This window comes from Pseudomonas sp. YL2 (assembly GCF_023063025.1).
Lineage (GTDB): Bacteria > Pseudomonadota > Gammaproteobacteria > Pseudomonadales > Pseudomonadaceae > Aquipseudomonas > Aquipseudomonas putida_A.
In genome coordinates this window covers 321,064-378,734 of sequence record NZ_JAJSLU010000004.1, presented here as the reverse complement: position 1 = coordinate 378,734, position 57,671 = coordinate 321,064, and the positions used below count along the sequence as shown (strand labels likewise).

General features: G+C 59.1%; 49 protein-coding genes, 3 tRNA genes, 1 other RNA gene and 2 pseudogenes (1 of these 55 running past the window's edge). 37 read left to right on the top strand and 18 right to left on the bottom strand.

The genetic code is table 11. The features are described 5' to 3' along the window. The 4 genes from LVD08_RS09090 to LVD08_RS09075 form a co-directional block, all read left to right on the top strand. A protein-coding gene (locus tag LVD08_RS09090; protein ID WP_247267956.1) for a phospholipase crosses the window boundary here: on the top strand, positions 1 to 1,236 show its 3' portion. The gene continues 54 nt to the left of window position 1, outside the view; 1,236 of the gene's 1,290 nt are visible here — the last part of the coding sequence; its start codon lies beyond the left edge, outside the window; its stop codon occupies positions 1,234 to 1,236. A 47-nt stretch (positions 1,237 to 1,283) separates the two neighbouring features. Then, complete coding sequence (locus LVD08_RS09085) at positions 1,284 to 3,242, top strand: DUF1302 domain-containing protein (protein ID WP_247267955.1); 1,959 nt, start codon at positions 1,284 to 1,286, stop codon at positions 3,240 to 3,242. Positions 3,243 to 3,391: 149 nt separating this feature from the next. Next, the gene (locus LVD08_RS09080) at positions 3,392 to 4,765 is read left to right on the top strand and encodes a DUF1329 domain-containing protein (protein WP_247267954.1); all 1,374 of its coding nucleotides are present in this window, start codon (positions 3,392 to 3,394) and stop codon (positions 4,763 to 4,765) included. 145 nt (positions 4,766 to 4,910) lie between these two features. After that, positions 4,911 to 5,432, top strand: a complete 522-nt coding sequence (locus LVD08_RS09075) for a hypothetical protein (protein ID WP_247267953.1) — start codon at positions 4,911 to 4,913, stop codon at positions 5,430 to 5,432. Positions 5,433 to 5,692: 260 nt separating this feature from the next. Here LVD08_RS09075 and LVD08_RS28215 read toward each other — a convergent pair. Then, positions 5,693 to 6,289, bottom strand: a pseudogene (locus LVD08_RS28215) (methyl-accepting chemotaxis protein); the annotation flags it as partial. A 309-nt stretch (positions 6,290 to 6,598) separates the two neighbouring features. Continuing rightward, a pseudogene (locus LVD08_RS28210) lies at positions 6,599 to 7,579 on the bottom strand (methyl-accepting chemotaxis protein); the annotation flags it as partial. A 288-nt stretch (positions 7,580 to 7,867) separates the two neighbouring features. Here LVD08_RS28210 and pmrG point away from each other — a divergent pair. After that, complete coding sequence (gene pmrG, locus LVD08_RS09065) at positions 7,868 to 8,539, top strand: lipopolysaccharide core heptose(II)-phosphate phosphatase PmrG (RefSeq protein ID WP_247267952.1); 672 nt, start codon at positions 7,868 to 7,870, stop codon at positions 8,537 to 8,539. Positions 8,540 to 8,615: 76 nt separating this feature from the next. On the opposite strand, the gene LVD08_RS09060 is transcribed toward pmrG, so the two are convergent. The 4 genes from LVD08_RS09060 to LVD08_RS09045 all read right to left on the bottom strand — a co-directional run bounded on the left by LVD08_RS09060 (position 8,616) and on the right by LVD08_RS09045 (position 11,916). Then, positions 8,616 to 10,094, bottom strand: a complete 1,479-nt coding sequence (locus LVD08_RS09060; RefSeq protein WP_247267951.1) for an ArnT family glycosyltransferase — start codon at positions 10,092 to 10,094, stop codon at positions 8,616 to 8,618. Between the two features lie 30 nt (positions 10,095 to 10,124). Next, positions 10,125 to 10,712: a ribosomal protein S5-alanine N-acetyltransferase gene (gene rimJ, locus LVD08_RS09055; RefSeq protein ID WP_247267950.1), complete on the bottom strand. Its 588-nt coding sequence runs from the start codon at positions 10,710 to 10,712 to the stop codon at positions 10,125 to 10,127. A gap of 281 nt (positions 10,713 to 10,993) precedes the next feature. Continuing rightward, positions 10,994 to 11,269 (bottom strand): hypothetical protein, encoded by a 276-nt coding sequence (locus tag LVD08_RS09050; RefSeq protein WP_247267949.1) that lies wholly within the window; start codon positions 11,267 to 11,269, stop codon positions 10,994 to 10,996. Further along, positions 11,254 to 11,916: a hypothetical protein gene (locus LVD08_RS09045; RefSeq protein ID WP_247267948.1), complete on the bottom strand. Its 663-nt coding sequence runs from the start codon at positions 11,914 to 11,916 to the stop codon at positions 11,254 to 11,256. Before LVD08_RS09045 ends, LVD08_RS09050 begins: the two co-directional genes overlap by 16 nt. Positions 11,917 to 12,121: 205 nt before the next feature. Here LVD08_RS09045 and LVD08_RS09040 point away from each other — a divergent pair, with 205 nt between their 5' ends. Together LVD08_RS09040 and LVD08_RS09035 are read left to right on the top strand one after the other, a co-directional pair. After that, positions 12,122 to 13,162, top strand: coding sequence for a DMT family transporter (locus LVD08_RS09040; protein ID WP_247267947.1), 1,041 nt, complete (start codon positions 12,122 to 12,124; stop codon positions 13,160 to 13,162). Between the two features lie 33 nt (positions 13,163 to 13,195). Further along, positions 13,196 to 13,873 (top strand): hypothetical protein, encoded by a 678-nt coding sequence (locus LVD08_RS09035; protein ID WP_247267946.1) that lies wholly within the window; start codon positions 13,196 to 13,198, stop codon positions 13,871 to 13,873. A 177-nt stretch (positions 13,874 to 14,050) separates the two neighbouring features. Here the strand turns inward: LVD08_RS09035 and ssrA are convergent. From ssrA to LVD08_RS09000, 7 genes are all read right to left on the bottom strand, one after another. Beyond that, positions 14,051 to 14,440: a transfer-messenger RNA gene (ssrA, locus tag LVD08_RS09030) on the bottom strand. Between the two features lie 96 nt (positions 14,441 to 14,536). Continuing rightward, a complete protein-coding gene (locus LVD08_RS09025) occupies positions 14,537 to 14,815 on the bottom strand; it encodes a hypothetical protein (protein ID WP_123587312.1) in 279 nt (92 codons plus the stop codon). A 129-nt stretch (positions 14,816 to 14,944) separates the two neighbouring features. Beyond that, positions 14,945 to 17,755, bottom strand: coding sequence for an FAD-binding and (Fe-S)-binding domain-containing protein (locus tag LVD08_RS09020; protein WP_247267945.1), 2,811 nt, complete (start codon positions 17,753 to 17,755; stop codon positions 14,945 to 14,947). Continuing rightward, complete coding sequence (locus LVD08_RS09015) at positions 17,752 to 18,423, bottom strand: LutC/YkgG family protein (protein ID WP_247267944.1); 672 nt, start codon at positions 18,421 to 18,423, stop codon at positions 17,752 to 17,754. The genes LVD08_RS09020 and LVD08_RS09015 overlap by 4 nt, the downstream gene beginning before the upstream one ends. Further along, positions 18,423 to 19,877, bottom strand: coding sequence for a LutB/LldF family L-lactate oxidation iron-sulfur protein (locus LVD08_RS09010; protein WP_247267943.1), 1,455 nt, complete (start codon positions 19,875 to 19,877; stop codon positions 18,423 to 18,425). The genes LVD08_RS09015 and LVD08_RS09010 overlap by 1 nt, the downstream gene beginning before the upstream one ends. Beyond that, positions 19,874 to 20,698, bottom strand: coding sequence for a (Fe-S)-binding protein (locus tag LVD08_RS09005; RefSeq protein WP_027610770.1), 825 nt, complete (start codon positions 20,696 to 20,698; stop codon positions 19,874 to 19,876). The genes LVD08_RS09010 and LVD08_RS09005 overlap by 4 nt, the downstream gene beginning before the upstream one ends. A 151-nt stretch (positions 20,699 to 20,849) precedes the next feature. Continuing rightward, a complete protein-coding gene (locus LVD08_RS09000) occupies positions 20,850 to 22,544 on the bottom strand; it encodes a lactate permease LctP family transporter (RefSeq protein ID WP_247267942.1) in 1,695 nt (564 codons plus the stop codon). A 261-nt stretch (positions 22,545 to 22,805) separates the two neighbouring features. On the opposite strand from LVD08_RS09000, the gene LVD08_RS08995 reads away from it, so the two are divergent. Beyond that, a complete protein-coding gene (locus LVD08_RS08995) occupies positions 22,806 to 23,573 on the top strand; it encodes a GntR family transcriptional regulator (RefSeq protein ID WP_027610772.1) in 768 nt (255 codons plus the stop codon). 144 nt (positions 23,574 to 23,717) lie between these two features. Here LVD08_RS08995 and smpB read toward each other — a convergent pair whose 3' ends face one another. Further along, positions 23,718 to 24,200 (bottom strand): SsrA-binding protein SmpB, encoded by a 483-nt coding sequence (smpB, locus tag LVD08_RS08990; RefSeq protein ID WP_003221505.1) that lies wholly within the window; start codon positions 24,198 to 24,200, stop codon positions 23,718 to 23,720. Positions 24,201 to 24,319: 119 nt separating this feature from the next. Between smpB and LVD08_RS08985 the strand changes: the two genes are divergently transcribed. From LVD08_RS08985 to LVD08_RS08975, 3 genes are read left to right on the top strand one after another with little or no spacing between them, the layout of a single operon-like run. Further along, positions 24,320 to 25,723 carry a sodium-dependent transporter gene (locus LVD08_RS08985; protein WP_247267941.1) on the top strand — a complete coding sequence of 468 codons (1,404 nt, stop codon included), beginning with the start codon at positions 24,320 to 24,322 and terminating at the stop codon, positions 25,721 to 25,723. 7 nt (positions 25,724 to 25,730) lie between these two features. Beyond that, positions 25,731 to 26,165, top strand: coding sequence for a type II toxin-antitoxin system RatA family toxin (locus tag LVD08_RS08980; RefSeq protein WP_003221509.1), 435 nt, complete (start codon positions 25,731 to 25,733; stop codon positions 26,163 to 26,165). After that, a complete protein-coding gene (locus LVD08_RS08975; protein ID WP_027610773.1) occupies positions 26,158 to 26,472 on the top strand; it encodes an RnfH family protein in 315 nt (104 codons plus the stop codon). The genes LVD08_RS08980 and LVD08_RS08975 overlap by 8 nt, the downstream gene beginning before the upstream one ends. A 61-nt stretch (positions 26,473 to 26,533) precedes the next feature. Here LVD08_RS08975 and LVD08_RS08970 read toward each other — a convergent pair whose 3' ends face one another. Then, positions 26,534 to 27,061, bottom strand: coding sequence for an outer membrane protein assembly factor BamE (locus LVD08_RS08970; RefSeq protein ID WP_027610774.1), 528 nt, complete (start codon positions 27,059 to 27,061; stop codon positions 26,534 to 26,536). Between the two features lie 97 nt (positions 27,062 to 27,158). Between LVD08_RS08970 and fur the strand changes: the two genes are divergently transcribed. Continuing rightward, positions 27,159 to 27,563: a ferric iron uptake transcriptional regulator gene (gene fur / locus LVD08_RS08965; protein WP_003221515.1), complete on the top strand. Its 405-nt coding sequence runs from the start codon at positions 27,159 to 27,161 to the stop codon at positions 27,561 to 27,563. A gap of 75 nt (positions 27,564 to 27,638) precedes the next feature. Here fur and recN read toward each other — a convergent pair whose 3' ends face one another. Then, positions 27,639 to 29,312 (bottom strand): DNA repair protein RecN, encoded by a 1,674-nt coding sequence (gene recN / locus LVD08_RS08960; protein ID WP_247267940.1) that lies wholly within the window; start codon positions 29,310 to 29,312, stop codon positions 27,639 to 27,641. A 240-nt stretch (positions 29,313 to 29,552) separates the two neighbouring features. Here recN and grpE point away from each other — a divergent pair, with 240 nt between their 5' ends. From grpE to LVD08_RS08920, 8 genes are all read left to right on the top strand, one after another. After that, entirely contained in the window at positions 29,553 to 30,119 is a 567-nt protein-coding gene (gene grpE, locus LVD08_RS08955; protein WP_007961425.1) for a nucleotide exchange factor GrpE, read from the top strand. Between the two features lie 102 nt (positions 30,120 to 30,221). Further along, positions 30,222 to 32,138 carry a molecular chaperone DnaK gene (gene dnaK / locus LVD08_RS08950; protein ID WP_003221521.1) on the top strand — a complete coding sequence of 639 codons (1,917 nt, stop codon included), beginning with the start codon at positions 30,222 to 30,224 and terminating at the stop codon, positions 32,136 to 32,138. A 297-nt stretch (positions 32,139 to 32,435) separates the two neighbouring features. Further along, positions 32,436 to 33,560 (top strand): molecular chaperone DnaJ, encoded by a 1,125-nt coding sequence (dnaJ, locus tag LVD08_RS08945; protein ID WP_003221522.1) that lies wholly within the window; start codon positions 32,436 to 32,438, stop codon positions 33,558 to 33,560. A gap of 9 nt (positions 33,561 to 33,569) precedes the next feature. Next, on the top strand, positions 33,570 to 34,376 hold the full coding sequence (dapB, locus tag LVD08_RS08940; protein WP_247267939.1) for a 4-hydroxy-tetrahydrodipicolinate reductase: 807 nt from the start codon (positions 33,570 to 33,572) through the stop codon (positions 34,374 to 34,376). A 257-nt stretch (positions 34,377 to 34,633) separates the two neighbouring features. Beyond that, entirely contained in the window at positions 34,634 to 35,770 is a 1,137-nt protein-coding gene (carA, locus tag LVD08_RS08935) for a glutamine-hydrolyzing carbamoyl-phosphate synthase small subunit (protein WP_123587303.1), read from the top strand. 126 nt (positions 35,771 to 35,896) lie between these two features. After that, complete coding sequence (carB, locus tag LVD08_RS08930) at positions 35,897 to 39,118, top strand: carbamoyl-phosphate synthase large subunit (protein WP_007961429.1); 3,222 nt, start codon at positions 35,897 to 35,899, stop codon at positions 39,116 to 39,118. Then, a complete protein-coding gene (greA, locus tag LVD08_RS08925; protein WP_003221530.1) occupies positions 39,115 to 39,591 on the top strand; it encodes a transcription elongation factor GreA in 477 nt (158 codons plus the stop codon). The genes carB and greA overlap by 4 nt, the downstream gene beginning before the upstream one ends. 28 nt (positions 39,592 to 39,619) lie before the next feature. Beyond that, positions 39,620 to 40,024, top strand: a complete 405-nt coding sequence (locus LVD08_RS08920) for an MFS transporter (RefSeq protein ID WP_247267938.1) — start codon at positions 39,620 to 39,622, stop codon at positions 40,022 to 40,024. A gap of 9 nt (positions 40,025 to 40,033) precedes the next feature. Here the strand turns inward: LVD08_RS08920 and LVD08_RS08915 are convergent, their stop codons facing one another. Further along, positions 40,034 to 40,342 (bottom strand): YhbY family RNA-binding protein, encoded by a 309-nt coding sequence (locus tag LVD08_RS08915; protein ID WP_003221534.1) that lies wholly within the window; start codon positions 40,340 to 40,342, stop codon positions 40,034 to 40,036. A gap of 101 nt (positions 40,343 to 40,443) precedes the next feature. Here LVD08_RS08915 and rlmE point away from each other — a divergent pair, with 101 nt between their 5' ends. The 17 genes from rlmE (at position 40,444) to LVD08_RS08830 (ending at position 56,463) form a co-directional block, all read left to right on the top strand. Continuing rightward, a complete protein-coding gene (rlmE, locus tag LVD08_RS08910) occupies positions 40,444 to 41,073 on the top strand; it encodes a 23S rRNA (uridine(2552)-2'-O)-methyltransferase RlmE (protein ID WP_247267937.1) in 630 nt (209 codons plus the stop codon). A 202-nt stretch (positions 41,074 to 41,275) separates the two neighbouring features. Beyond that, a complete protein-coding gene (gene ftsH, locus LVD08_RS08905; protein WP_247267936.1) occupies positions 41,276 to 43,183 on the top strand; it encodes an ATP-dependent zinc metalloprotease FtsH in 1,908 nt (635 codons plus the stop codon). Positions 43,184 to 43,191: 8 nt separating this feature from the next. Continuing rightward, positions 43,192 to 44,043, top strand: a complete 852-nt coding sequence (gene folP, locus LVD08_RS08900) for a dihydropteroate synthase (RefSeq protein ID WP_247267935.1) — start codon at positions 43,192 to 43,194, stop codon at positions 44,041 to 44,043. Positions 44,044 to 44,059: 16 nt separating this feature from the next. Further along, entirely contained in the window at positions 44,060 to 45,397 is a 1,338-nt protein-coding gene (gene glmM / locus LVD08_RS08895; protein WP_027610781.1) for a phosphoglucosamine mutase, read from the top strand. Between the two features lie 65 nt (positions 45,398 to 45,462). Then, positions 45,463 to 46,218 (top strand): triose-phosphate isomerase, encoded by a 756-nt coding sequence (tpiA, locus tag LVD08_RS08890; RefSeq protein ID WP_008088336.1) that lies wholly within the window; start codon positions 45,463 to 45,465, stop codon positions 46,216 to 46,218. Positions 46,219 to 46,222: 4 nt separating this feature from the next. Beyond that, positions 46,223 to 46,609 (top strand): preprotein translocase subunit SecG, encoded by a 387-nt coding sequence (gene secG / locus LVD08_RS08885; RefSeq protein WP_027610782.1) that lies wholly within the window; start codon positions 46,223 to 46,225, stop codon positions 46,607 to 46,609. A gap of 22 nt (positions 46,610 to 46,631) precedes the next feature. Continuing rightward, positions 46,632 to 46,717 (top strand) — tRNA-Leu (locus tag LVD08_RS08880). A gap of 97 nt (positions 46,718 to 46,814) precedes the next feature. Further along, positions 46,815 to 46,891 (top strand) — tRNA-Met (locus tag LVD08_RS08875). Positions 46,892 to 47,029: 138 nt separating this feature from the next. Further along, positions 47,030 to 47,488, top strand: coding sequence for a ribosome maturation factor RimP (gene rimP, locus LVD08_RS08870; RefSeq protein WP_007915250.1), 459 nt, complete (start codon positions 47,030 to 47,032; stop codon positions 47,486 to 47,488). Between the two features lie 47 nt (positions 47,489 to 47,535). After that, positions 47,536 to 49,017, top strand: coding sequence for a transcription termination factor NusA (gene nusA, locus LVD08_RS08865; protein ID WP_003221546.1), 1,482 nt, complete (start codon positions 47,536 to 47,538; stop codon positions 49,015 to 49,017). 27 nt (positions 49,018 to 49,044) lie between these two features. Beyond that, on the top strand, positions 49,045 to 51,564 hold the full coding sequence (gene infB, locus LVD08_RS08860) for a translation initiation factor IF-2 (protein ID WP_027610783.1): 2,520 nt from the start codon (positions 49,045 to 49,047) through the stop codon (positions 51,562 to 51,564). Positions 51,565 to 51,724: 160 nt separating this feature from the next. Then, the gene (rbfA, locus tag LVD08_RS08855; protein WP_003221549.1) at positions 51,725 to 52,123 is read left to right on the top strand and encodes a 30S ribosome-binding factor RbfA; all 399 of its coding nucleotides are present in this window, start codon (positions 51,725 to 51,727) and stop codon (positions 52,121 to 52,123) included. 4 nt (positions 52,124 to 52,127) lie between these two features. After that, the gene (truB, locus tag LVD08_RS08850; protein WP_024011571.1) at positions 52,128 to 53,045 is read left to right on the top strand and encodes a tRNA pseudouridine(55) synthase TruB; all 918 of its coding nucleotides are present in this window, start codon (positions 52,128 to 52,130) and stop codon (positions 53,043 to 53,045) included. Between the two features lie 115 nt (positions 53,046 to 53,160). Next, entirely contained in the window at positions 53,161 to 53,430 is a 270-nt protein-coding gene (gene rpsO / locus LVD08_RS08845; RefSeq protein WP_003221553.1) for a 30S ribosomal protein S15, read from the top strand. A gap of 193 nt (positions 53,431 to 53,623) precedes the next feature. Then, complete coding sequence (pnp, locus tag LVD08_RS08840; protein ID WP_007961443.1) at positions 53,624 to 55,729, top strand: polyribonucleotide nucleotidyltransferase; 2,106 nt, start codon at positions 53,624 to 53,626, stop codon at positions 55,727 to 55,729. 129 nt (positions 55,730 to 55,858) lie between these two features. Beyond that, positions 55,859 to 55,934: transfer RNA gene (locus tag LVD08_RS08835), tRNA-Thr, on the top strand. Positions 55,935 to 56,163: 229 nt separating this feature from the next. Next, on the top strand, positions 56,164 to 56,463 hold the full coding sequence (locus tag LVD08_RS08830; RefSeq protein ID WP_027610784.1) for a DUF6388 family protein: 300 nt from the start codon (positions 56,164 to 56,166) through the stop codon (positions 56,461 to 56,463). 51 nt (positions 56,464 to 56,514) lie between these two features. On the opposite strand, the gene nadC is transcribed toward LVD08_RS08830, so the two are convergent. Continuing rightward, positions 56,515 to 57,363, bottom strand: coding sequence for a carboxylating nicotinate-nucleotide diphosphorylase (gene nadC / locus LVD08_RS08825; protein ID WP_027610785.1), 849 nt, complete (start codon positions 57,361 to 57,363; stop codon positions 56,515 to 56,517). Positions 57,364 to 57,671 lie beyond the last annotated feature (308 nt).

Genomic DNA, 57,671 nt, shown 5'->3' with positions numbered 1-57,671 from the left:
GGCTGGTGGAACCACACGGTGGGCAGCTATCTGGCGTTGCAGGAACTGCCGGCGCTGCGCGATGCGCCGCCGGTCGAGGTCGAGCCGCTGGAGCGTTTTCTTGCCGAGCAGTATCCGGCGGTGGTCGCGCTGCTGGAGCAACAGGAAAGCTTCGCCCGTGAACACTTCACCCAGTACCCGCCGCGCCCCGACAATCTGAAGCTGCCCGCCGTACCGAGTGACGATCTGCGCCACGATTTTCTCACCGCGTTACGGCTCAATCCGCGCATTCACCTGGCGATGGTCATTCAGCCGTTGCCGGGTCAAGACCTGCCCGAGCGCGAACATCTCAGTGCCGATCAGGTGATGGTCGAACAGACGCTTTCGCCATGGAATCGTCAGCGTTTCATTCGCGTGGCGGACGGTGAAAAAGTCGAGCCGCTGGCGGTGCTGGCAAGTGCCGCCGACGAGCCGGATTACGGTCACGACATCAATCTGTTCAGCGACAACCCCGGCGAGGTCGGCGCGCTGTATGGCTTCGGCCCGCAGCCGTTTGGTGATGCGCGTTTTCAGTACAGCTCGCAGGCGCCATTCCACATGGGCTTCTTCCATGAGAGTCCGGTGGTGTATGCCGCTGCCGGATTTCTCCAGCGCAGTTGGCCGGACTGGCGCGCTTATCAGTACCTGGGGCTGGCGCGACTGGCATTCGCCAGTGGCCATTCTTACTGGGGTTACCGGTTCCTCGGTTGGGGCGTGCACCACGTGCAGGACCTGACCCAGCCGTATCACGCCAAGCCGCTGCCCGGCGTAGAACTGCCGAGTCTGTTGCTGCTGGAAGGCAAGGCGCTGGCCGGTTTTGCCGATGATAAAAAAGCCTCGATCGAGCGCGTCGCCACCCGCCACATGGAAATCGAGAAGTATCAATCGACCTGGCTGCGTCGCGTGCTGCGCGCCGGTCAGGCGCATCCGATGCTCGCGACCTACGCCGATGTCGCTCAAGACCAACAGTATCCGCCGTACTCGGTGGACTACTTGCGCGACGTGGTCAGCGCCGAGTCGGTCGAGGACTCGGCAGCGTTCGATGAAGCCATCGGTCAATGGCTGGATACGGCGCCGGTGACCAGTGATTTCAGTAGCGGCAATCAACTACAGCGCGAGACGTTCGAGCATCCGGCACTCAATCAGCAGCTGTTCAAACTGCTCGGGCATTTCGGCGCGCACAGCCGGATTTATGTCCCCGCGGGGTTGGCACCGTAGCCGTCGCGGCCACGCAAAAAACAATAAGAACAAGGAAGGAGGAACCCATGATCAACACTCGATTGCGCCTCACTGGCGTGGCACTTCCCGGTGTCGGCCTGGCAGGGCTGCTGCAACTCTGCGCGGTGGATGCGCTGCAGGCTGCCGAGTTCAGCGTGCTGGACAATCAGGTCACCGGCTCGATCGACACGACCCTGTCCTATGGCCGTTTGTGGCGGGTGCAGGGCCGCGACAAGAACAACGATGACGTCAACACCAACGACGGCAATCGCAACTTCGACACTGGATTGGTTTCCGAGGTGTACAAGATCACTTCGGAGCTTGAGGCCAACTACCAGAACTACGGGATGTTCCTGCGCGGCACGGCGTTCTACGACACCCAGTTGATGGACAAACGCAACGATTACTACCGCAACAACAACCCGTCGCAGCCGAGTCAGAGCTACCCGCAGGACGACCGCTTCACCAGCCAGACCCGCGACATCGCCGGCAGCCGGATCGAAATGCTGGACGCTTATGTCTACGGTAACTGGGACGTGGCGCGGATGCCGGTCACTGCGCGGGTCGGTCGTCAGGTGTTCAACTGGGGCGAGGGGATTTTCTATCGCGGCGGGATCAATACCACCAACCCGGTGGACGCGGCCAAATACCGTTTGCCGGGGGCCGAGGTCAAGGAAGTGCTGATGCCGGTGGAGGCCGTGAGCTTCAACATCGGCCTCAGCGATTCGCTGACCCTGGAAAGCTTCTACCAGACCAACTGGAAGGAAACCCGCATCGACCCGGTCGGCACTTTCTACTCACAGACCGACCTGTTCGCCGATGGCGGCAACACCGGTTACAACAACTTCAGCGGCACCGCGCTCGATACCCCGGTGCCGGGCTTCGGCAACGTCATCGGTCTGTACAGCGCACTGGGCAACAACCCATTGCTCGGCCCGGCGCTGAAAAGCACTGGCCTGTACGCCAACGGTGTGACCCCGGCCTACGGCAATACGCTGAAAGTGGCGTCGATCGGCAAGGACTACAACGCGCGCAACGATGGTCAGTTTGGCTTTGCGTTTCGCTACATCGCCGAGGAGCTCAACAGCACCGAGTTCGGCCTGTATCTGGTCAACTACCACGCCAAGGAGCCGACCATCGCCGCTGATCTGGGGGGCTACAAGGGCATCGACATGAATGCCCTGACCAACATGCTCTCCAGCGTCGCTGGCAGTCAGGCCGGGGCGCTGGCTAACGGTCTGGCGACGGCCGATGTGATGGGCAACATTCAGGCGCATCGGCGTTATGCCGAAGACATCCGCATGTATGGTTTCAGCTTCAACACCACTTTGGGTCAGGCTTCAGTATTCGGCGAGATCGCCTATCGACCGAACCTGCCGATCGGCATCGCCGCGACCAACGACCTGATCGGCGACCTGGCCAACGGCGCCGCTGTGGCGGTGACCGGCAAGCCCGTCAACGTTGGCGGGCAGATGGTCTCGCTAGACAGCGAGATCAACAACGCCGAGCGCGTGGAAGCGTTCAACACCTCACTGGGCAGCATCTACAACTTCGGCCCGACGCTGTCGTTCGACTCGATGTTCGGCATCTTCGAACTGGCCTCCGAACACCTGCGCGGCAGCAGTCTGCAATACACCGCCTACGACGGCAGCACGCGCTATTACGCCGGTACCGGCAACACCTCTTATGTGTCCGGCGGTGATCGTGACGATCAGGTCAACCGCAACTCCTACAGCTACACGGTGATGTTCAACGGCACCTGGAACGACGTGTACGCCGGGGTCAACGTCTCGCCTTACGTCGTCTACAAGGACGACTTCAAGGGCAACAGCTATCAAGCCGGCAACACCATCGACGGGCGTAAGGCCTGCACCCTGGGGATCAAGGCCAACTACCAGAACAAGCTCGAAGCCGAGGTGCAATACACCAACTTCTGGGGCGGCGGGCAGAACAACGGGATTCGCGACCGCGACAACGTCGGGTTCAACCTCAAGTATTTCCTTTAGGACTACACGCAGATCCATTGTGGGAGCGGGCTTGCTCGCGAATGCGCCGTGTCAGTCACCGTTATTTTGAATGACACACCGCCTTCGCGAGCAAGCCCGCTCCCACAGGGGAACTGCGGTGTCCTGCAGACCTCACACGGAGAGCGATCATGTTTTACTCATCACGATTCAGCAAAACCATGTTGGCGCTGGTTCTGGGCCTCACCGCCGGCAGCGCCCTCGCCGCCATCACCCCGCAACAAGCCGAACAACTGAAAACCACCCTCACGCCTATGGGCGCCGAGCGCGCCGGCAACGCCGCCGGCACCATTCCGGCCTGGACCGGCGGCATCACCCAGGCGCCCGCCGGCTACAAACCGGGCCAACATCACCCGGATCCATATGCGGCGGACAAGCCGTTGTTCACCATTACCAAGGCCAATCTCGACCAGTACAAGGCCCACCTCAGCCCCGGTCAGATTGCGCTGTTCAACAGCTACCCGGACACGTTCCAGATGCCGGTCTACCCGTCGCGTCGCTCGGGTTCGGCGCCGCAATGGCTGTACGACAACACCCTGAAAAATGCGACCTCGGCCAAGCTGCTGGAGGGCGGCAGCGGATTCGCCGATGCCTACGGCGGCGTACCGTTCCCGGTGCCCAAGGACGGCATCGAAGTGCTGTGGAACCACATCACCCGTTATCGCGGAATCTACGTGGTACGTCGCGCATCCGAAGCGCCGGTGCAGCGCAACGGCAGCTTTGCGCTGGTGACTTCGCAGCAGGAAGCGCTGTTCAACTTCTACCGTCCGGGCGGGCAGTACGCCGACCTGAAAAACATCCTGTTCTACTACCTCGCCTTCGTGAAAAGTCCGGCGCGACTGGCCGGTGGCGCGGCGCTGGTGCACGAGATGCTCGATCAGCTCAAGGACCCGCGCCAGGCCTGGGTCTATGACGCCGGGCAACGCCGCGTGCGTCGTGCGCCGAACCTGGCATATGACACGCCTATTGCCTCATCCGATGGCCTGCGCACGGCAGACGATACCGACCTGTTCAACGGCGCGCCGGACCGCTACGACTGGAAGCTCAAGGGCAAGCAGGAAATCTACATCCCTTACAACAATTACAAGGTCGGCAGCCCCGACGTGAAGTACGCGCAACTGCTGACCCCGGGCCACCTCAACCCGCAATTCACCCGCTACGAACTGCACCGCGTGTGGGTGGTTGAAGGCAACCTGAAACCGGGCGCGCGACATGTCTATTCCAAGCGCGTGCTGTTCCTCGACGAGGACAGCTGGGGCGCGGCGCTGGTTGATCAATACGATGGGCGAGGGGAGTTGTGGCGGGTGTCGATGGCCTACCTGAAAAACTTCTACGACCTGCCGACCACCTGGAGCGCACTGGACGTGTTCCACGACCTGCAGGCCCGGCGTTACTACGTGCAGAACCTCGACAACGAAGAAGCCTCCACCGTGGACTTCTCGCAACCGGTGCCGGAAGACGCGTATTTCATGCCATCGGCGTTGCGCCAGCGCGGGACACGGTGAGGGGCTGAGGCATTGATAGCGGCTCTTTAATCGCGATCAAATCTTATGACCTGTCATCTATGACAGGTCAAAATTTTCTGCTTTTGAAGCATGCTGATTTCGCGCCAATTCCCATATGGGTATAGGGCAGAGAGAGGCGAGCGATATGGAAACCGATCAGGGAATCAACAAGTCGCAGGGCGAGATGAAGGGAACGGTTCTGGTTAAATCGGGTATTGGAGACTTAGAAAAAAAAATCACTTTTAAAACGACAATTGTTCATCGATTTGACGATCAAGGCTTAGGTTTGGAGGTCGCAGGTCTAAATGAGGCCCCCTTGGCATTAATCTCCTTGAGGTTTAAAAAAGACCGTCAACACAGTGACAATTTTACTTTTCCATCTAGTGACATTCAGAGTCTGGCGTTTGTCGATGGTGAGTTTTACCCCCGCTATCCTGCGCAACAGGGTGAAGTGATGTTTGAAAACCATGATGGGGCGGGCGAATTACGTGTCAATGGCCGTTTGAATTTCGTGACCCAAAAAGGAGCCGGCGGCCGTTACTGCGAGGTCGACGTAGTATTTTCTGTTACGGGTATTACCAAGCCACTGACAACCTTGGATGGTACGGAGAAACGGTTAATAGAGAGTTTGCGCGCGGAGGCTTCACAGCCAAACAAGCTTGGCTGACCATCAGATGCACGACCTGCCCAGGCGCAGCAATCGCCACGCGAACGTGAAGGACTTTCAGTTCTCGTGAGTGGAAGTGATGAATCCGTGGGAGGTGTGAGCGTTGCGGCAGTGAGTATGGGGTGGTCGGGCTGACACCATCGCGAGCAGGCTCGCTCCTACAAGGGAATGGCGTTGTTCACATGAGTTGTGTTCAACGCCTTACCTGTGGGAGCGGGCTTGCTCGCGAATCGATCTTTCGTTCAGCGCAAAGGTGAAGATCAGACGCGGAAGTGGCTGACCATCTGTTGCAGTTGACCACCCAGGCGTGCCAGTTCAACGCTGGACGCTGCGGTTTCATCGCTGGCCGCGGCGGTCTGTTCCGACACGTCGCGCACGTTGATGATGCTGCGGCTGATTTCTTCGGCCACGGCGCTTTGCTGTTCGGCCGCGGCGGCGATCTGCTGGTTCATCGACTGGATATTCGACACCGTGCGGGTGATGTTCTCCAGGGAGTCGCCAGCCTTGCGGGTCAGGGCCACGCTGCTGTCGGTCAGGGCGCGGCTGTTGTTCATCACCGCCGCCACTTGCTGGGTGCCGTTCTGCAGACCGGCGACCAGACCTTCGATTTCTTCGGTGGATTTCTGCGTGCGCTGGGCGAGGCCACGGACTTCGTCGGCGACCACGGCAAAACCACGCCCGGCTTCACCGGCACGCGCCGCTTCGATCGCGGCGTTGAGCGCGAGCAGGTTGGTCTGTTCGGCCACGGCTTTGATCACGTCCATGACGCTGCCGATCTTGTCGCTTTCCTGTTGCAGCACGCTCATGGCTTCGGTGGAGCGCACCACTTCGCTGGCCAGACGCTCGATCTGCGCGATGGCTTCATTCACCACCTTGTCGCCTTCACGGGCTTCGCCGTCAGCGGCGGCAGCGGCTTGCGAGGCTTCTTCGGCGTTGCGCGCGACTTCCTGCACGGTGGCGGTCATCTCGTGCATGGCGGTGGCCACCTGGTCGGTCTCGACCTTCTGGCTGTTCACCCCGGCGCTGGTCTGCTCGGTCACGGCCGAGAGTTCTTCGGCGGCGCTGGCGATCTGGGTGACGCCGTCGCGGATGCCGCTGATCAGGTCGCGCAGGGTCACGCCCATGCGGGCAATGCCTTGTTGCAGCACGCCGAGTTCGTCGCGACGGGTGACCGTGACGTTCTGGGTCAGGTCGCCGCTGGCAATGCGCTCGACCACGGCCAGGGTTTCTTGCAGCGGACGGGTGATCTGACGGGTGATGATCACCGCGGCAATCACACCGACCAACAGCGCCAGCAGGGTGCTGATCAGCTGGAAGGTACGCGCCTGGGCGCTTTCGATGTCACGGCGGTCGAGCTGGATCTGGTACAGCTGCTCGCTGGTGTTGACGATCGCGGTGCCCTGATCGGTCATCTCCTTACGCGCCTGCACCGCTTCGCTGTTGGCGTTCTTGTACGCCTGCAACGCGCTGCGGTAGTTGCTCAGGGCGGTTTCCAGCTGACGCAGGGCGTCTTGCTGGGTGGCGGCGAAATGCACGTTCAGTTGCTTGAGGCTGGCGATTGCTGCGTCCAGTTGGCCGACGGCTTTCTGCTCGGTTTCGGCGTTGGTGGTGGCGGTGTAGCCGCGCACTTCATAGCGCGCCAGGATGAACGCTTCCTTGGCCTGGGTGATGGCCTGGAACTGCTCGAAGCGCTGCTCGCTCATGTCCATTTGCTGCACGCGCTTGCTGATCGTTTCGATCAGGTTGTAAGCGGTGTCGGCGTTGGTGCCCATCACGTCGCGGGCGCTGTTGCCGGTACGGTAGGCGTTGCGCATCTTGTTCAGCGAGGTCTGGTATTCGGCGATAGTCGCGGCCTGCTCTTTCAGCAGTTTGACGTTTTCCGGGCTCTTGAACTTGTTGATCAGCGCTTGTTGTTGCGCGGCGAAGCTTTCGAGGGTGGTTTGTACATTCTGCGCGGCGGTTTCGTCGCCGTTGGTCAGCATGTATTGCAGGCGCACCACGCGCAGCTTGGTCAGACCGGCATTGAGCTGGGTGATGTCGCTCATCCAGTTGCTGCGGTCAATCAGGCCGCCGAGGCTGGTCCAGCCCGTCAGGGCCAGCACGCAGGTCAGGGCCAGGACCAGGCCGAAGCCCAGGCCCAATTTCATGTTCACGCTGATGTTGCCGAACCAGCTATTCATCACAATTCCTCCAGGAACGTAGAGCTACTTGATCGTCGGTCAGGCTGGAAGATTGTTGTTTTTTTGAGCCAGCAAGGGTGTTAGCAGGTCTGTATCGGCCGCAAACACGAGAGCTGAAAGGTTTTTGTCCGACGGAATTTGTAACAAGGGCGCTTCAAGACTTTTTTCACATGCGTTTCACTCGTCACTTACGCCCGTCTCTCTACCCTCGCCGCATCGAATTGACTGTGATGGATGCCGACGAGGCGGCCCGATGTGGAATTGAGACTGAGTCTGTTCGGCGTCAAACGCTCGATTTCTCTGAGCGGACTGGCCCGCTATCGCAATACCTGGGTGGTGCTCGCCGCGTTGCTGCTGGTGATCCCGCTGACCCTGTGGCTGCTCGCCCCGGCGGCGGTGCCGGACCTGGCCCATGGCAATGTGTCCGGTGACCGGGCGCTGGCGGCCGGGTGGGCCAAGGGCGACATGATCGTGCTGGTGCGTCACGTCGAGCGCTGCGATCACTCGCCGGCGCCGTGCCTGAGTGGCGACGACGGCATCACCGACCGCTCGCGCAGTGTTGCGGTCGGTGTCGGTGCACAGTTCGAGCATCTGGGCCTGAATAACGCCGACATCTACAACAGCCCGATGCTGCGCACGGTGCAGACCGCCGGTTACATGTTCAACCGCGCGGCCAGCGGCGAAGATTGGCTAATCAGCTGCAAGGGCCACATCCTGCAGGAAGCGCTGGCACACAAGCTCCCGGGGCGCAATCTGATCCTGGTGACCCACAGCGAATGCATGGCGGAGTTGGAGAAGGACTTGAATTCACCGGTTTCTGACCCTGGCTACGGCTCCTCACTGTTTGTGTCTGCCGCAAACAAAGCGGACCCGCGGGTGCTTGGCTTCATCGAAGCCTCCGACTGGCACTCAGTGAGCACCCGATGAAACGACGTTTGCCAAGCGTCAGCGCAAACAAAACCCGCCAGTGACGGCGGGTTTTTTATTGTGTGGCGGAGGGTCGTCAGTAGCCGACGAAGTAATACGCCTGACGCCCGACCATCATGGTCTTGAGCACTTTGAGTGGTGCGGCGGGTTCGCTGTCTGCCGAGATCACCGCGACGTTCGAGGGGGAAGCGCTGAGGAAGTCGTGCAGTTGCGCGTCAGTATCCAGCCCCTTGAGCACGCGTTGCGTGTAGAACACGCTGGCGCCGCCGACCCGTTCATTGGCCTGGAACAGTGCGACCTGCTGACCGTTGGCCTGCAAGCTCTGAATGTGTTCGGTCAACGGCAGGAACGACAGTTCCTTGTCGGCGTTGGGCAATGCCCACTGGGCCGCGCCGAGGTAGCTGGCGATCACCACCGTGAGCAATCCTGCGGCAATCGCCTGACGATGGCGGGCGACTTTTCCGATGAAGCGGTCTGCGTTTTCACGCGCCTGCAAGCGCTCGAACAACACCCGTGCGTACTCAGCGGCGATCACCGCCGCCGCCGGGGTCATCGACATCAGGTAGACCGTGCGCTTGCTTGAGGCCAGGGTCAGCATGATGAACTGCGCGATGATCCACAGGCTGAAAAACAACAGGTAACGGTTGGCCTTCAGTTCTTTGCGGAAATGCCACAGTCCCAGATACACCAGAATGTTCCACGGCAGGAACGCTTCCGGCAGTTTGGCCAGATAGTAATAGAACGGCTCGTAATGCCCGGCCTCGACGAACGAGCCGCTGAAGCGACCGACGCTGTTGGTCAGCAGCACTTCAGCGACAGCGTGCGAACCACCGCGTTGATAGAGCACGGCGAGCCAGATCAGCAACGGAATCAGGCCCACTACCGTGAGCAAACCGGGACGCAGCCACGCGTCGATCTTCAGGCGCTTGTCGATCAGGTTGTCGGCCAGCAGGTAGGCGAAAATCACCACCCCCGGCATCGCCAGTCCCAGCACGCCCTTGCTCAAAGTGGCGATAGCGATCCCGACGATAAACAGCAGCGAGTTAGCCGCGTTCGGTGCGCGTTGCGCCTGAAAGAACGCCAGCAGCGCCGTGGTCACGCCGAGCGCCAACAGCGCATCTTCGCCGACCCCGCGCACGTTGCTCCAGTAGCTGGCCATGGTTGCCAGCAGAATCCCCGCCGTCCACGCGACCGCTTGCGGGCGTCCGAAGCGGCACAACATGCCGTACAGCAGCATCACGCTGAGCAACCCGGCCACCGCCGACGCCAGCCGCACTGCCCACGGCGAAACGCCAAACACGCGCATGGCGCCGGCGTCCAGCCACAGGCTCAGCGGCGGTTTTTCCAGAAACGGTTCGCCGAACAGGCGCGGCGTCACCCAGTCATCGTCCAGATGCATCTCCATGGCGATCCCGGCGACCCGGGCCTCGGTAGAGCCTTGCAACTGGTGGTTACCCAAAGCGAAAAAAAACAGCAGGGCGGCGAGTAGAAACAGTGAAGTGGCGGCACGCGGCATGGATTTCAGGCAACCGGAAAGGGCAGGAGCCTTGAGCATACTTCGCCAATGCTTAACAAATTGTGAAACTCACGCCAGTTGACGCGACCAACGCTTCTCCGGCGTTTCAAACAACGGATTGACCAGCGCCGTCAGCACATGGTCCTGCCAGCGCCCGGCGATGTTCAGATAAGCCTTGGCATAGCCTTCGCGCTCGAACCCCAGGCGCTCCAGCAAGCGCGCACTGCGCTCGTTACCGGGCATGTAGTTGGCCATGATCCGATGCAGGTTCTGCGTATCGAACATGTAGCCGATGCCGGCCTCCAGACCCTCCTGCATCAAACCCTGACCCTGATGCGCGTGGTCAATGTGATAACCCAGATAACACGCCTGAAACGCCCCGCGAATGATTCCGCTGAAATTACACGCGCCGATCATCTGTTGGCCATCCAGCGTCAGCAGGGCGAAATGCATCGCCAGCCCGGCCTCGAAAGCACTGGCCTGAACTTCAAGGCGTCGACGAATCTGTTCGGTAGAAAAGTATTCGGTGGTGCGAATCGGCGACCAGGGGGCGAGATGGCGCTGGTTGCGTGCATAAAAGTCACTTTCCAGCTCGGCCTGTTCCGGGGCGAGGATGGCGAGCGTCAGGCGTTGGCAGGGCAGGCTCAGCAGTGACATCGGGCGCTCCGGTGGGCAGGGTTGAGGGACAGGATTGATCACGGGATGGAAAAAAACAAACCGGGTGTATCGCTTCGGCAGCAAACGCCAGACAAAAAAAAGCCCGCGGGAGAGCGCGGGCGAACCGTAGTTTCTTGAATGAGCGAGCGGACTGTACCGTGTTGATCGAGCCTGAGCAGTGAAGAAAAATTCATCTCGGCAGCGACCGCTCTGCAACGCCTCAGGGCAGGTGATTCGCGGCGAAATCGGCTTCCGGGTCGGCCGTAACGAACCCGGTCATTTCAGAATTCCGTGACCTTGTCCTCGCGCAAAATCCACCCGGCTTCACCCGCCACCAACGTGTACTGAACCTGACGCATCTTCCCCGTACGACCCGCACCAGCGTCGGCGCTGTCATACACCGGGAAGCGTTGCACCAACGTGTTTTCCACCACGGAAAACGAGTCCTCGCCCTGATAACCCTCCGCGGTTTTCGGGTTGTCGCTGACCGGAGGCAAGTAGATTTCGCTCAGGGATTTCTTTTTGTTGGCCGAATAGGCGATCAGTTCGCCCGGCATGCCGCGTCCGGGCGAGCGGGTGAACACATAGAGTTCAGGGGAACCGTCGTTGTTGAGATCGGCGACTTCGGCGCGTACCACCTCACCGCTAAGGGCCTGATGATGACCGTATTGTCGATCTCCAGCCCCTTGGGAGCGATGTGCAGCGTCGGTTTGCCATCGACCTGCTCGGTGCTGACGTGAAAAGCGATGCCGTGCAATTCCAGCGTCTGGTCGAATGGCTGCTGCCGGCTGATGGCATCGCCATCGACCAGCCTCAGCGACAACTGATAGTTGGCCACTTCATTACGCCGGGCGGCGTTGCGCATGAGGTAGACCTGAACCGTGTACTCGCCATCGCCGGGCAGAGAACCGAAGAAGTGATTGCCCATGATCGAGCCGTTGAACAGCGCGTAATCGGCACCCTTGGCGAGGATGTTGATGTAAGCGGAGGTGTTGGACGGTTTGAAGTCGACGGTCAGTATCTGGCCGGCCTTGGCGTTGAATGTGTACTGCGCGGTCTGGTCCCCCTTGATCGACTGTTTGCGTTGGATGCTGTCGGCACTGGTTGTGAACGCGATCGGCTCGACGCGCACGGTGGGGGCGTCGGCCGCATGGACGGACAAGGAAATCAGCGCGGCCAGCGCTACGGCAATCCAGCTCTTCATCTTCAACTCCATTACATCTCGATGTTCGCAGCATAGAGCCTGCGTCGAGCGACCGCCCAGAGATTGCGCGGATTAAATGTTGCTGGATTTGAGCACAAGCCAGAGATGATGTTCGCTGACACGAATCAGCTGTTCACATAATTCTCACCTGAGTTTTGCGATGATGGGCGTCGGTATTCCATCGGCCCCAGCGAGTGATCCCAGCATGAATGTGAGCGTTCTCCACGCATTGATTGCGGCGGCGCTGTTTGGCGCCAGTACGCCTCTCGCCAAACTGTTGGGGGTACAGGTTTCGCCGATTCTGCTGGCCGGGTTGCTCTATCTCGGTAGCGGTCTGGGCTTGACCGCCCTGCGCTTTGTCCGCGATCGTGGCTGGAAGCCTTCCGGGCTCGGCACCGGTGAATGGCCATGGCTGCTCGGTGCCATCGGCTTTGGCGGAGTACTGGCGCCGGTCGCGCTGATGTTCGGTCTGACCCGAACGTCCGGCGCGAGCGCGTCACTGATGCTCAACCTCGAATCAGTGCTCACGGCGCTGCTGGCGTGGGTGGTGTTCAAGGAAAATGCCGACCGACGAATGGTGATCGGCATGCTCGCCATCGTCGCCGGCGGTGTCGTGCTGTCCTGGCCGCAAGAGACCGTCTCGGCGCAAGACTGGACCGGCCCGTTGGCCGTCGCTTTCGCCTGCTTCTGCTGGGCCATCGACAACAACCTGACCCGTAAAGTCTCGGCCTCGGACGCACTGTTCATCGCCGGCAGCAAAGGCCTCGTGGCCGGTTTGGTCAACTGCACACTCGCCCTGTTCATCGGCACCCAACTACCCGCGGCCACCTCGCTGGTGCCGATCATGCTGGTCGGCTTTCTCGGCTACGGCGTCAGCCTGGTAATGTTCGTCCTCGCCCTGCGCGGCCTCGGCAGCGCACGCACCGGCGCGTACTTTTCCACCGCACCGTTTCTCGGCGCAGGCATCTCGATTCTGCTGCTCGGCGAGTCGATATCGCTGATGTTTCTGCTCGCTGCGGCGTTAATGGCCGTGGGGGTATGGATTCATCTGATGGAAAACCATGTTCATGAGCATCAGCACGAACTGCTTGAGCATGATCATCGGCATACACACGATGAGCATCACCAGCATACGCATGGGTTTGAATGGGATGGGGTGGAGCCGCATAGCCATCTGCATGTGCACACGCCGATGCGGCACAGTCATGCGCATTTTCCGGATGTGCATCATCGGCATGGGCATTGATTGAAACTCTGAAGTCTGTCGATTGATGTCATTGTGATATCGTCTCTGTCGATTTCTTCAGTCTCTCATTCGAGTCATTCCATGAAACCCATTTTCCTGTTGTTGCCCATTGCGGCCCTTTTTTCTGCTTTCAGCGTTGCCGCTGCACCTTCGCCGGTGGCGTCGTTTGCCGCTTGTGACGATCACTCCCTGGCAGTCGTGCAATCACCTTTGTTCAAGGATCTGGTGCCGAGCACGGTCGAAAATGGCCAGATCAAATTGTCCGGCGGCACCAAGAGCGATATGGGGCAGCGCTGGATGTTCGCCAAGCCGGTCGAAATTGACGGCATGTCGTTGACCGGCTTCTACGCCGAAGACACAGACCTGATGGGCACTCGCATCATCAGTTGGGGGTTCTACGCCAAACAGACGCCGAATGAACTCCACACCCAGTTGGAAAAAGCGGGCGGGCCGCGTATGGACATGTCGCAGGGACTCTATGCACGCGCGGAAATCTGGTCCCACGGCAAATCCAACTGGCAGCCGGAAGACCCATCCGCAACGGCGGGCAAGCTGGTTGTCGACAGTGCCGAGCGCGTGTTCCTGATCGAGCCTGCTCCGCAAGAGCTGACGACTGGCAGCAAGGGGATGTTTACCTGCTCGATTCAAGGCAAGGTCAATGAGGCAATGCTCAAATCCAGCCGTCCGGATCTGCTCAGCGCGGTTCATTGATTCTGATGAATGCGGGTACGAAAAAGGACGACATCGTGTCGTCCTTTTTTATGAGTAGGCAGAGCATTGCCAGGGTTATCGAGCTCGATCGCTTGCAGGCTGTGGGCTTGTGTGGCCGGTTTGGCTGATGTCCAGATGCGACAAAGCCCGCACTAGGCGGGCTTTGTCGTCGAGAGTTGGTGGAGCCGGGGGGATTTGAACCCCCGTCCGCCAGTGCTCCGCTGTCGGTACTACATGCGTAGCCGTGTCTATTAAGTTAACCCTCAGCGACCCGACGGGCAGGGTGCTTTGGGCGAGTTGTGTAAGTTTTAGCCGCTTCGTCCACAACGTACTGCACGGCGATTCTGTTCTATATGACAATCATTTCGGGTTTACAGACATCCCCTGATGATTGCTGGGCCCGAAGGCACCAGGAGTGCATGTCAGCTGCAATTAAGCAGCGAGAGCAGCACCGTATTGGTCGTCATTGGCAACTATAAGAAGTTGCAACAGTGGATTTACGACTTCTGTTACCAAGTCGGCATGCACCTAAAGTTTCGTCACCGGCGTCGAATCCTAATCGGCCCCGAACTCATTGCCTCGTACATCAGGTGAGGCAACAAGCCTGCGTAGTGTACGCCAAACGGCCCACGAGGCCAACCCGAAGGTTGGCCGGGGCGTGAATCAGTTGTTGGTGCCGGTGGATTTACGCAGTTCCACGATGGTTTGCGAGGTTTCCGCAATGCAGTCGTCGATTTTGCCTTGGGCCTTGAGCGCCTTGGCTTTGGCAACACTGGTTTCAGCGCGCTGAGTCAGTTCTGGATTCGAAGACAGCTGCCCTTTGGCATTGTCGATGGTCTGGATATTGGCATCGCACAGGTCGGCAGGCTTGTCGGCGGCGAACGAGGTGGAGGCCATCATCGAGGCAGTAACGAACAGACCTAACAGTACAGAACGTTTCATGTGTATCTCCTTGAACTGAGGGATCCAGACTGCGCTGGCCGTCAGGACGGGCAACCGAGTGGAAGAAAAGCCCCGATTTTCGGGGTCTGTTCTGTGGACTACGGTCGCACGCAAGGGTTCTATTTTTCTTCAGCAGGCCTTGGCCCGGGTCACCCGATCCACCAGATAGACCAGTCCGTGATAGTCGATGCCGCCGTGCTGCGTCAGGCCGATCTCACAGGTGCGGCTGGTGGAAATCCCTTCGCTGCAGTGCTGCACCGCGTCCTTGAGGGTGCGCAGCGAATGGCTGTTCAACTCCGGGGTGGTGAACCCCTTGTCACCGGCAAACCCGCAACAATGGATGCCTTCAGGAATCACCACGTTTTTGCTGCATTTGCGCGCGAGATCGATCAGCGCCTGGCTCTCGCCCAGATGCTGGGTGCTGCAGGTCACATGAACCGCAATCGGTGCCTCTTGCGGGGTGAACTCCAGTCGATCGAGAAGATGCGTACGGATGAAGCGCACCGGGTCGTACAGATCCAGGCGAACATTTCCCACGTCCTGCACCAGGCGCAAGGTGCACGGGCTGGTGTCGCAGTAGATCGGATCGAGTCCACCGCGACTGGCGTGCAGCAGCGCGCTGATCAACTCCTGACGCTTGTGCTCGGCCTGTTCGGCGTAGCCTTTGGAAGCAAACGGCTGACCGCAGCAGAGGTTGTCCTGATTGTCCGGGAATATCACTTGGTAACCGGCTTTTTCCAGCAGGCCACGGGTCTTGTCATACAGCGACATCTGCTCCTTGTCGCCCGCTGCCGGGCCCATCACCCGTGAAACACAGGCGGCCAGATACACAACGCGTGGGCGTTCGTCGGACACGCTCGGGCTGAAGCGAATGGCTTTTTCCGGTTGCGGCATCGCGCTGGTCCACAGCGGCACCTGGCCTTTGGACAAACGTGTCAGGGTTGCCGACAGCTTCGCCAGGCGCGGTGCGCCGAGCAGCATCCGTGCGCCGTTGGCCACGTGCAGGGTGAAACGTGCACCTTGCAGGGTCTTGGCGAAATTTCCTTCGATCCAGTCAGCGGTTTTCTGATGCGTGGCGTTACGGGCGCGGAGCTTTTTCACCAGATCGCCGGTATTGATGCCTACGGGGCAACGCTGCGCGCACAAGCCTGTCGCGGCACAGGTTTCAATGCCTTGGTACTCGTAGGCTTGTTCCAGCTCGGTGGTGTCAACGCCGGCGCGTTTCTTCGCTTGAATGTCACGCCAGATCACGATGCGCTGGCGCGGGCTGAGGGTCAGACCTTTCGACGGGCAGACCGGTTCGCAGAAGCCGCACTCGATGCATTTATCGACAATCTCGTCAGCCGCCGGCAGCGGCTTCAGGTGTTTGAGGTGGATCTGCGGATCTTCGCTGAGCACCACGTCCGGGTTGAGGATGCCGTTGGGGTCGAGCAGTCGTTTGAGCTGCCACATCAACTGATAGGCATCGCTGCCCCATTCCAGCTCAACGAACGGTGCCATGTTGCGCCCGGTGCCGTGTTCGGCCTTCAGCGAACCGCCGAATTCCACCGCCACCAGTTGCGCGACGTCGTCCATGAACGCCTGATAGCGTGCGACTTCTTCCGGACTGTTGAAGCCTTGGGTGAAGACGAAGTGCAGATTGCCTTCCAGTGCGTGTCCGAAAAGGATCGCTTCGTCGTAGGCATGTTTGTCGAACAGCTCGATCAGGCGATTGACGCCGATAGCCAGTTGTTCGACGGGGAAGGTCACGTCTTCGATGATCACCGTGGTGCCGGTTTTGCGCACCGCGCCGACGGCGGGGAAGGTGTCCTTGCGGATCGCCCAGAGCTTGGCGTTCTCGGCCGGATCTTCGGTGAAATCGACCTGTTTCTCCACCGGGAAACGGGTCAGCGAAGCCATGATCTGCGCCAGTTGTTCCTGCAGCAAAGTGGAAGAGGCGGCGCGGGATTCGATCAGCAGCGCGCAGGCATTACTCGACAGGTGTTGTACGAAATCCGGCATGCCCGGTTTGTCCTGCACCGAACGCAGACTGCGCCGATCGAGCAATTCCACCGCCGACACCGGTTGGCTTTTCAGCACGGTGACCGCGTTACAGCAGGTTTCCACATCCGGGAACACGATCAGCGCCGACGCCTTGTTCGGGTGATCGACCACCGTGTCGTAGGTCACCGCGCTGATGAAGCCGAGCGTGCCTTCGGAGCCGACCAGCAGGTGGCTCAAGATATCCACAGGCTCGTCGAAATCCACCAGGGCGTTGAGTGACAGGCCGGTGGTATTTTTCAGACGGTATTTGTGGCGGATTCGCGCAGCCAGTTCGGCATTGGCGCGGGTCTCGCGGCCCAATGTTGCCAGGCGTTCCAGCAGATCACCGTGGCTGGCGCGAAACGCGGCGACGCTGGCGGCGTCTTCGGTGTCGAGACGGGTGCCGTCGGCGAGTACCAGACGGATCCCGGCCAGGGTGTGGTAGGTGTTTTGCGCCGTGCCGCAGCACATGCCGCTGGCGTTGTTGGCGACGATGCCTCCGATCTTGCAGGCGTTGATTGACGCCGGGTCCGGGCCGATCTTGCGCCCGAACGGTGCCAGCCATGCGTTGGCCTGCGCGCCGATCACGCCCGGCTGCAGACGGATCTGCAGGCCTTGATCACGAATCTCGCGAGCGTTCCAGTTATCCCCCAGCACAATCAGCACCGAATCGCTGATTGCCTGCCCGGACAAACTGGTGCCAGCGGCGCGGAAGGTCACCGGGACTTGATCGCGCTGGGCCAGTTTCAGCAGCGCTACCACTTCGTCTTCGGACTCGACGCGGATCACCAGTTTGGGAATCAGCCGATAAAAACTGGCGTCGGTGCCGAAGGCCAAGGTCGACAGCGGATCGTCAAAACGGCGCTCCGCTGGAATCAGTTGCTGCGCATCAAGCAGGAAATTCACCGGAAGCGTCATTGGTCCTCCAGGATCAATACCACCAGGTCTTTCGGGCCATGTGCGCCGTAGGCCAGCACTTGTTCGATGTCGGCAGTTTTCGACGGGCCGGACACCAGCAGCGCGTTGGTCGGCATGCCTTGCGCCCACTCGAATTCCTGTTGCACTTGATAGAAGTTGTCGCGGATTTCACTGGCCTTGAGCAGGGCGAAATGCACGGGCGGCACCAGGCTCATCAATCGAGGCTCTTCACGAGTGGGCCAGAGAATCAGGCTACCGGTAGCGGCGATCGCGCCGAGAGTGCCGGTGAGGCTGGCCGGGGTGTCGTTGAACAGCTCGGCTTTCCACTCTTCCATCGGCCGGTTGTAGGATTTCAGTGCCGGCAGATCAGGATTGTTCGCCCAATGTTGTGTGATGCGCTGCCCGTGGGGTGTAGTCGGTGCGATCAGCAGGCTTGGCAGTTGGCGATCACCCAGCAATTGCGCGAGCAGCGTCGGCCAGTCTGCGCCGGAAGTCAGATGGATTTCGGTGTGCACCGCTTCCATCAGTTTGCGCAGTTGCGGGATACGTTGCTCGGCGCTGTAGGTGTAAGGCTGAGTTACCAGGTCGACATCGAAGTCGTCGGCAATCGGTGTGGCGCCGGTCAGACTTTTCCGTAGTTTGGCGAGGATATTTTGCTTGGCGCTCATCAGCGGTCTCCCTGTTTGGCCAGATGCTCGCGGGCCATGTCGTGCAGTGAGCGGGCGGCGGGTTTTGGTGCGCTGTGGTTTTGCGTCCATGGCCCGACATTGCTCGGGGTCAGGGCGCGCAGGCGCGTGGCGAAGAAGCCGAACAAGCGATACAGCGTCGGCGAGCTGTTGAGTTTCGCCCAGGCGTTCCAGATGAAGCGTTCCTTGCGCGAATACTTGCTGCCCTGGCCGCGCATCACTGGATGCGGACTGTCCGGGGCTTTGACGTTTTCTTCGCGCAGGCGCCGCAGGATCGCCGGGATAGGAATTTTCACCGGGCACACTTCACCGCAAGCACCGCACAATGATGAAGCGCTCGGGTGATCCGGGACTTTCGCCAGACCGACCATGTGCGGGGTGATGATTTTGCCGATCGGTCCCGGGTACACCTCGCCATAGGTGTGACCACCGACGCGGGTGTAAACCGGGCAATGGTTCATGCAGGCACCGCAGCGGATGCAGTTGAGGGTCTGGCGCAGTTCGCTGTCGGCAAAGGCCTGGCTGCGACCGTTGTCGAGCAGCACCAGATGCACTTCCTGCGGGCCGTCGAGTTCATGTTCCTTGCGCGGGCCGGAGATCATGTTGACGTAAGTGGTGATCGGAATGCCCAGCGCCGAGCGGGTCAGCAGCGAGAGCAGCGGCACCACGTCGCGCAGGTTTTCCACAACCTTTTCGATACCGGTGACGGCGATGTGCACCGGCGGTACGGTGGTGGTCATGCGGCCGTTGCCTTCGTTTTCCACCAGCAGCAAGGTGCCGGTTTCGGCCACGGCGAAGTTGACGCCGGAAACGCCGATGTCCGCTTCGAAGAATTTCTGCCGCAGGACCCTGCGACCGATCTGAATGAGTTGGTCAACGTCCTTGGTGTACTCCACGCCAAGTTTGTCGTGGAACAAGGACGCGACCTGACCGGCATTCTTGTGGATCGCCGGCATAATGATGTGTGAAGGCTTCTCGTGGTCGAGCTGGACGATGTATTCCCCCATGTCGGACTCCAGGCATTCAATACCTTGAGCCTCGAGGAAATGGTTCATCTCCATCTCTTCGCTGACCATCGATTTGCCCTTGATCACTTGCCGCGCCTCGTGAGCGCGGATGATCGACAAGACGATGCCATTGGCCTCGTCCACCGTTTCCGCCCAGTGCACTGTCACACCGTTGCGGGTCAGGTTCTGTTCCAGTTGCTCGAGCAGGTCGGGCAACTTGGAGAGCGCACGCGCCCTGATCGAGTTGCCCAGGGCGCGCAAGTGTTCTCTTTCGTGGGCATCGCTGAAAGCCGCTGCCCGCTTGGTCATCAGTGAATCCATCGCAGTGCGGAAGTTGTTCCGTAGCTGCTGATCACCCAAGGCGTTGTGTGCTCGGGTGCGGAAATCTTCTTCTACGGCAACCGTAGGAATAATCGTCGAGGTGCTCATTGCGCACCTCCGGTTCGTTGCCACAGAAAGCTGGCGAGATGTTGCCCGCGCAGCGCTTCCTTTTGTTTCTCCAACGCGCCGTTGATGTTCATCAAACAGCCACAGTCGGCGCTCAACACTTTGTGCGCGCCGGAATCCTTCAACGCCCGGGTCTTGTCCGCCACCATCGCGCCGGAAATGTCTGGCATACGGACGCTGAATGTCCCACCGAAGCCACAGCATTCGCTTTCGTGGTCGTGGTTGACCCGTTCCACGTTGCTCAACTGCGCCAACAACTCGCGGCCGTGCAGGTGGGTGTTCATTTCGCGCCGTGCCGAACACGAGGTGTGCAGCGCGACTTTGACCGGTTCGCCGCTGTCCTTGAGTTGCACTTTGCAGACGAACAGCAGGAACTCGGCCAGCTCATAGGTGCGGGCCGCGAGGGCCTGCACCTGTTTCAACGTTTGCGGCTCGTCCTTGAACAAGTCGGCGTAATGCTCGCGCAACATGCCCGCGCAGGAACCCGACGGCACCACCACCGGATAATCCCCGGCAAACAGCGCCAGTTGCGCGCGCGCCACCGTCCGCGCCTGCTCGGTGTAACCCGAGGTGTAGGCCGGTTGCCCGCAGCAGCTCTGCCCTTGCGGGTACTCGACCTTGATCCCTTCACGCTCGAGCAAGTGGATCGCGTCCATCCCGGCTTCGGGGTAGAACAGGTCGACCACGCAGGTGCCGAACAGGTAGACCCGCGACGGTTTCTCGCTGGGGTACTGCCGCGGTTCGGGCAGTGGCGGTGCGACGCGGGTGGCGTTGGGCACAGCGTTGTAAAAAAGCTCGCTCATCAGGCGTGTCTCCGGGTGGGCCCGGTTATCCGTCTGTTGAGACTGCTGAATATAAAGAGCCTTGCTTTCAGCAGCCTTACAGACCGGGGTGTGAATTGCTGACGCCGGAATCACCAGCCGGCGTCGGTTATTTCCGTTTTGTTTATAGGTTTTAGTGCACCAGCATGCCGGTGAACCAGTAGGCCTGGGCCAGAGTGATCAGGCCGACAATCGTGGCAAAGAATAGGCTGTGCTTGAGAGTGAAGCGGAACAGATCCGATTCCTTGCCCACCAGCCCGGTCGCGGCGCAGGCCACGGCGATCGATTGTGGCGAGATCATTTTGCCGGTCACACCGCCGCTGGTATTGGCGGCTACCAGCAGGGTGTCATTGACGCCGATCTGGTGCGCGGTGGTCGCCTGCAGCGAACTGAACAGCGCGTTGGACGAGGTATCCGAGCCGGTGAGGAACACGCCCAGCCAGCCGAGGAACGGCGAGAAGAACGGGAAGGCTGCGCCGGTCGCGGCCAAGACCAGCGCCATGGTCGAAGACATGCCCGAGTAGTTGGTGACGAAAGCGAAGGCCAGCACCATGCCGATCGACAGAATAGGCCAGCGCAGTTCGTAGAAGGTTTCTTTCAAAGTGGTCAGACCAGTTTTGAAGTTGATCTTCAATACCAGCATCGAGATCAGCGCCGAGAAGAAAATCGCCGTGCCTGTCGCCGAAATAGGGTCGAGTTTGAACACTGCCGGAATCGCAGTCGGGGTGGCGACGATCGGCGCGGTCTTGATCACCAGTTGATCAAGGTGCGGAATCGCGAAGTTGAACACCCAGGCGTACATCGAACCGTCGGCGGCGAACATCGCCTTGAAGGGCTTGAGGGTCCAGATGGTTACCAGCACGGTGAGGATCAGGAATGGCGACCAGGCAATGAAAATTTCCCAGAGGCTGTAAGGCGACGCCACGGTGCTGCGCTTCTGGCCGAAACCTCCTGCGCTGGCGGTTACCACCGAGGCCGAAACGGCGCCGGCGATGTGTTGGCCGGCGGCGCGTTTTGGCTGCCAGACTTTGAGGAACAGGGTCAGGGAAATCAGGCTGGCCAGGGCCGAGGTGATGTCCGGCAGCTCCGGGCCGATGAAGTTCGAGGTGAAGTACTGGGTCACGGCGAAGCTCAGGCCTGCAACCAGCGCTGCCGGCCAGGTTTCACGCACGCCACGCAGGCCGTCCATCATGAACACCAGCCAGAACGGCACGAACAGCGACAGCAGTGGCAGTTGGCGACCGGTCATGGCGCCGATCTTGAACGCGTCGATGCCCGTCACCTGACCCGCAACAATGATCGGAATGCCCAGTGCGCCAAACGCTACTGGTGCGGTGTTGGCAATCAGGCACAGGCCGGCGGCGTACAGCGGATTGAAGCCGAGGCCGACCAGCAGCGCGGCGGTAATCGCCACTGGCGCGCCGAAGCCGGCAGCACCTTCAAGAAATGCACCGAAGCAGAAACCGATCAGCAGCACCTGCAGACGCTGGTCGTCGGTAATCGACAGCACCGAACTGCGAATGACCTCGAACTGACCACTCTTGACCGTCAGTTTGTAGAGGAACACCGCCGCGACAATGATCCAGGCAATCGGCCACAGACCATAGGCAAAGCCGTATCCGGCGGCGGCGAAGGCCATGTCGACCGGCATGTGGAAGGCGAAAATCGCCACGGCAATCGACAGGGCCAGCGTGATGCTGCCGGCCACGTGACCCTTGAGGCGGAACACCGCCAGCGCGAGAAAGAAGAAAACGATGGGGATGACGGCCGCAAGAGCGGAGACGCCGAGACTGCCGAGCGGGGTATAGAGCTGTTGCCAGGTTTGCATATGGGGTGGCCCCTAATTGTTGTTGGTCAGGCACTGTCAGCGTTCTTGGTTAATTGGTAATACCAATTTACAATCGCTGTTGGCTAGGGTAAAAGCCTTGATGTCGGTGTGTCAATTTGTCGCCCTGAAACTTTTGTCGAATAAACGGTGCAGAGGGCATCTGATCCGGTCGGGCGAATGTGCGCTGACAGGTGTCGGCGGGGCGCCGATGGGCCAGAATAGAGAGCCCGGCGAGCGGTCGGGATCGTGGAGAATTGAGTTATGGGGTTTGATCAGATTCGTCAGCGCCGTTTGTCTGACGATATTGTCGAGCGCCTCGAGGGGATGATCCTCGAGGGCACGCTGAAGTCCGGTGAGCGGCTTCCGGCCGAGCGCGCCTTGGCCGAGCAGTTCGGCGTGTCGCGTCCGTCGTTGCGCGAAGCGATTCAGAAACTGGCGGCCAAGGGCTTGCTGGTCAGTCGCCAGGGCGGCGGCAATTATGTTGTGGAAACGCTCGGCTCGACCTTCAGTGATCCTCTGCTATTGCTGCTGGAGAGCAATCCCGAGGCGCAGCGCGACTTGTTGGAGTTTCGGCACACTCTGGAGGCATCGTGTGCCTATTACGCAGCATTGCGCGCTACGGACGTGGATCGTGAGCGTCTGACTGCTGCGTTCAATGAGTTGCAGGATTGCTATACGCGGCATGACGAAGTGAGCCGGGCGGAGGAGGGCGCGGCGGATGCCAAGTTTCATCTGGCGATCGCCGAAGCCAGCCACAACGCGGTGCTGCTGCACACCATTCGCGGGCTGTTCGATCTGCTCAAGCGCAACGTGGTGACCAACATCGGCGGCATGTACAAGCAGCGTACGGAAACCCGCGACATGCTGATCTCTCAGCACCGGGAGCTGTATTTGGCGATTATCGAGGGGCGCGCGGAGCAGGCGCGGGAGGTTTCCAGTCGGCACATTCTGTATGTGCAGGAGGTGCTGGAGGAGGTGCGGCAGGAAGTTCAGCGCATGGCTCGGGCGGAGCGGCGCAAGGGAATGTGACGGCAGTTTAATTGTGGCGAGGGAGCTTGCTCCCGCTCGCATGCGCAGCAGGCGCCCTCTGCTCTCGTGACTACCTGTAAAGCGAGGGTTGCTACGCGCCCCAGCGGGAGCAAGCTCCCTCGCCACAGTATCAGGCAGAAGAAATTATTCTTCCTTGCCCTTGTTGCGCACGGCGCGCTGCAACTCACGACCGGCGTCGCGTTCGCGCTCGGTGTCACGCTTGTCGTATTCCTTCTTGCCCTTGCCCAGAGCAATTTCGCACTTGACCATGTGCTTGCTCCAGTAGAAGGACAGGCACACGCAGGCGTAGCCTTTCTGTTGCACGGCAGCGGCGAGTTTTTCCAGCTCGCGCTTGTTCAGCAGCAATTTGCGGGTGCGGGTCGGATCGGCGATGACGTGGGTGCTGGCGGTCATCAACGGCGTGATGTGACTGCCGAGGAGCCAGGCTTCGCCATCCTTGAGCAGCACGTAACTGTCGACCAGTTGCAGCTTGCTTGCCCGCAGACTTTTTACTTCCCAGCCGGCCAGGACCAGACCAGCCTCGAAACGATGTTCGATGAAGTAATCGTGTCGCGCCTTTTTGTTCTGCGCGATGGTCCCTGTTGGGTGTTTCTTCTGTTTAGCCATAGGGGCGGCATTATATGGAGATAAACGGTCCTCGGCTACGGTGATGCTGCGTGCTTGAGCACGTTGAGTGAATCCCGGACAATGCGGCCTCTTTTTCTAACGCTTGGGCGTGATATTCAATGTCGACAGACAAGGTTTCTGTCCACGGCAGTTGGGCTAGCCGCTGGGTTTTCATATTCGCCGCGACCGGTTCGGCCGTGGGACTGGGCAGCATCTGGAAATTCCCCTACATGGTCGGGGTCTACGGCGGCGGCGCCTTCGTGCTGATGTTTCTGGCCTGCATCGCCCTGATCGGGATCCCGGTCATGCTGGCTGAAACCCTGATCGGCCGCCGCGCACGGCAGAGTCCGGCGAACGCCCTGAAGGTGCTGGCGCTGGAAGCCGGGCATTCGGGCAAGTGGTCGTGGGGCGCATTTGCCGGGATGATCACGGCGTTGCTGATCCTGTCTTTCTATAGTGTGGTTGGCGGCTGGTCGCTGGATTACATCATCGACATGGGGCGCGGCGACTTCCAGGGCGCTACGGCGGAGCAGGTCGGCGCTTATTTCGGCAATGTCATCTCCGATCCCTGGCGCCTGACACTTTGGCACACAGTTTTCATGCTGTTGTCGGCCGTAGTGATCGCCAAAGGCGTGGTTGCCGGGCTTGAGCGCAGTTTGCGCATCATGATGCCGCTGCTGTTCGTGATGGTGCTGGTGTTGCTGGGTTACAGCATGACCACCGGGCATTTCATGGAGGGCGTGCATTTCATGTTCGATTTCCACCCGGAAAAAGTCCTCGACGGCTTGCTGCCCGCCATGGGGCATGCGTTCTTTTCCCTGAGCGTGGGCGTCGGCTCGATCATGATCTACGGCGCTTACATGACCAAGGAAGCCTCGTTGTCCGGCACGGTGGTCGGTGTGGCACTGCTCGACACCTTCGTGTCGCTGGTGGCCGGTCTGGCATTGTTTCCGATTGTGTTTGCTGGCGGTTTGAACCCTAGCGAAGGCCCGGGCCTGATGTTCGTCAGTCTGCCATTTGCCTTCGGTAACGTGGTTTTCGGCCAGTTGATGGGCGTGGTGTTCTTTGTCCTGGTGGCAATTGCCGCCTGGAGCTCGGCGATTTCCCTGCTCGAACCGATGGTTGCCTATCTGGTTGAACGCACGAAAATCAGCCGTGGCTGGGTGACTTTCTGGCTGGCATTCATTTGCTGGTTCGTCGGTCTCGGTACGGTTTTCTCCTTCAATATCTGGAAGGAAGCCAAATTTTTCGTGAACGATGGCGGGCTGTTTCATCTCTACCAATGGGGGGCGGCAGGCGGTCTGGACTTCTTCGGCGTGATTGATTTCTTCACCTCGCGGATCATGTTGCCGTTCGGTGGCTTGTGCTTCGTGCTGTTTGCCGGTTGGGTGATGGGGCGTGAGGCGGTGCGTGACGAGTTGTCGATTCGTAACCCGGCGCTGTTTGCCCTGGCCCTGTTCTTGATGCGCTACGTGGCGCCCATCGGCATTCTGGTAGTGTTTGCCGCTCAGCTCTGGAAGTAACGCTTACATGACGACACATATTCAACGTTCGGCGTTGCTGCCATACCCGGCGCAATTCCTTTACGACCTGGTCAACGACGTCGCGCGTTACCCGGAATTCCTGCCGTGGTGCTCGTCCGCCGAGGTGCTGGAGAGTTCGCCCGAGCACATGCGTGCCAGCGTTGGCGTGGCCAAGGGGGGGCTCAGTCAGCACTTCGTCACGCGCAATACGCTGGTGCCGGGGCAATCGATCGAGATGAACCTGGAAGAAGGCCCGTTCAACCAACTGCATGGCGTCTGGGTCTTCAAGGCGTTGAACGAGAAGGCCTGCAAGATCAGTCTTGACCTGTCTTTCGACTACGCCGGCCCACTGGTGCGTGCGACCCTCGGGCCGCTGTTCAATCAGGCAGCGAATACGCTGGTGGATGCATTCTGCCAGCGTGCCAAGCAGATGCATGGTTGAGCCGGTGATCGAGATTGAAGTGGTGTATGCCGCCGTGGATCGTCAGATCTTGCGCACTTTGAGCGTTCCTGAAGGGACGACAGTGCGTGAGACGGTGCTCAAGTCAGGTATTGGCGATGAATTTCCGGAGCTGGACTTGAGCGAGTGCCCGTTGGGTATCTTCGGCAAAGTGATCGCGGATCCGCAGGTTCGCCTGATTCAGGCGGGGGATCGCATCGAGATCTACCGACCATTGCTGGCTGACCCGAAAGAGGTGCGGCGTCTGCGCGCGGCCAAGGCTGCCGAGGCGAAAGCGCGAAATCAGTAGATGGGCCAAATCGCAGGCAATAAAAAACCCGGAAATTCCGGGTTTTTTATTGCCTCGCACATTACTGCGGCGAGGTGTCCAGCGGCTCAGGCGTCGGAACCGGAACGGTTTCAACACCGTCCACATCCTTCTGGATCGAATCCAGCAAGGAGCCTGGTTTGGCTGGTTGTTCCGGCTTCGGCTTCTCGGCGTTTTCAGCAGGGGCGGTCACGCTGGTGCCACTGTCCTTGCCGAGAATGGCTTCGTCACGGCTCACGCCCGGCATGAAGTCACCGGACAGGCTGACAAGCTGGTCGTTGGAGTTGAAGTTAACACTCACGCGTTCCTGTTGGCGTTCACCGCCACCAGGTTGCAGGCTGTACAGATAATCCCAGCGATCGGCATGGAACGTGTCGGTCAGCAGAGGGTTACCCATGATAAACCGTACTTGCCGACGGGTCATTCCCGGGCGTAACTGGTCTATCATGTCCTGCGTGACGACATTGCCCTGCTGGATGTCGATTTTGTAAACCCCGGGGAATGAACAACCGGCGAGTGCGAGCAGTCCCACAAAGGTGAAACTGGTTAGCAAGAGCTTGGTGTTTTGCATCGGTGGGCGACTTCCACTATCTTGGCTGGGACAACGTAAACGCCGATCATACCCGCATTAAGAGAAGCTGCGAAGCAGCATCGCGAGAAAGCTGACCATGGTTGAAAATAGCGAACTACGCAAAGCCGGCCTCAAAGTGACCCTGCCACGGGTCAAGATCCTGCAAATGCTCGACTCTACCGAGCAGCGTCACATGAGTGCCGAAGACGTCTACAAGGCGTTGATGGAAGCGGGCGAGGACGTCGGTCTGGCCACGGTTTACCGTGTTCTGACCCAGTTCGAAGCCGCTGGCCTCGTGGTCCGTCACAACTTCGACGGTGGCCACGCGGTATTCGAACTGGCCGACGGTGGCCACCACGACCACATGGTCAACGTGGAAACCGGTGAAGTCGTCGAATTCGTCAGTCCGGAAATCGAAAAGCTCCAGAAGGCAATTGCCGAGGAGCACGGTGTTGATCTGGTAGATCACAATCTGGTGCTGTACGTACGCAAGAAAAAGTAAGCATGTCGCGCGAATTTCAGGTTCGCGAAACGAACGAAGGCGACCCAAGGGTCGCCTTCGTGCTTTCTGCTGTGCTTAAACTTTTGCGGTAACCACCATTTTTTTTGCGTGAGCCAAAGACTCTTTGGTCAGGTCGATGCCGCCCAGCATCCGCGCCACTTCTTCTATACGGTCGTTCTTGCTCAGCTTGGACACGGCGGTGTGAGTCGCCTGTTCACCACGCACCTTGTGCACGAACAAATGCTGATGACCCTGCGCCGCCACTTGCGGCAAGTGCGTCACGGTCAGTACCTGCCCGCGATCGCCAAGCCGCCGCAGCAACTGGCCGACGATTTCGGCGGTCGGCCCGCCGATACCCACGTCCACTTCGTCGAATACCAGGGTTGGTACCCGTGAGGTCTGCGCGGTGATCACCTGAATCGCCAGACTGATCCGCGACAGCTCGCCGCCGGAGGCCACTTTGGCCAGCGCCTTCAGTGGCTGGCCGGGGTTGGCGCTGACCAGCAGCTCGACTTGCTCCAGGCCGTTGGGCAGCAATTCGTCGCTGCTGTTGGCACGCAATTCGATGGCGAAGCGCCCGCCCGGCATGCCCAGGCGCTGGATTTCCTGTTCCACGGCGCTGGCAAGGCTACCGGCGGCCTGGTGACGCAAGTCGCTCAGCTCTCGGGCCTTCTCTTGATAATGGCGCGCGTAAGAAGCCAGTTCTTCACCCAGACGCTCAATGGATTCGTCATTGGCGTTGAGGGTTTCGATTTCATCCAGCAACTTCTGCTGCATCTCGGCGACTTCGGTTGGCTGGATCCGGTGTTTGCGGGCCAGGGTGTAAATCGCGTCGAGGCGTTCTTCCAGATATTGCAGGCGCGCCGGGTCGGCATCGAAGTTGTCGAGGAAGCGATTGAGTTCGCCCACGGCTTCTTCGACCTGGATCTGCGCGCTGGTCAGCAGGCTGCTGGCTTCGCCCAGTGCGCCAACCGAGTTGTTCACGCTCGACAGGCGATTGAGGCTGGCGGTCAGTGCGTTCAGTACGTTGCCGGAATCGCTTTCGCTGCACTGCTCGACCACCTGTCGGCAAATGCCGAGCAGGGTTTCGGCGTTGGTCAGGTTCTTGTGTTCCTGCTCCAGCTGTTCCAGCTCGTTGTCGCCGAGGCCGAGGTTTTCCAGTTCTTCGAGCTGGTAGCTGAGCAATTGGTGGCGCGCGCGTTGTTCGTCGCCGGAATTGGACAGGCGCTCCAGCTCCTGGCGGGTCTGGCGCCAGCGCTGCGCGGCCAGTTGGACCTGACGGGCCAGATCGGTAGCGCCGGCGTATTCGTCGAGCAGGCGGCGATGGGTATCGGTTTTCAGCAGCGACTGGTGTTCGTGCTGGCTGTGGATATCGATCAGCAGTTCGCCGAGAGCCTTGAGATCGCTGAGGGGGCAGGGCGTGCCATTGATATAGCCGCGCGAACGGCCTTCGGCGGTGATCACCCGACGCAGGATGCACGGGCCGTCGTTTTCGAGGTCGCGCTCGGCCAGCCAGGCATGGGCTTCGGGAATGTCGACCAGGTCGAAGGTGGCCAGAATGTCGGCCTTGTCGGCACCTGGGCGAACTACGCCGCTGTCGGCGCGATCGCCCAGGGTCAGGCCCAATGCGTCGAGCATGATCGACTTGCCGGCGCCGGTTTCCCCTGTGATCACGCTCATCCCGCGATCGAGTTCGAGATCGAGATGTTCAACGATGGCGTAGTTGTGTACGGACAGGTGCACCAGCATAAAGGCCGCTCCCAGGCTTTAGGTCTGGTTATTTATACAGTGTTTTGTTTCGGCCTGACAATGCCCTCGCTTAGCTCGATTTGCTTGATCCGATCAAATGCTTAGTCCGAGCGGGAATGACAATGCAGCACTTTTTTGTAGGGTTAATCATTGCAGGCCCTTGAAGCCTGATTTTGCGGCCCCATATATCGGGGCAGAAGCGCGAGTACAGCTCGCGGACGTAATTGAAAGGAGAATTCTATGGCTGACGAACAGACAGTAGATACGCAAAATCCAGAAGCCAATCAGGCGCCCGAAACTTCGGGTGACGACCTGGCGACCCGTGTACAAGTGCTCGAAGAGCAGTTGGCCGCCGCGCAGGATCAGTCGCTGCGCGTAGCTGCCGATCTGCAGAACGTCCGCCGTCGTGCCGAGCAGGATGTCGAGAAGGCGCACAAGTTTGCGCTGGAAAAGTTCGCCGGTGACTTGCTGCCGATCGTTGACAGCCTGGAGCGCGGCCTCGAACTGTCGAGCCCGGACGACGAAAGCATCCGTCCGATGCGCGAAGGCATCGAGCTGACCCTGAAAATGTTCCACGACACCCTCAAGCGTTACCAGCTTGAAGCGATCGATCCGCATGGCGAACCGTTCAATGCCGTTCACCATCAGGCGATGGCCATGCAGGAAAGCGCCGACGTCGAACCGAACAGCGTTCTGAAGGTGTTTCAGAAGGGTTACCAGCTTAACGGTCGCCTGTTGCGTCCGGCGATGGTTGTGGTCAGCAAGGCGCCGGCGCCAATTTCGCCTTCGATTGACGAGAAGGCTTGAAATTAGCCGCAAGGCCCCCATTTAGAAGTCAAGCGTTTAAGTATTACCGCAGTTAGCCACCACTGCTGCGGCAACAAAATCCAAAGTTTCGGGAGAGTGAACATGGGCAAAATTATCGGTATCGACCTGGGGACTACCAACTCCTGCGTCTCCGTGCTGGAAAACGGCGTAGCCAAAGTTATCGAAAACGCCGAAGGCGCGCGTACCACGCCGTCGATCATCGCTTACGCCAACGATGGTGAAATCCTCGTTGGTCAGTCGGCCAAGCGTCAGGCAGTGACCAACCCGCACAACACCCTGTACGCGGTGAAGCGTCTGATCGGTCGCAAGTTCGACGAAGAAGTCGTACAGAAAGACATCAAGATGGTCCCGTACAAAATCGCCAAGGCTGACAACGGCGACGCCTGGGTTGAAGTGAACGGCCAGAAAATGGCGCCGCCACAAATCTCGGCTGAAATTCTGAAGAAGATGAAGAAGACCGCCGAAGACTACCTCGGCGAGCCTGTGACCGAAGCGGTGATCACCGTTCCGGCCTACTTCAACGACAGCCAGCGTCAGGCGACCAAAGACGCCGGCCGCATCGCCGGTCTGGACGTTAAACGTATCATCAACGAACCAACCGCAGCTGCTCTGGCTTACGGTATGGACAAGGCCAAGGGCGATCACACCGTGATCGTTTATGACCTGGGTGGTGGTACTTTCGACGTTTCCGTGATCGAGATCGCTGAAGTTGACGGCGAGCACCAGTTCGAAGTGTTGGCCACCAACGGTGACACCTTCCTCGGCGGTGAAGACTTCGACATTCGTCTGATCGACTACCTCGTTGACGAATTCAAGAAAGAAAGCGGTATGAACCTCAAAGGTGACCCGCTGGCCATGCAGCGCCTGAAAGAAGCCGCTGAGAAAGCCAAGATCGAGCTGTCGTCCGCTCAGTCGACCGACGTCAACCTGCCGTACATCACTGCAGACGCTACCGGTCCTAAGCACCTGAACGTGAAGATTTCGCGTGCCAAGCTCGAAGCACTGGTTGAAGACCTGGTTCAGCGCACCATCGAGCCTTGCCGTATCGCTATGAAAGACGCCGGTATCGACGTTGGCGCGATCAACGACGTGATTCTGGTCGGCGGTCAGACCCGTATGCCGCTGGTACAGAAGCTGGTGACCGATTTCTTCGGTAAAGAAGCACGTAAAGACGTGAACCCGGACGAAGCGGTTGCCATGGGTGCTGCGATCCAGGGCGCCGTTCTGGCCGGTGACGTGAAAGACGTTCTGCTGCTCGACGTCAGCCCGCTGACCCTGGGTATCGAAACCATGGGTGGCGTGATGACCGCGCTGATCGAGAAAAACACCACGATTCCTACCAAGAAATCGCAAGTGTTCTCGACTGCCGATGACAACCAGGGCGCTGTGACCATTCACGTTCTGCAAGGTGAGCGTAAGCAAGCCGCACAGAACAAGTCCCTGGGCAAGTTCGACCTGGCCGACATTCCACCAGCTCCACGTGGCGTGCCACAGATCGAAGTGACCTTCGACATCGACGCTAACGGCATTCTGCACGTTGGTGCGAAAGACAAGGCGACCGGTAAAGAGCAGAAGATCACCATCAAGGCCAACTCCGGTCTGTCGGATGAAGAAATTCAGAAGATGGTTCGCGATGCCGAGCTGAACGCCGAGGAAGACCGCAAGTTCGCTGAACTGGCTGAATCCCGTAACAAGGGTGATGCACTGGTTCACTCGACTCGCAAAATGGTTACCGAAGCGGGCGACAAGGTCAGCGCTGAAGAGAAGACCGCGATCGAAGCCGCTGTGGTTGCACTGGAAGCCGCTGTGAAAGGCGACGACAAGGCTGCCATCGAAGCGAAGATCGAAGAGCTGTCGAAAGTCTCGGCTCCGGTTGCTCAGAAGATGTACGCCGAACAGGCTCAGCCTGCTGAAGGCGCGGCACCGCACGACGAGAAAGCTGAAAAGGCTGACGATGTTGTCGATGCCGAGTTCGAAGAAGTCAAAGACCACAAGTAAGTTGTTGGTCGGCCGGTTGACTGCCTTGCGGCGGTGACTGGTAGGATGTCGCCGCGCGGGAGCTTGCTCCCGCGTTGGCGTATCTGGAATACACGAATTTTTACAGCATGCGACAAGGTTCGCCTGCTGCTGGTATGGCCGGGAATGCTCCTGCTTTTCGTGCCGCAAGTACCAAAAGAAACAAAGACCAGGATCGTTGAATTGACGTGAGTTGGGTCCGGGCCTGTATTGGGGCTCAACGAGTTTGGCCATCCTCAGGAGGGGTTTGCCGAACGTCCTCAAGAGTGCAAAAGACTTATGGCAAAGCGTGACTATTACGAAGTATTGGGTGTAGAGCGTGGTTCAAGCGATGCAGACCTGAAGAAGGCCTATCGTCGTCTGGCGATGAAGCATCACCCGGACCGTAATCCCGATGACAAAGCGTCGGAAGAACTGTTCAAAGAGGCCAACGAGGCCTACGAAGTATTGTCCGATTCGAGCAAGCGCGCGGCGTACGACCAGTACGGTCATGCTGGTGTCGACCCAAGCATGGGTGGCGGTGGCGCCGGTTTCGGCGGGCAGAACTTCTCCGACATCTTTGGCGATGTCTTCAGTGACTTCTTCGGTGGCGGTCGTGGCGGTTCCCGTGGCGGCGCCCAGCGTGGCAGCGATCTGCGCTACACCCTGGAGCTGAATCTGGAAGAAGCGGTGCGCGGCACTACCGTGAATATCCGCGTACCGACACTGGTCAATTGCAAGCCATGCGATGGTTCCGGCGCGAAGAAAGGCTCGTCGCCATCGACCTGCCCGACCTGCGGCGGCATCGGTCAGGTGCGCATGCAGCAGGGCTTCTTCTCGGTGCAGCAGACCTGCCCGCGTTGCCATGGCCAAGGCAAGATCATTTCCGATCCGTGCGATTCCTGCCACGGCGACGGTCGCGTCGAAGAGTACAAAACACTGTCGGTCAAAGTGCCGGCTGGCGTTGATACCGGCGACCGCATTCGTCTGTCCGGCGAAGGCGAGGCGGGCACCCAGGGCGGCCCGACTGGCGACCTGTACGTGGTGATCAACGTGCGCGAGCACGACATCTTCCAGCGCGATGGCAAGCACCTGTTCTGCGAAGTGCCGATCAGCTTTGTTGATGCGGCGCTCGGCGGCGAACTGGAAATCCCGACCCTCGACGGTCGCGTCAAACTGAAAATCCCTGAAGGTACACAGACCGGCAAGCAGTTCCGCGTGCGCGGCAAAGGCGTGGCGCCGGTGCGGGGCGGTGGTGCGGGCGACTTGATGTGCCGTGTAGCGGTGGAGACCCCGGTCAATCTGAATCGTCGTCAGCGCGAATTGCTCGAAGAATTCCGCAGCTCGCTGGCGGATGACAACAGCCACTCGCCAAAAACCACCGGTTGGTTCGATGGTGTGAAGCGCTTCTTCGGCGATCTGTAAGGAGTCGGCATGCGACGTATAGCTGTGATGGGCGCCGCCGGGCGCATGGGCAAGATTCTGGTCGAGGCCGTGCAGCAGCGCGCGCCGCTGACCGGCCTGACCGCGGCGATCGTTCGTCCCGGCAGTACGCTGATCGGGGTGGATGCCGGTGAGCTGGCTTCGCTGGGTCGCATCGGTGTGCCGTTGTCCGGCAATCTCGAATCGGTGGCTGAAGAGTTCGATGTACTGATCGATTTCACCCTGCCGGAAGTGATGCTGAAAAACCTCGCGTTCTGTCGCAAGGCTGGCAAGGCCATGGTCATCGGCACCACCGGGCTCGATGCTGCGCAAAAGCAGCTGCTGGCCGAGGCGGGCAAGGATATTCCGATCGTATTCGCGGCCAACTTCAGCGTCGGGGTCAACCTGTCGTTGAAGCTGCTCGAGATGACCGCCCGGGTGCTGGGCGATGATGCTGACATCGAGATCATCGAGGCGCATCACCGGCACAAGATTGACGCGCCTTCGGGTACTGCCCTGCGCATGGGTGAGGTGATTGCCGATGCGCTGGATCGTGATCTGCAGAAGGTTGCGGTCTATGGCCGTGAAGGCCACACCGGCGCGCGCGAGCGCGAAACGATCGGTTTCGCTACCGTGCGTGGTGGTGATGTGGTCGGCGATCACACCGTGCTGTTCGCCTGTGAGGGCGAGCGCCTGGAGATCACGCACAAGGCTTCCAGTCGCATGACATTCGCCAAGGGTGCTGTGCGTGCGGCGTTGTGGCTGGATGGTCGCGAGCCGGGTCTGTATGACATGCAGGACGTGCTCGAACTGCATTGATTGACTGTATTACCCAGCGTAAACGCCCGGTTTGCGCTGGTTTTTCTGCACCGCGCGACGGCCTGTCGCATTCTCCGGCCTTTTAGGCTCTTTAGCGGTGGACCAAAAAAGCCTTTTTCTGTAAGCTACAGCTTTAGTGTGTCCACTAAAAGCGCGCAGAATAATTCAGTGAAGAAGCGGGGTGACGTGTCCATACGTCACTCCGCTTTTTTACAACCTGCGATTGCCCTTTCATGCGTTATTTACGGGAGGTCTTCTTGACTAAGCCAGCCATACTCGCCCTTGCTGATGGCAGCATTTTTCGCGGCGAAGCCATTGGAGCCGACGGTCAAACCGTTGGTGAGGTGGTGTTCAACACCGCAATGACCGGCTATCAGGAAATCCTTACCGATCCTTCCTACGCCCAGCAGATCGTTACCCTGACTTACCCGCACATCGGCAACACCGGCACCACGCCGGAAGATGCCGAGTCTGACCGCGTATGGTCCGCAGGCCTGGTCATCCGTGACCTTCCGCTGGTAGCGAGCAACTGGCGTAACACGATGTCCCTGTCCGACTACCTGAAAGCCAACAATGTTGTGGCAATCGCTGGTATCGATACTCGTCGCCTGACCCGCATCCTGCGTGAAAAAGGCGCACAGAACGGCTGCATCATGGCCGGCGACAACATCTCCGAAGAAGCTGCAATTGCCGCCGCGCAAGGCTTCCCTGGCCTGAAGGGCATGGATCTGGCGAAAGTCGTCAGCACCAAGGAAAAGTACGAATGGCGCTCGACTGTCTGGGAGCTGAAGACCGACAGCCACGCGACCATCGAAGCGTCCGAGCTGCCGTACCACGTGGTTGCCTACGACTACGGCGTCAAACTGAACATCCTGCGCATGCTGGTCGAGCGCGGCTGCCGCGTGACCGTGGTGCCGGCGCAAACTCCGGCTGCCGATGTGCTGGCACTCAAGCCGGACGGCGTGTTCCTGTCCAACGGCCCTGGTGACCCGGAGCCTTGCGACTACGCGATCAAGGCGATCAAGGAAGTGCTGGAAACCGAAATTCCGGTATTCGGTATCTGCCTCGGTCACCAACTGCTGGCTCTGGCCTCCGGCGCCAAGACCCTGAAAATGGGTCACGGCCACCACGGTGCCAACCACCCGGTACAGGATCTGGACACTGGCGTCGTGATGATCACCAGCCAGAACCACGGTTTCGCGGTTGACGAAGCGACCCTGCCAGCCAACGTGCGTGCGATCCATAAATCGTTGTTCGACGGCACCCTGCAAGGTATCGAACGCACCGACAAGAGCGCGTTCAGCTTCCAGGGCCACCCTGAAGCGAGCCCGGGCCCGAACGATGTGGCACCCCTGTTCGACCGCTTCATCAACGAGATGGCCAAGCGACGCTAAGCGTTCGCCTTGAGACTGTAGCGAGAAGCCCTCGAGGGCGGCCCCGACACCGGTGGCGCCCCTCAGGGCTTCAGAAATCGATCAAGACGGCTTGCCGACTGACCTGCGGATTTGAGTGACAAACCCATGCCAAAACGTACAGACATTAAAAGCATCCTGATTCTCGGCGCTGGCCCGATCGTTATCGGCCAGGCCTGCGAATTCGACTACTCCGGCGCCCAGGCCTGCAAAGCCCTGCGCGAAGAGGGTTACCGCGTCATCCTGGTGAACTCCAACCCGGCCACCATCATGACCGACCCGGACATGGCTGACGCCACGTACATCGAGCCGATCAAGTGGCAGACCGTGGCCAAGATCATCGAAAAAGAGCGTCCGGATGCCGTGCTGCCAACCATGGGCGGCCAGACTGCACTGAACTGCGCCCTGGACCTGGAGCGCGAAGGCGTTCTGGAAAAGTTCGGCGTGGAAATGATCGGCGCCAACGCCGACACCATCGACAAGGCTGAAGACCGTTCGCGTTTCGACAAGGCCATGAAGTCGATCGGCCTGGAATGCCCGCGTTCCGGTATCGCCCACAGCATGGAAGAAGCCAACGCCGTCCTCGAGCGTCTGGGTTTCCCGTGCATCATCCGTCCGTCCTTCACCATGGGCGGCACCGGTGGCGGTATCGCGTACAACCGTGAAGAGTTCGAAGAAATCTGCGCCCGCGGTCTGGACCTGTCGCCGACCAAAGAGCTGCTGATCGACGAGTCGCTGATCGGCTGGAAAGAATATGAAATGGAAGTTGTCCGCGACAAAAAGGACAACTGCATCATCGTCTGCTCGATCGAAAACTTCGACCCGATGGGCGTGCACACCGGTGACTCGATCACTGTGGCTCCGGCACAGACCCTGACCGACAAGGAATACCAGATCCTGCGTAACGCCTCGCTGGCGGTACTGCGCGAGATCGGCGTCGAGACCGGCGGTTCCAACGTGCAGTTCGGCATCTGCCCGGACACCGGCCGCATGGTCGTGATCGAGATGAACCCGCGTGTATCGCGTTCCTCGGCACTGGCTTCGAAAGCCACCGGTTTCCCGATCGCCAAAGTCGCGGCCAAGCTGGCTGTGGGCTACACCCTCGACGAACTGTCGAACGACATCACCGGCGGCAAGACCCCGGCGTCCTTCGAACCGTCGATCGACTACGTCGTCACCAAGCTGCCACGTTTCGCTTTCGAGAAATTCGCCAACGCTGACGCACGCCTGACCACTCAAATGAAGTCGGTCGGCGAAGTCATGGCCATCGGCCGCACCTTCCAGGAATCCCTGCAGAAAGCCCTGCGCGGTCTGGAAGTCGGTGTTTGCGGTCTGGACGAGAAGCTCGACCTGAGCAATCCGGAAAGCATGAGCATCCTCAAGCGCGAGCTGACCGTACCGGGCGCCGAGCGTATCTGGTACGTGGCGGACGCCTTCCGCGCCGGCATGACCGTCGAAGACATCTTCGGCATGAACATGATCGACCCGTGGTTCCTGGTGCAGATCGAAGATCTGATCAAGGACGAAGAGAAGGTCAAGACCCTCGGTCTGTCCGCCATCGACCGCGACCTGATGTTCAAGCTCAAGCGCAAAGGCTTCTCCGATCAGCGTCTGGCCAAGCTGCTGGGTGTGACCGAGAAGAACCTGCGTACTCACCGTCAAAAACTGGAAGTGTTCCCGGTCTACAAGCGCGTTGACACCTGCGCTGCCGAGTTCGCCACCGACACCGCGTACCTCTACTCGACGTACGAGGAAGAGTGCGAAGCCGCGCCGTCCGGTCGCGACAAGATCATGATTCTGGGTGGCGGTCCGAACCGTATCGGCCAGGGCATCGAGTTCGACTACTGCTGCGTACACGCCGCCCTCGCACTGCGCGAAGACGGCTACGAAACCATCATGGTCAACTGCAACCCGGAAACCGTTTCCACCGACTACGACACTTCCGACCGTCTGTACTTCGAGCCGGTAACCCTGGAAGACGTGCTGGAAATCTGCCGCGTCGAGAAGCCGAAAGGCGTAATCGTCCAGTACGGGGGCCAGACGCCGCTGAAACTGGCGCGTGCCCTCGAAGCCGCTGGCGTGCCGATCATCGGTACCAGCCCTGATGCCATCGACCGTGCCGAAGACCGTGAGCGCTTCCAGCAAATGGTTGAGCGCCTGAACCTGCGTCAGCCGCCAAACGCCACCGTGCGCAGCGAAGATGAAGCCGTTCGTGCTGCCGCGAAAATCGGTTATCCGCTGGTGGTGCGCCCGTCCTACGTACTGGGCGGCCGCGCGATGGAAATCGTGTACAAGGAAGACGAGCTCAAGCGTTACCTGCGTGATGCGGTGCAAGTCTCCAACGACAGCCCGGTGCTGCTCGACCACTTCCTCAACTGCGCCATCGAGATGGACGTGGATGCGGTCTGCGACGGCAAAGACGTGGTGATCGGCGCGATCATGCAGCACATCGAACAGGCGGGCGTTCACTCCGGTGACTCCGCGTGCTCGCTGCCGCCGTACTCGCTGCCGGCACACATCCAGGACGAGATGCGCGAACAGGTCAAGAAAATGGCCCTGGAACTGGGCGTTGTCGGCCTGATGAACGTGCAACTGGCGCTGCAGGGCGAAGACATCTACGTCATCGAAGTCAACCCGCGCGCTTCGCGGACCGTACCGTTCGTGTCCAAGTGCATCGGTGTCTCCCTGGCAATGATCGCGGCTCGCGTCATGGCCGGTAAGACTCTGAAGGAAATCGGCTTCACCAAGGAAATCATCCCGAACTTCTACAGCGTGAAAGAGGCGGTGTTCCCGTTCGCCAAATTCCCTGGTGTTGACCCGATCCTCGGCCCAGAGATGAAGTCCACCGGTGAAGTGATGGGCGTCGGCGACACCTTCGGTGAAGCATTCGCCAAGGCCCAGATGGGCGCCAGCGAAGTGCTGCCGACCGGCGGTACCGCGTTCATCAGCGTGCGTGACGATGACAAGCCGCTGGTTGCAGGCGTGGCCCGTGATCTGATCAACTTGGGCTTCGAAGTGGTCGCCACTGCCGGCACTGCCAAGCTGATCGAAGCTGCAGGCCTGAAAGTGCGCCGCGTGAACAAGGTGACCGAGGGGCGTCCGCACGTGGTCGACATGATCAAGAATGACGAAGTCACTCTGATCATCAACACCACCGAAGGCCGTCAGTCGATCGCTGATTCCTACTCCATTCGTCGTAATGCCCTGCAGCACAAGATCTACTGCACCACCACCATTGCTGCGGGCGAAGCTATCTGCGAAGCGCTGAAGTTCGGTCCCGAGAAGACCGTGCGCCGCTTGCAGGATCTACACGCAGGATTGAAGGCATGATCAAATACCCAATGACCGTCCAGGGCGCGAAAGCCCTGGAAGAAGAACACGCTCACCTGACCAAGGTCGTTCGTCCAAAGCTCAGCCAGGACATCGGTACCGCTCGCGAGTTGGGTGACCTGAAGGAAAACGCTGAATACCATGCCGCCCGCGAACAGCAAGGCATGGTCGAGGCGCGGATCCGTGACATCGAAGGCCGGATTCAGAACCAGGTCATCATCGACGTCACGACTATCCCGCACACCGGCAAAGTGATCTTCGGTACTACCGTCGAAATCGCCAACGTCGAGACTGATGAGAGCGTCACTTACCACATCGTGGGTGAGGATGAGGCTGACTTCAAACTCGGCAAGATTTCGGTCGGCTCACCATTGGCCCGTGCCTTGATCGGCAAGGAAGAGGGTGATGTGGTTGCCGTGAAAACGCCGAGTGGCGTTATCGAGTACGAGATTGTCGAAGTCCGTCACATCTGAAGGCAGGCGCCCGCTACGTGCGGGTGCCATGCTTTGGCAGCTGACCCAGATGTTGTGGGTCGGCGGCTTCTGGTTGATACATCTCGGTTTGCGACCGGTGTTGGGCAAGATTGGCCTGGCACCGTTGCTGATCGATGAAGTTGCCGATGCATTCGAAGTGCCGGTGGCGGGTTTTGCCGCGGCATGCGTGATTTTTCAGGCTTTGGTGCTGGTACAGGCCGATGGCCTTGCCAGTCTATGGCGGGATTTTCGCGGGCAGGTGTTGCTGATGGCGTTGTATGCGTGTGCGATGTTTATTGCAGTGCGTGTCGGCTGGCCGCAAGCGCAGCGCTGGCAGGAATTCAGTTTTCTGGTGTTGGGCTTCTCCGGTGTGGTGTTGGTGTTGCAACCACTGCCGGGATGGAGTGGCAGGGTGCGCGAAGCACACCCTTGACCCTTGTCATCACTTGAAGCGATGAACGTTCGACAGCTGCTTGTTGACGCTGAAGTTCTTGCGATAAACCAGTGCCATCTTGCCGATGACCTGAACCAGGTCAGCCTTGCCGACCTTGCACAACTCTGCAATGTGCGCCAGGCGCGACTCGCGATCGAGGATGTTGAGCTTGATCTTGATCAGCTCGTGATCCGCCAGTGCGCGTTCGAGTTCGGCTAATACACCTTCAGTCAGACCGTTGTCCGCCACCGTCAAAACCGGCTTCAGGTGGTGGCCAATGGATTTGTACTGTTTCTTCTGCTCTGGAGTGAGCGGCATAATCTGACCCTTTCGTCTGGATTCTGTAAAATGGCGGCCATTTTACCCGAGGGTTCGTGGATCCGCCCAATTAATCACGACCCTAATCATCGAGGTGCCCAATGGCGCGTTCCAAGACAAGCCTTGGTTGGCTGAAACGACATGTCAACGATCCTTATGTGAAGCAGGCGCAGAAGGATGGCTACCGTTCGCGTGCAAGTTACAAGCTTCTGGAGATCCAGGAGAAATACAAGCTGATCCGTTCCGGCATGAGCGTTGTCGACCTGGGCGCAGCGCCCGGCGGCTGGTCGCAGGTCACCAGCCGGCTGATTGGCGGTCAGGGGCGTCTGATCGCTTCGGACATTCTGGAAATGGACAGCATTCCGGACGTGACCTTCATTCATGGTGACTTCACCGAAGACGAAGTGCTTGCGCGGATTCTTGAGGCTGTGGGTAATTCGCAGGTGGACCTTGTGATTTCCGATATGGCCCCCAATATGAGTGGTACGCCTGAAGTGGATATGCCGAAAGCCATGTTCCTTTGCGAACTGGCGCTTGATCTGGCGGAACGGATACTCAAGCCGGGTGGCAATTTCGTGATCAAGATCTTTCAGGGTGAAGGTTTCGATGTTTACCTGAAGGATGCTCGCAAGAAATTCGACAAGATCCAGATGATCAAGCCGGATTCTTCCCGAGGCAGCTCCCGCGAGCAATATATGCTGGCTTGGGGTTACCGCGGTGGTAACGAGTAAAACGAGGTTTTTTGCCGGGGCGATAGGTTTTTCGTATTTTGCCCCGCGTGCATAAGCGAATATTGTGTAGAAAGTGTTTCACAAAGGGTTACAGACGGCGCCTGCCAGAGTTGTAGGTAATGTAGTAAGTTAGGCCGGTGAATATCATGCGAAGCGCGCGCCAGTAGCGGAGCTTGCTTCAGAGGGTAGTTAATTGAACGATATGGCAAAGAATCTGATCCTGTGGTTGATCATCGCGGCAGTCCTCGTGACGGTGATGAACAACTTCTCCAGCCCTAACGAGCCGCAGACCCTCAACTATTCCGACTTCATCCAGCAGGTCAAGGATGGCAAGGTCGAGCGCGTAGCCGTTGATGGCTATGTGATTACCGGCAAGCGCAACGATGGCGACAGCTTCAAGACCATTCGTCCGGCGATCCAGGACAATGGCCTGATCGGCGACCTAGTCGACAACCACGTTGTGGTCGAAGGCAAGCAGCCTGAACAGCAAAGCATCTGGACTCAACTCCTGGTGGCGAGCTTCCCGATCCTGGTGATCATCGCGGTGTTCATGTTCTTCATGCGCCAGATGCAGGGCGGTGCTGGCGGCAAGGGCGGACCGATGAGCTTCGGCAAGAGCAAGGCACGCCTGCTTTCCGAAGACCAGGTGAAAACCACCTTGGCTGACGTTGCAGGTTGCGACGAAGCCAAGGAAGAGGTCGGCGAACTGGTTGAGTTCCTGCGTGATCCGGGCAAGTTCCAGCGCCTGGGTGGTCGTATTCCTCGCGGCGTATTGATGGTCGGCCCTCCGGGTACCGGTAAAACCTTGCTGGCCAAGGCGATTGCCGGCGAAGCGAAGGTTCCGTTCTTCACTATTTCCGGTTCCGACTTCGTTGAAATGTTCGTGGGTGTTGGTGCAAGCCGCGTTCGCGACATGTTCGAGCAGGCCAAGAAGCATGCGCCGTGCATCATCTTCATCGACGAAATCGACGCCGTCGGTCGCCACCGTGGCGCCGGCATGGGCGGCGGTCACGACGAGCGTGAGCAGACTCTCAACCAGTTGCTGGTAGAGATGGATGGCTTTGAAATGAATGACGGCATCATCGTGATCGCCGCTACCAACCGTCCTGACGTACTCGACCCTGCGCTGCTGCGTCCGGGCCGTTTCGACCGTCAGGTCGTTGTAGGTTTGCCGGATATCCGTGGTCGCGAGCAGATCCTCAAGGTTCACATGCGCAAAGTGCCAATGGGTGACGACGTTGCCCCGGCCGTTATCGCACGTGGTACCCCGGGCTTCTCTGGTGCCGATCTGGCCAACCTGGTCAACGAAGCGTCGCTGTTCGCTGCACGCAGCGGCAAGCGCATCGTCGAAATGAAAGAGTTCGAACTGGCCAAAGACAAGATCATGATGGGCGCCGAGCGCAAATCGATGGTCATGTCCGAGAAAGAGAAGCAGAACACCGCTTATCACGAAGCGGGTCACGCTATTGTCGGTCGCGTCGTACCTGAGCATGATCCGGTCTACAAGGTTTCGATCATTCCACGTGGTCGTGCGCTGGGTGTGACCATGTTCCTGCCGGAAGAAGATCGCTACAGCCTGTCCAAACGTGCGTTGATCAGTCAGATCTGCTCGCTGTACGGTGGCCGTATCGCTGAAGAAATGACCCTTGGTTTCGACGGTGTGACCACCGGCGCTTCCAACGACATCATGCGTGCCAGTCAGATTGCGCGGAACATGGTGACCAAGTGGGGTCTGTCGGAAAAGCTCGGTCCGCTGATGTACGCCGAAGAAGAGGGTGAAGTGTTCCTCGGTCGCGGTGGTGGCGGTCAGAATGCAAGTTTCTCCGGTGAGACTGCCAAGCTGATCGACTCCGAAGTGCGCAGCATCATTGACCAGTGCTACGGCACGGCCAAGCAGATCCTCACGGACAACCGTGACAAGCTGGATGCCATGGCTGATGCGCTGATGAAGTACGAAACCATCGATGCCGAGCAGATCGACGACATCATGGCGGGTCGTACGCCTCGCGAACCGCGTGACTGGACCGGTGGCACGGGTACGCCCCCGCCTCCAGTGATTCAGGATGAGCGCCCGGAAACACCGATCGGCGGTCCGGCTGCTGACTTTTAAGGTTTGAAATGACTTCTGTACAGTCCCTGACCCGGTTGCCTTGCGGCAACCGGGTTCTTGATTTGGCCCAGACGCATGTCATGGGTATTCTCAATGTCACTCCCGATTCCTTTTCCGACGGTGGCCGATACAACCAGCTCGACGTGGCCTTGTGTCACGCTGAGGCCATGGTGGCTGCTGGTGCGACGCTGATCGATGTCGGCGGCGAATCGACCCGGCCTGGCGCTCGAGCGGTTTCGCCGTTGGAAGAGTTGGAGCGCGTAGCTCCGATCGTGGAGTTGATCAATCGCGAGCTGGATGTAGTCATCTCGGTCGATACTTCGACGCCTGCGGTGATGCGTGAAACGGCGCGCCTGGGTGCCGGGTTGATCAATGATGTGCGCTCGCTGCGCCGCGATGGCGCGCTGGATGCCGCAGCCGCGACCGGGTTGCCGGTCTGCCTGATGCATATGCTCGGCGAGCCGGGTGACATGCAGGACAATCCGCACTTTCAGGACGTTACCCGGGAAGTGGGTGAGTTTCTGGCAGAGCGCATGACTCAATGTGCGGCGGCGGGCATTCCTGCCGAACGGATCATTCTTGATCCCGGTTTCGGTTTCGCGAAAACCCTGCAGCACAATCTAAGCTTGTTCAAGCATATGGAAGCCCTGCATGCGCTGGGGCGTCCGCTATTGGTCGGTGTCTCACGCAAAAGCATGATCGGCCACGCATTGAACCGCCCCGTGGGTGAGCGTCTTTATGGTGGTCTGGCTCTCGCAGCACTCGCGTCGGTTAAAGGAGCGCGTATATTGCGCGTCCATGATGTGGCGGAAACGGTAGACGTGGTGCGCATGCTCGCGGCCGTGGAATCAGCCGAATAAGAATGATGGAGCACTTATGAGCAAGAAATACTTTGGTACTGACGGTATTCGTGGTCGTGTCGGTGAATATCCGATCACTCCTGACTTCATGCTTAAGCTCGGCTGGGCGGCGGGTATGGCCTTTCGCAAGATGGGCGCCTGCAAGGTGCTGGTCGGCAAGGACACGCGCATCTCTGGCTACATGTTCGAATCGGCACTTGAAGCAGGCCTGACCTCGGCTGGTGCGGACGTGATGCTGCTCGGTCCGATGCCGACGCCTGCCATTGCTTATCTGGCGCGCACGTTCCAGGCTGAAGCCGGGATCGTGATCAGTGCTTCGCACAATCCGCATGACGATAACGGCATCAAGTTTTTCTCCGGCAAGGGCACAAAGCTGCCTGATGAGCTGGAGCTGATGATCGAAGAGCTGCTCGATACCCCAATGACTGTGGTTGAGTCGAGCAAGATCGGCAAGGTGTCGCGCATCAATGACGCCTCCGGCCGCTACATCGAATTCTGCAAAAGCAGTGTGCCGACCGGTACCAGTTTTTCCGGTTTGAAGATCGTGATCGATTGTGCGCACGGTGCGACCTACAAGGTTGCTCCGAGTGTGTTCCGTGAGCTGGGTGCTGAAGTGGTCGTGCTGTCGGCGCAGCCCAACGGTCTGAACATCAATGACAATTGCGGCTCGACCCATATGGGTCAGCTGCAGGCCGCGGTTCTGGCCGAGCACGCTGATCTGGGCATCGCCTTTGATGGTGACGGTGATCGGGTGTTGATGGTTGATCACACTGGCGCCATCGTTGATGGTGATGAGTTGCTGTTCATCATTGCGCGCGATCTGCACGGGCGGGGCAAATTGCAGGGCGGCGTAGTCGGTACGCTGATGAGCAACCTGGGTCTTGAACTCGCGCTGGCAGAGCTCTCGATACCATTCATTCGTGCCAATGTCGGTGACCGTTATGTGATCGCCGAACTGCTGGAGCGCGACTGGCTGGTAGGCGGTGAAAACTCGGGGCATATCGTCTGCTTCAATCACACCACCACCGGTGATGCGATCATTGCTGCGCTCCAGGTGCTGATGGCACTGAAGGCCCGCAATGAAGGTCTTGCGCAAACGCGTCAGGCCTTGCGCAAGTGTCCTCAGGTGCTGATCAATGTGCGTTTTGGTGGCGGTGAAAGTCCGCTTGAGCATCCGGCGGTCAAGGAAGCCAGTGCGCGTGTCACCCAGGCAATGGCGGGGCGTGGCCGGGTACTTCTGCGCAAGTCCGGTACAGAGCCTTTGGTGCGTGTGATGGTCGAAGGTGAGGATGAAACTCAGGTTCGCAGCTACGCCGAAGAACTGGCAAAACTGGTAAGTGAAGTTTCTGCCTGATTCGGCTTGCCAGCCATGATTGTGTTGGGTAACATCTGCGCCCACTTTGACCGACGAGGTACAGCATGCGTCGCCCTATGGTAGCTGGTAACTGGAAGATGCACGGTACCCGCGCCAGCGTCGCTGAGCTGATCAACGGCCTTCGTCATCTGGCCTTGCCAAGCGGTGTTGATGTCGCGGTATTCCCGCCTTGCTTGCATATCAATCAAGTGATTGATGGCTTGAAAGGCAAATCGATTTCGGTCGGTGCGCAGAATTCTGCGGTGGAATCCATGCAAGGTGCATTGACCGGTGAAATTGCACCGAGTCAGTTGGTGGATGCAGGTTGTTCCCTGGTACTTGTCGGGCACTCCGAACGCCGCCAGATAATGGGCGAGCGAGACGGGATGCTGAATCGCAAGTTCGCAGCGGCACAGGCATGTGGCTTGATTCCGGTGTTGTGTGTAGGGGAAACCCTCGAGCAGCGCGAAGCCGGAAAAACTCTTGAAGTTGTCGGGCGTCAGCTGGGCAGCATCATCGAGGAGCTGGGTGTTGGTGCCTTTGCCAAGGCAGTCATTGCTTACGAGCCTGTCTGGGCCATTGGTACCGGGCTGACTGCAACGCCGCAACAGGCTCAGGATGTGCATAAAGCCATTCGCGAGCAGTTGGCGGCAGAGAATTCTGAAGTCGCACGAGGTGTGCGGCTTCTATACGGCGGCAGCGTGAAGGCGGCCAATGCGGTCGAACTGTTCGGCATGCCGGATATCGATGGGGGGCTCATTGGTGGAGCTTCCCTGAATGCAGATGAGTTCGGTGCGATTTGTCGCGCCGCGGGAAACTGAAAAAATGCTGGAAACAGTCGTAGTCGTTTTTCATCTGCTGGGTGCATTGGGCGTAGTTGCTCTGGTTTTGCTGCAGCAGGGTAAGGGTGCGGACGCTGGCGCGTCTTTCGGAGCAGGTGCTTCAAATACTGTGTTCGGAAGCCAAGGTTCCTCTACCTTTCTTAGTAAGTTTACTGCTATACTTGCCGCCGGTTTCTTCATAACCAGCTTGGGGTTAGGTTACTTTGCTAAAGAGAAGGCTCATCAGCTGACTCAAGCAGGTTTGCCAGATCCAGCAGTGTTGGAAGTACCTAAGCAACAACAACCGGCTTCTGATGATGTCCCGGTGCTTCAAGAGCAAAAGTCGGCTACTCCAGCGACTGATGTACCTCCAGCTCAAGAGCAGAAGTAAGAAGGGTTTCAAACGTAGTTTTGCCGAGGTGGTGGAATTGGTAGACACGCAACCTTGAGGTGGTTGTGCCCATAGGGTGTAGGGGTTCGAGTCCCCTTCTCGGTACCAATTAGTCAGGAGAGCCCGCTGTTGCGGGCTTTCTTGCAGGTGGAAGGTTACATTGACCCTATAAGGGATCGGTCGTATACTTCCGCCCCAGCTTTGTCGCGGGGTGGAGCAGTCTGGTAGCTCGTCGGGCTCATAACCCGAAGGTCGTCGGTTCAAATCCGGCCCCCGCAACCAGTTTAAGGAGCCCCTTTTCAGGGGCTTTTTGTTAGCTGGACACTTTCTGCGCCGCTGTTCGACGGCGTTTCAAGGATGGGCGTTTAGCCCATTTTTTTATTTTGCAGCGCATGCATTTACATGCACGAGGGGGTTCAGGTGTCGAGCAAGCTAGAAGAGTTGCAGGCCTTGTTGGCCCCGGTGGTCGTGGCCCTAGGCTATGAATGCTGGGGTATCGAGTTTTCGGCTCAAGGTCGTCACTCGATGTTGCGCGTTTATATCGATAAAGAGGGTGGCGTGCTGGTGGACGATTGCGCCATTGTCAGCCGTCAGATCAGCGGTGTCCTGGATGTTGAAGATCCGATCTCCGTTGAATACACCCTCGAAGTTTCCTCGCCTGGCATGGAACGCCCACTGTTCACTCTTGAGCAGTTTGCAAAATTTGCCGGTGAACAAGTGAAGATCAAGCTGCGCTCGCCTTTTGAAGGTCGACGCAACTTTCAGGGCCTTCTGCGCGGTGTAGAAGAACAGGATGTCGTGGTGCAGGTAGATGACCATGAATTCCTGTTGCCGATCGATATGATCGACAAGGCCAACATTATTCCCAGTTTTGACTGAGACGCGGATCCCGCGGATCCAATGGCTTGCGAAAGGCGAGGCGTACGATGAGCAAAGAAGTACTGCTGGTTGTTGAGTCGGTATCCAATGAAAAGGGCGTACCGGCAAGCGTGATTTTTGAAGCGCTGGAGCTGGCTCTGGCCACTGCTACCAAAAAGCGTTTTGAAGACGAAGTTGACCTGCGTGTGGAAATTAACCGCCACACCGGTTCCTACGAGACTTTCCGTCGCTGGACAGTCGTCGAAGAGAATGATCTCGACGATCCTGCGATCGAAACCTGGCCAAGCAAGGTTGCCGAAACGCATCCGGGCGCCAAGGTCGGCGACGTCGTCGAAGAAAAGATCGAATCCATCGAGTTCGGCCGCATTGCAGCACAGACCGCCAAACAGGTCATCGTGCAGAAAGTTCGTGAAGCCGAGCGCGCTCAAGTGGTCGACGCCTATCGCGAGCGCCTGGGAGAAATCATCTCCGGCACCGTGAAGAAAGTCACCCGCGACAACGTGATCGTCGATCTGGGCAACAACGCCGAAGCGTTGCTGGCCCGTGAAGACATCATTTCTCGCGAAACCTTCCGTGTCGGTGTGCGTCTGCGTGCACTGCTCAAGGAAATCCGCACCGAGAACCGCGGCCCGCAGCTGATCCTGTCGCGTACCGCGCCGGAAATGCTGATCGAGCTGTTCCGTATCGAAGTGCCGGAAATCGCTGAAGGCCTGATCGAAGTGATGGCGGCGTCCCGTGATCCGGGGTCGCGTGCCAAGATCGCTGTCCGTTCCAAGGACAAACGCATCGACCCGCAGGGCGCGTGCATCGGTATGCGCGGTTCGCGCGTCCAGGCCGTGTCGGGCGAGTTGGGTGGCGAGCGTGTCGATATCGTCCTGTGGGACGATAACCCGGCGCAGTTCGTGATCAATGCCATGTCGCCGGCAGAAGTGGCGGCCATTATCGTTGACGAAGATGCCCATGCAATGGACATCGCCGTTGGCGCAGACAATCTGGCTCAGGCCATCGGTCGAGGTGGTCAGAACGTGCGTCTGGCGAGCCAGTTGACTGGCTGGACCCTGAACGTGATGACCGAATCGGACATCCAGGCTAAGCAGCAAGCAGAAACCGGCGACATCCTGCGCAACTTCATCGACGAGCTGGAAGTCGACGAAGAACTGGCTCAGGTGCTGGTAGATGAAGGCTTCACCAGCCTGGAAGAGATTGCCTACGTACCGTTGGAAGAAATGCTCAACATCGACGGCTTTGACGAAGATATCGTCAACGAGCTTCGCGCTCGTGCCAAGGATCGTTTGTTGACCAAAGCCATCGCTACTGAGGAAAAGCTGGCAGACGCCCATCCGGCCGAAGACCTGCTCTCGCTTGAGGGTATGGACAAGGATTTGGCGATGGAACTGGCGGTGCGCGGCGTAATTACCCGCGAAGACCTGGCCGAGCAGTCTATTGACGACCTGCTCGACATCGACGGCATTGACGATGATCGTGCCGGCAAGTTGATCATGGCCGCCCGAGCCCACTGGTTCGAGTAATTAGGCGCGGCCTGAGGAGAGAAGTGCATGACGCAAGTCACGGTGAAACAACTGGCCGATGAGGTCAAAACACCGGTAGAGCGCCTGTTGCAGCAGATGCGTGAGGCAGGTCTGCCGCACACCGCCGCCGAAGAAAATGTGACTGACAGTGAGAAGCAATCCCTGCTGACTCACTTGAAGAGCAGCCACAAGGCGAAAGTGGAAGAACCACGCAAGATCACGCTGCAGCGTAAAACCACCAGCACCCTGCGTGTGGCTGGTAGCAAGAGCATCAGCGTTGAAGTTCGCAAGAAGAAAGTTTTCGTACAGCGTAGCCCGGAAGAAATCGAAGCCGAGCGCAAGCGTGAACTGGAAGAGCGTCGCGCAGTAGAAAATGCTGCTCGTCAGAAGGCTGAAGAAGAAGCCAAGCAGCGCGCTGAAGAAGAAGCGCGTCGCCAGCCTGCTGCTGCGCCGTCCGCTCCTGCCGAAGCTGTTGCAGCACCTGCGCCAGTCGCTGAACCAGTGCGCGACGCCGCGCCGGTTGCTGCTGCGCCGGCTGCCGACACTCGCAAGCGTGACGAACAGCGCCGTCCGGACAAGCCACGTGCCGACGATAACAATCGTCGCGGCGGTGGTGGCGATGGCGAGCGCAAAAACGCTCCGCATCGCGCATCGGTCAAAGAAAAAGCGCCGGCTCCACGTGTGGCGCCACGCACTACCGACGAAGAAAGCGATGGCTTCCGTCGTGGTGGTCGCGGCAAGGCCAAGCTGAAAAAACGCAACGCTCACGGTTTCCAGAACCCTACCGGTCCTGTCGTGCGTGAAGTGAAGATCGGCGAGACCATCACTGTTGGCGATCTCGCTCAGCAGATGTCGGTCAAGGCTGCTGAAATCATCAAGTTCATGTTCAAACTGGGCACTCCAGCGACCATCAACCAGGTACTCGATCAGGAAACTGCTCAACTGGTAGCTGAAGAGCTGGGCCACAAAGTGACCCTGGTCAGCGACACCGCCCTGGAAGATTCCTTGGCCGAGTCCCTGAAGTTTGAAGGTGAGGCAGTTTCCCGTGCGCCAGTCGTGACCGTAATGGGCCACGTTGACCACGGTAAGACTTCCCTGCTCGACTACATCCGTCGTGCCAAGGTAGCAGCGGGCGAAGCCGGCGGCATTACCCAGCACATCGGTGCGTACCACGTTGAAACCGACCGCGGCATGGTGACGTTCCTCGACACCCCGGGTCACGCTGCGTTTACCGCAATGCGTGCCCGTGGTGCCAAGGCGACCGACATCGTGATCCTGGTGGTTGCGGCGGACGACGGCGTGATGCCGCAAACCATCGAGGCTGTTCAGCACGCTCAGGCGGCTGGCGTTCCTCTGGTGGTTGCGGTGAACAAGATCGACAAGCCGGGTGCCGACCTCGATCGCATCCGCAGCGAACTGTCGGTTCACGGCGTGACCTCCGAAGACTGGGGTGGCGACACTCCATTCGTACCGGTCTCGGCGAAAATGGGTACCGGCGTTGACGAGCTGCTCGAAGCGGTTCTGCTGCAGGCCGAAGTACTCGAACTGACCGCCACGCCATCGGCTCCTGGCCGTGGCGTAGTCGTCGAATCGCGTCTGGACAAGGGCCGTGGCCCGGTAGCCACTGTTCTGGTTCAGGACGGTACGCTGCGTCAAGGCGACATGGTGCTGGTCGGCTCGAACTATGGCCGCGTGCGCGCCATGCTCGACGAGAACGGCAAGCCGATCAAGGAAGCAGGTCCGGCCATTCCGGTCGAGATCCTGGGTCTTGACGGTACGCCGGACGCTGGCGACGAGATGAGCGTGGTTGCCGACGAGAAGAAAGCCCGTGAAGTGGCTCTGTTCCGTCAAGGCAAGTTCCGCGAAGTCAAACTGGCTCGCGCTCACGCCGGCAAGCTGGAAAACATCTTCGAAAACATGGGCCAGGAAGAGAAGAAGACGCTCAACATCGTCCTCAAATCCGACGTCCGTGGTTCGCTGGAAGCTTTGCAGGGCGCTCTGAACGGCCTGGGCAACGACGAAGTGCAAGTGCGCGTAGTCGGTGGCGGTGTCGGTGGTATCACCGAATCCGACGCCAACCTGGCACTGGCTTCCAACGCTGTACTGTTCGGCTTCAACGTGCGTGCCGATGCTGGTGCACGGAAGATCGTCGAGCAGGAAGGTCTGGACATGCGTTACTACAACGTGATCTACGACATCATCGAAGACGTCAAGAAAGCCCTGACCGGCATGCTCGGCAGCGATGTTCGCGAGAACATCCTGGGTGTGGCCGAAGTGCGTGATGTGTTCCGTTCGCCGAAGTTTGGCGCGATCGCCGGTTGCATGGTGATCGAAGGTGTTGTTCACCGTAACCGTCCGATCCGTGTACTGCGTGAAGACATCGTTATCTTCGAAGGCGAGCTGGAATCCCTGCGCCGCTTCAAGGATGACGCTTCCGAAGTACGTGCCGGCATGGAATGCGGTATCGGCGTGAAGAGCTACAACGACGTCAAAGTCGGTGACAAGATCGAAGTCTTCGAGAAGGTTCAGGTTGCTCGCAGCCTCTGACTCGCGCACTTCAAGGGCCACGCCGAGCCGCCGCATGCAGATGCGCGCCACGGCGTCAGGACTCTAAACGCAACGCCCGGTCTGGCTTTTGTCAGGCCGGGCGTTTGCCGCTTTCAGACCTTGCGGGTTTCACCGTGGGGCAGTAACAGGTAACAAAATCATGGCAAAAGAATACAGCCGTACCCAACGTATCGGCGATCAGATGCAGCGTGAGCTGGCCCAGCTGATCCGTCGTGAAGTCAAAGACCCGCGCGTCGGCCTGGTCACCATTACCGCTGTGGAAGTCAGCCGTGACGTCGGTCACGCGAAGATCTTCATCACCGTGATGGGGCAGGACAACGCCGAAGACATCGCGCAAAGCATCAAGGTGCTCAACGCTGCCGCAGGTTTCCTGCGCATGCAGCTGGCCCGTGAAATGAAGCTGCGCAGCGTGCCGCAATTGCACTTCCACTACGACGAAAGCGTCGTGCGTGGCGCGCACCTGTCGGCCCTGATCGAGCGCGCCGTGGCTGAGGACAATCAGCACCTGGCCGCTGCACCTGAAGACACCAAGGAGTAATTCGGTGGCTCAGGTCAAACGTATCCGTCGTAACGTCAGCGGTATCATCCTGCTCGACAAGCCGCTGGGGTTCACCTCCAACGCCGCGTTGCAGAAGGTTCGCTGGTTGCTCAACGCCGAGAAGGCCGGTCACACCGGCAGTCTCGACCCGCTGGCCACCGGTGTATTGCCGCTGTGCTTTGGCGAGGCAACGAAGTTCTCGCAGTACCTGCTCGATTCCGACAAGGGTTACGAAACCCTGGCGCAACTGGGCAAGACCACTACCACGGCTGACGCCGAGGGTGAGGTTTTGCAGGAGCGTCCGGTGACCGTTGGTCGCGCCGATGTCGAAGCGGTTCTGCCGAAATTTCGTGGGCAAATCAGTCAGATACCGCCGATGTACTCGGCACTCAAGCGTGACGGTCAGCCGCTGTACAAGCTTGCCCGTGCAGGCGAAGTAGTGGAGCGCGAACCGCGTTCTGTTACTATTGCGCGCTTGGAATTGCTGGCCTTCGAAGGCGATACTGCGCGTCTTGCGGTGGATTGCAGCAAGGGCACCTATATCCGCACCCTGGTGGAGGATATCGGTGAGCAACTCGGTTGTGGTGCGTACGTCGCGGAACTGCGTCGTACCCAGGCCGGGCCTTTCACCCTGGCGCAGACCGTGACCCTCGAAGAGCTGGAAGCGGTACATGCCGAAGGCGGCAACGAAGCGGTCGACCGCTTCCTGATGCCATCGGACAGCGGCCTGCAGGATTGGCCGCTGCTGCACTTCTCCGAAGCGAGTGCGTTCTACTGGCTCAACGGCCAGCCGGTACGTGCCCCGGATGCTCCGAAGTTCGGCATGGTACGGGTACAGGATCACAATGGTCGCTTCATCGGTATCGGTGAAGTGAGCGAAGACGGGCGCATCGCGCCGCGTCGACTGATTCGGTCAGAATGACCGAACGAGTGTGGCTGTTAACAGGCACGGTCACTACTCATTTATAGATACAGGGATTTGTCCCTGGCCTGTTGAAACTGTTTTTGAAACAGTTTCCTGATAAAAGGATTGCCTCATGGCTCTCGACGTTCAAGAAAAAGCTCAAATCGTTGCCGACTACCAGCAAGCTGTTGGTGATACTGGTTCGCCAGAAGTGCAAGTTGCACTGCTGACCGCCAACATCAACAAACTGCAAGGTCACTTCAAGGCCAACGGTAAAGACCACCACTCCCGTCGTGGTCTGATCCGCATGGTAAACCAGCGTCGCAAGCTGCTGGACTACCTGAAAGGCAAAGATCTGAGCCGTTACAGCGCTCTGATCGGCCGCCTGGGTCTGCGTCGCTAATCAGCGATTGCGCTATGAGGTTGGTTGTCTGTCAGGCATCAGCGGTTTTCCGCTGGTGGCTGGCAGGCTCCCAGCCTCAAGTTTTATCTGCACTACCGTTTTACCCGGACAGTCAGCGGGCCGATTCCCGACATTGCCCAAGAATTTCGCAAGAAACCAGTTCCCCCAAGAGCCACAAAGAAGGTAGGACACCGTGAACCCGGTAATCAAAAAATTCCAGTTCGGTCAGTCGACCGTTACCCTCGAGACTGGCCGTATCGCCCGTCAGGCCTCCGGCGCAGTATTGGTCACCGTTGACGACGACGTCAGCGTATTGGTGACCGTAGTCGGTGCCAAGCAAGCCGATCCAGGCAAGGGCTTCTTCCCTCTGTCCGTTCACTACCAGGAAAAGACTTACGCTGCCGGTAAGATCCCTGGCGGTTTCTTCAAGCGTGAAGGCCGTCCTTCCGAGAAAGAAACCCTGACTTCCCGACTGATCGACCGTCCGATCCGTCCGCTGTTCCCGGAAGGCTTCATGAACGAAGTGCAGGTTGTCTGCACCGTCGTTTCCACCAGCAAGAAGACCGATCCGGACATCGCTGCGATGATCGGTACCTCGGCTGCCCTGGCCATCTCGGGCATTCCGTTCGACGGCCCGATCGGCGCCGCTCGCGTCGCTTTCCACGAAAGCACCGGCTACCTGCTGAACCCGACCTACGAGCAGCAAGCTGCTTCGAGCCTGGACATGGTCGTTGCCGGCACCTCCGACGCCGTACTGATGGTTGAATCGGAAGCCAAAGAGCTGACCGAAGACCAGATGCTGGGCGCGGTACTGTTTGCTCACGACGAGTTCCAGGTGGTGATCAACGCCGTCAAAGAACTGGCCGCTGAAGCTGCCAAGCCAACCTGGACCTGGGCTCCTGCTCCAGAAGCCACCGAACTGCTGGGCGCGATCCGTGCCGAGTTCGGCGAAGCGATCTCCCAGGCTTACACCATCACCGTCAAGGCTGACCGCTACGCACGTCTGGGCGAGCTGAAAGACCAGGTCGTTGCCAAGCTGTCCGGCGAAGAAGGCCAGCCTTCTGCTGCTGACGTCAAAGCCGCTTTCGGCGAAATCGAATACCGCACCGTTCGCGAAAACATCGTTAACGGCAAGCCACGTATCGACGGCCGCGACACCCGCACCGTACGTCCGCTGAACATCGAAGTCGGCGTTCTGCCTAAGACTCACGGTTCGGCGCTGTTCACCCGTGGCGAAACCCAGGCTCTGGTAGTCGCGACGCTGGGTACTGCCCGCGACGCACAGCTGCTGGACACCCTGGAAGGCGAGAAAAAAGACCCGTTCATGCTGCACTACAACTTCCCTCCGTTCTCGGTGGGCGAGTGTGGTCGCATGGGTGGCGCTGGTCGTCGTGAAATCGGTCACGGCCGTCTGGCCCGTCGTTCGGTTTCGGCCATGCTGCCAGCCGCTGACGTGTTCCCGTACACCATCCGTGTGGTTTCGGAAATCACCGAATCCAACGGTTCGAGCTCGATGGCTTCCGTTTGCGGCGCTTCCCTGGCCCTGATGGACGCTGGTGTGCCAATGAAGGCTCCGGTTGCCGGTATCGCCATGGGTCTGGTTAAAGAAGGCGAGAAGTTCGCCGTCCTGACCGACATCCTGGGTGACGAAGACCACCTGGGCGACATGGACTTCAAAGTAGCCGGTACCGCCAAAGGCGTTACTGCGCTGCAGATGGACATCAAGATCAAGGGCATCACCGAAGAGATCATGGAAATCGCTCTGGGCCAAGCCCTGGAAGCGCGCCTGAACATCCTCGGCCAGATGAACCAGATCATCGGCCAGTCGCGTACCGAACTGTCGGCCAACGCTCCGACCATGATCGCGATGAAGATCGACACCGACAAGATCCGTGACGTTATCGGTAAAGGTGGCGCGACCATCCGTGCGATCTGCGAAGAAACCAAGGCTTCGATCGACATCGAAGACGACGGTTCGATCAAGATCTTCGGCGAAACCAAGGATGCCGCAGAGGCTGCTCGTCAGCGCGTTCTGAGCATCACTGCAGAAGCCGAGATCGGCAAGATCTACGTCGGCAAGGTTGAACGCATCGTCGACTTCGGCGCATTCGTCAACATCCTGCCGGGCAAGGACGGTCTGGTGCACATCTCGATGCTGAGCGACGCTCGCGTAGAGAAAGTCACCGACATCCTGAAAGAAGGCCAGGAAGTGGAAGTGCTGGTACTGGACGTGGACAACCGCGGCCGTATCAAGCTGTCCATCAAAGACGTGGCAGCGGCCAAGGCTTCGGGCGTTTAATCAGCCCACAGCTTTAGCGCAATGAAAATGCCCCGCCGTGAAAACGGCGGGGCATTTTTTTGTCTGCGAAATACCGGGACAGGCTTTGAAGTTGCCGGACTTCAAGACCGGTGCTAGGTTTAGCCCACCGCCCGTGTAGCTCAGCCGGTAGAGCAGCGCACTCGTAACGCGAAGGTCGCAGGTTCGATTCCTGTCTCGGGCACCATCCCCTCGCGCAATCCCGCGATTTATATCTCCCAGGTCAAAGTTTTTGTGCGAGAGATGTAAAGAGCCGTGTAATTCGTCATGCAAACGTCCTATATTCGGTGCCTGCATGAGCATCGCTTAGCAGTTTTCAGATGATCCCGAATGGTTCCGAAGGCCGGACAATCCGCGTCAGAGAGATCCTTGATGATCCAGATCCATCCTCCATTCTTACGATCAGCGAGAACGCCATGACCGAATTAACTCAAGAGCAACGTCACGCACTAGCGCTGGAAAAATACATTCAGGACGTCCCGGACCTGAAAGAAGAGATCAAGGACCTGAGTCCTGATGATCAGAAAGACCAGATCCAGTGGGCATTCGAGGACGAAGCCGAAGCCCAGGGCTTGCAGCCGTGGGAGCTGACGCTCAAGTACACCAGCACCCCTGAAGAGTTTGAGGCCAAGCGCCTGGAGCTGCACAAGGAGGCGGCCGAGGTGTTGGGCGTCGAGTGGGACGAGTACTGCGAGATGAACAATCTGGTGGTCTGAAACAAAAACGCCAGCCTCAACCGGGCTGGCGTTTTTTATTGCGTGACAGCCTCAGAGGCTCAGACGCATCGACAGGTCCACCGCCTTCACGTCCTTGGTCATCGCACCGATCGAGATGTAGTCCACCCCGGTCTCAGCGATCGGCAGCAGTGTGCTTTCATTGATACCGCCGCTGGCCTCGAGTTTGGCCTTGCCGCCGTTCAGGCGCACGGCTTCGCGCATGTCATCCAGGCTCAGTTCGTCGAGCATGATGATGTCGGCGCCGGCAGTCAGCGCTTCCTTCAGCTCTTCCAGACTTTCCACTTCGACTTCCACCGGTTTGCCCGGCGCGATCTTGTGCGCGGCGGCGATGGCCTGCGCGATGCCACCGCTGGCGGCGATGTGGTTTTCCTTGATCAGGAACGCGTCGTAAAGGCCGATGCGGTGGTTGTGGCAACCACCGCAGGTCACCGCGTATTTCTGCGCCAGACGCAGGCCCGGCAAGGTCTTGCGGGTATCCAGCAGCTTGACCTGGGTTTGCGCCACGAAGTCCGCCAGGTATTGCGCACGCGTGGCCACGCCGGACAGCAGTTGCAGGAAGTTCAGCGCGCTGCGTTCGCCAGTCAGCAACGAACGGGCCGGGCCCTCCAGATGAAACAACGGCTGGTTGGGTTTGACCCGTTCACCGTCCCGTACCTGCCAGTGCACCGCGACGCGCGGATCGAGCTGGCGAAACACCGTGTCGACCCACGCCGTGCCGCAGATAACCGCCTCGTCGCGAGTGATGATGGTGGCTTTGGCCAGACGTTCGGCCGGGATCAGTTGTGCGGTGATGTCGCCGCTGCCGACATCTTCGAGCAACGCACGGCGCACGTTGGCTTCGATTTCGGCGGTCAGATCGGCGAGACGTAGATTCGGCATAACGGGCTCCACAAACTAAGTGCGCCGATTATAGGGGCATGGCGAGAGCCAACCCAAGGCGAGAACGCGCGTGCCTGACTGCAACTGGTCGATTTCCTGTGAGCAAAGCGCGGTTTTTCGTGGTCACTGGAAGGTGTCGCGGGCATAGGGGAAACCCTGACGGCTATAGCGCCGGGGACAAGTTTTGCAAGATAATCCGCCTTGCATTTGACGTCATGGCTTTGACGCCGATGTGGGAGCGGGCTTGCTCGCGAAAGCGGTTTGTCAGTGACAGTTTTGGCGAACGACACACCGCTTTCGCGAGCAAG

Coding starts and splice junctions, on each gene's coding strand:
- LVD08_RS09085 (WP_247267955.1), top strand. CDS start 1,284: ATGATCAACACTCGATTGCGCCTCACTGGCGTGGCACTTCCCGGTGTC.
- LVD08_RS09080 (WP_247267954.1), top strand. CDS start 3,392: ATGTTTTACTCATCACGATTCAGCAAAACCATGTTGGCGCTGGTTCTG.
- LVD08_RS09075 (WP_247267953.1), top strand. CDS start 4,911: ATGGAAACCGATCAGGGAATCAACAAGTCGCAGGGCGAGATGAAGGGA.
- LVD08_RS09060 (WP_247267951.1), bottom strand. CDS start 10,094: ATGCTCAAGGCTCCTGCCCTTTCCGGTTGCCTGAAATCCATGCCGCGT.
- rimJ (WP_247267950.1), bottom strand. CDS start 10,712: ATGTCACTGCTGAGCCTGCCCTGCCAACGCCTGACGCTCGCCATCCTC.
- LVD08_RS09050 (WP_247267949.1), bottom strand. CDS start 11,269: ATGCCGGGCGAACTGATCGCCTATTCGGCCAACAAAAAGAAATCCCTG.
- LVD08_RS09045 (WP_247267948.1), bottom strand. CDS start 11,916: ATGAAGAGCTGGATTGCCGTAGCGCTGGCCGCGCTGATTTCCTTGTCC.
- LVD08_RS09040 (WP_247267947.1), top strand. CDS start 12,122: ATGAATGTGAGCGTTCTCCACGCATTGATTGCGGCGGCGCTGTTTGGC.
- LVD08_RS09025 (WP_123587312.1), bottom strand. CDS start 14,815: ATGAAACGTTCTGTACTGTTAGGTCTGTTCGTTACTGCCTCGATGATG.
- LVD08_RS09020 (WP_247267945.1), bottom strand. CDS start 17,755: ATGACGCTTCCGGTGAATTTCCTGCTTGATGCGCAGCAACTGATTCCA.
- LVD08_RS09015 (WP_247267944.1), bottom strand. CDS start 18,423: ATGAGCGCCAAGCAAAATATCCTCGCCAAACTACGGAAAAGTCTGACC.
- LVD08_RS09010 (WP_247267943.1), bottom strand. CDS start 19,877: ATGAGCACCTCGACGATTATTCCTACGGTTGCCGTAGAAGAAGATTTC.
- LVD08_RS09005 (WP_027610770.1), bottom strand. CDS start 20,698: ATGAGCGAGCTTTTTTACAACGCTGTGCCCAACGCCACCCGCGTCGCA.
- LVD08_RS09000 (WP_247267942.1), bottom strand. CDS start 22,544: ATGCAAACCTGGCAACAGCTCTATACCCCGCTCGGCAGTCTCGGCGTC.
- LVD08_RS08995 (WP_027610772.1), top strand. CDS start 22,806: ATGGGGTTTGATCAGATTCGTCAGCGCCGTTTGTCTGACGATATTGTC.
- smpB (WP_003221505.1), bottom strand. CDS start 24,200: ATGGCTAAACAGAAGAAACACCCAACAGGGACCATCGCGCAGAACAAA.
- LVD08_RS08985 (WP_247267941.1), top strand. CDS start 24,320: ATGTCGACAGACAAGGTTTCTGTCCACGGCAGTTGGGCTAGCCGCTGG.
- LVD08_RS08980 (WP_003221509.1), top strand. CDS start 25,731: ATGACGACACATATTCAACGTTCGGCGTTGCTGCCATACCCGGCGCAA.
- LVD08_RS08975 (WP_027610773.1), top strand. CDS start 26,158: ATGGTTGAGCCGGTGATCGAGATTGAAGTGGTGTATGCCGCCGTGGAT.
- LVD08_RS08970 (WP_027610774.1), bottom strand. CDS start 27,061: ATGCAAAACACCAAGCTCTTGCTAACCAGTTTCACCTTTGTGGGACTG.
- fur (WP_003221515.1), top strand. CDS start 27,159: ATGGTTGAAAATAGCGAACTACGCAAAGCCGGCCTCAAAGTGACCCTG.
- recN (WP_247267940.1), bottom strand. CDS start 29,312: ATGCTGGTGCACCTGTCCGTACACAACTACGCCATCGTTGAACATCTC.
- grpE (WP_007961425.1), top strand. CDS start 29,553: ATGGCTGACGAACAGACAGTAGATACGCAAAATCCAGAAGCCAATCAG.
- dnaK (WP_003221521.1), top strand. CDS start 30,222: ATGGGCAAAATTATCGGTATCGACCTGGGGACTACCAACTCCTGCGTC.
- dnaJ (WP_003221522.1), top strand. CDS start 32,436: ATGGCAAAGCGTGACTATTACGAAGTATTGGGTGTAGAGCGTGGTTCA.
- dapB (WP_247267939.1), top strand. CDS start 33,570: ATGCGACGTATAGCTGTGATGGGCGCCGCCGGGCGCATGGGCAAGATT.
- carB (WP_007961429.1), top strand. CDS start 35,897: ATGCCAAAACGTACAGACATTAAAAGCATCCTGATTCTCGGCGCTGGC.
- greA (WP_003221530.1), top strand. CDS start 39,115: ATGATCAAATACCCAATGACCGTCCAGGGCGCGAAAGCCCTGGAAGAA.
- LVD08_RS08920 (WP_247267938.1), top strand. CDS start 39,620: ATGCTTTGGCAGCTGACCCAGATGTTGTGGGTCGGCGGCTTCTGGTTG.
- LVD08_RS08915 (WP_003221534.1), bottom strand. CDS start 40,342: ATGCCGCTCACTCCAGAGCAGAAGAAACAGTACAAATCCATTGGCCAC.
- rlmE (WP_247267937.1), top strand. CDS start 40,444: ATGGCGCGTTCCAAGACAAGCCTTGGTTGGCTGAAACGACATGTCAAC.
- ftsH (WP_247267936.1), top strand. CDS start 41,276: ATGGCAAAGAATCTGATCCTGTGGTTGATCATCGCGGCAGTCCTCGTG.
- folP (WP_247267935.1), top strand. CDS start 43,192: ATGACTTCTGTACAGTCCCTGACCCGGTTGCCTTGCGGCAACCGGGTT.
- glmM (WP_027610781.1), top strand. CDS start 44,060: ATGAGCAAGAAATACTTTGGTACTGACGGTATTCGTGGTCGTGTCGGT.
- tpiA (WP_008088336.1), top strand. CDS start 45,463: ATGCGTCGCCCTATGGTAGCTGGTAACTGGAAGATGCACGGTACCCGC.
- secG (WP_027610782.1), top strand. CDS start 46,223: ATGCTGGAAACAGTCGTAGTCGTTTTTCATCTGCTGGGTGCATTGGGC.
- nusA (WP_003221546.1), top strand. CDS start 47,536: ATGAGCAAAGAAGTACTGCTGGTTGTTGAGTCGGTATCCAATGAAAAG.
- infB (WP_027610783.1), top strand. CDS start 49,045: ATGACGCAAGTCACGGTGAAACAACTGGCCGATGAGGTCAAAACACCG.
- rbfA (WP_003221549.1), top strand. CDS start 51,725: ATGGCAAAAGAATACAGCCGTACCCAACGTATCGGCGATCAGATGCAG.
- rpsO (WP_003221553.1), top strand. CDS start 53,161: ATGGCTCTCGACGTTCAAGAAAAAGCTCAAATCGTTGCCGACTACCAG.
- LVD08_RS08830 (WP_027610784.1), top strand. CDS start 56,164: ATGACCGAATTAACTCAAGAGCAACGTCACGCACTAGCGCTGGAAAAA.
- nadC (WP_027610785.1), bottom strand. CDS start 57,363: ATGCCGAATCTACGTCTCGCCGATCTGACCGCCGAAATCGAAGCCAAC.